At 64.3% G+C, this 55,483-nt stretch carries 53 protein-coding genes (2 of these 53 cut by a window edge); 25 read left to right on the top strand and 28 right to left on the bottom strand.

The genetic code is table 11. From position 1 onward, the window contains the following. On the top strand, positions 1–1,076 hold the 3' portion of the coding sequence (locus JY96_RS01745; protein ID WP_052162032.1) for an MFS transporter. 157 nt of this gene lie to the left of the window's left edge; 1,076 of the gene's 1,233 nt are visible here — the last part of the coding sequence; the start codon falls outside the window, past its left edge; the stop codon is at positions 1,074–1,076. A gap of 163 nt (positions 1,077–1,239) precedes the next feature. Further along, positions 1,240–1,755 (top strand): hypothetical protein, encoded by a 516-nt coding sequence (locus tag JY96_RS01750; protein WP_152606333.1) that lies wholly within the window; start codon positions 1,240–1,242, stop codon positions 1,753–1,755. 6 nt (positions 1,756–1,761) lie between these two features. Here the strand turns inward: JY96_RS01750 and JY96_RS01755 are convergent, their stop codons facing one another. From JY96_RS01755 to JY96_RS01765, 3 genes are all read right to left on the bottom strand, one after another. Next, a complete protein-coding gene (locus JY96_RS01755; RefSeq protein WP_035034448.1) occupies positions 1,762–2,589 on the bottom strand; it encodes a proteasome-type protease in 828 nt (275 codons plus the stop codon). Beyond that, on the bottom strand, positions 2,586–5,285 hold the full coding sequence (gene mutS / locus JY96_RS01760; protein ID WP_035034450.1) for a DNA mismatch repair protein MutS: 2,700 nt from the start codon (positions 5,283–5,285) through the stop codon (positions 2,586–2,588). Before mutS ends, JY96_RS01755 begins: the two co-directional genes overlap by 4 nt. Positions 5,286–5,419: 134 nt before the next feature. Next, positions 5,420–6,448: an inositol monophosphatase family protein gene (locus tag JY96_RS01765; RefSeq protein ID WP_052162033.1), complete on the bottom strand. Its 1,029-nt coding sequence runs from the start codon at positions 6,446–6,448 to the stop codon at positions 5,420–5,422. A 301-nt stretch (positions 6,449–6,749) separates the two neighbouring features. Between JY96_RS01765 and JY96_RS01770 the strand changes: the two genes are divergently transcribed. The 6 genes from JY96_RS01770 to sigJ all read left to right on the top strand — a co-directional run bounded on the left by JY96_RS01770 (position 6,750) and on the right by sigJ (position 11,662). Beyond that, positions 6,750–7,514, top strand: coding sequence for an RNA methyltransferase (locus JY96_RS01770; RefSeq protein ID WP_052162861.1), 765 nt, complete (start codon positions 6,750–6,752; stop codon positions 7,512–7,514). A gap of 110 nt (positions 7,515–7,624) precedes the next feature. Beyond that, positions 7,625–8,422, top strand: a complete 798-nt coding sequence (gene cysE, locus JY96_RS01775) for a serine O-acetyltransferase (protein ID WP_035034453.1) — start codon at positions 7,625–7,627, stop codon at positions 8,420–8,422. Positions 8,423–8,571: 149 nt separating this feature from the next. Further along, a complete protein-coding gene (locus tag JY96_RS01780; RefSeq protein WP_035034455.1) occupies positions 8,572–9,675 on the top strand; it encodes an acyltransferase family protein in 1,104 nt (367 codons plus the stop codon). 81 nt (positions 9,676–9,756) lie between these two features. Next, positions 9,757–10,137, top strand: a complete 381-nt coding sequence (locus JY96_RS01785; protein WP_035034456.1) for a hypothetical protein — start codon at positions 9,757–9,759, stop codon at positions 10,135–10,137. Positions 10,138–10,139: 2 nt separating this feature from the next. Beyond that, on the top strand, positions 10,140–10,697 hold the full coding sequence (locus JY96_RS01790) for a hypothetical protein (RefSeq protein ID WP_052162034.1): 558 nt from the start codon (positions 10,140–10,142) through the stop codon (positions 10,695–10,697). After that, the gene (gene sigJ, locus JY96_RS01795) at positions 10,694–11,662 is read left to right on the top strand and encodes an RNA polymerase sigma factor SigJ (protein ID WP_035034458.1); all 969 of its coding nucleotides are present in this window, start codon (positions 10,694–10,696) and stop codon (positions 11,660–11,662) included. Before JY96_RS01790 ends, sigJ begins: the two co-directional genes overlap by 4 nt. Here the strand turns inward: sigJ and JY96_RS01800 are convergent, their stop codons facing one another. Genes JY96_RS01800 through JY96_RS01810 form a run of 3 tightly spaced genes read right to left on the bottom strand, consistent with a single transcriptional unit; the run spans position 11,663 to position 14,801 of the window. Then, positions 11,663–12,433, bottom strand: a complete 771-nt coding sequence (locus JY96_RS01800) for an SDR family oxidoreductase (RefSeq protein ID WP_035034460.1) — start codon at positions 12,431–12,433, stop codon at positions 11,663–11,665. It lies immediately after the preceding gene. A 22-nt stretch (positions 12,434–12,455) separates the two neighbouring features. After that, positions 12,456–13,529, bottom strand: coding sequence for a phosphotransferase family protein (locus tag JY96_RS01805; RefSeq protein WP_035034462.1), 1,074 nt, complete (start codon positions 13,527–13,529; stop codon positions 12,456–12,458). Positions 13,530–13,571: 42 nt separating this feature from the next. Further along, positions 13,572–14,801, bottom strand: coding sequence for an acyl-CoA dehydrogenase family protein (locus JY96_RS01810; protein WP_035034464.1), 1,230 nt, complete (start codon positions 14,799–14,801; stop codon positions 13,572–13,574). Positions 14,802–14,912: 111 nt separating this feature from the next. Between JY96_RS01810 and JY96_RS01815 the strand changes: the two genes are divergently transcribed. Further along, positions 14,913–15,851: a LysR family transcriptional regulator gene (locus JY96_RS01815; protein ID WP_235333823.1), complete on the top strand. Its 939-nt coding sequence runs from the start codon at positions 14,913–14,915 to the stop codon at positions 15,849–15,851. On the opposite strand, the gene mog is transcribed toward JY96_RS01815, so the two are convergent. After that, the gene (mog, locus tag JY96_RS01820) at positions 15,814–16,422 is read right to left on the bottom strand and encodes a molybdopterin adenylyltransferase (protein WP_035034467.1); all 609 of its coding nucleotides are present in this window, start codon (positions 16,420–16,422) and stop codon (positions 15,814–15,816) included. The two genes, JY96_RS01815 and mog, sit on opposite strands and share 38 nt — an antisense overlap. 2 nt (positions 16,423–16,424) lie before the next feature. After that, positions 16,425–17,048: a ribosome biogenesis factor YjgA gene (yjgA, locus tag JY96_RS01825; protein ID WP_052162035.1), complete on the bottom strand. Its 624-nt coding sequence runs from the start codon at positions 17,046–17,048 to the stop codon at positions 16,425–16,427. Positions 17,049–17,090: 42 nt separating this feature from the next. Here yjgA and pmbA point away from each other — a divergent pair, with 42 nt between their 5' ends. From pmbA to JY96_RS01840, 3 genes are all read left to right on the top strand, one after another. Next, positions 17,091–18,518, top strand: coding sequence for a metalloprotease PmbA (pmbA, locus tag JY96_RS01830; RefSeq protein WP_035034468.1), 1,428 nt, complete (start codon positions 17,091–17,093; stop codon positions 18,516–18,518). A gap of 188 nt (positions 18,519–18,706) precedes the next feature. Next, positions 18,707–19,789: a TRAP transporter substrate-binding protein gene (locus tag JY96_RS01835; RefSeq protein WP_035034470.1), complete on the top strand. Its 1,083-nt coding sequence runs from the start codon at positions 18,707–18,709 to the stop codon at positions 19,787–19,789. Positions 19,790–19,944: 155 nt separating this feature from the next. Then, the gene (locus tag JY96_RS01840; RefSeq protein WP_035034471.1) at positions 19,945–20,301 is read left to right on the top strand and encodes a hypothetical protein; all 357 of its coding nucleotides are present in this window, start codon (positions 19,945–19,947) and stop codon (positions 20,299–20,301) included. An 83-nt stretch (positions 20,302–20,384) separates the two neighbouring features. Here JY96_RS01840 and JY96_RS01845 read toward each other — a convergent pair whose 3' ends face one another. The 11 genes from JY96_RS01845 to JY96_RS01895 form a co-directional block, all read right to left on the bottom strand. Beyond that, positions 20,385–21,941, bottom strand: coding sequence for a TRAP transporter large permease subunit (locus tag JY96_RS01845; RefSeq protein ID WP_035040777.1), 1,557 nt, complete (start codon positions 21,939–21,941; stop codon positions 20,385–20,387). Continuing rightward, positions 21,941–22,471 (bottom strand): TRAP transporter small permease subunit, encoded by a 531-nt coding sequence (locus JY96_RS01850; protein ID WP_035034474.1) that lies wholly within the window; start codon positions 22,469–22,471, stop codon positions 21,941–21,943. Before JY96_RS01850 ends, JY96_RS01845 begins: the two co-directional genes overlap by 1 nt. A 10-nt stretch (positions 22,472–22,481) precedes the next feature. Continuing rightward, the gene (locus tag JY96_RS01855; RefSeq protein ID WP_035034477.1) at positions 22,482–22,835 is read right to left on the bottom strand and encodes a TIGR01244 family sulfur transferase; all 354 of its coding nucleotides are present in this window, start codon (positions 22,833–22,835) and stop codon (positions 22,482–22,484) included. A gap of 57 nt (positions 22,836–22,892) precedes the next feature. Continuing rightward, the gene (locus tag JY96_RS01860) at positions 22,893–23,339 is read right to left on the bottom strand and encodes a GatB/YqeY domain-containing protein (RefSeq protein ID WP_035034480.1); all 447 of its coding nucleotides are present in this window, start codon (positions 23,337–23,339) and stop codon (positions 22,893–22,895) included. 129 nt (positions 23,340–23,468) lie between these two features. Next, on the bottom strand, positions 23,469–23,681 hold the full coding sequence (gene rpsU, locus JY96_RS01865; protein ID WP_012346814.1) for a 30S ribosomal protein S21: 213 nt from the start codon (positions 23,679–23,681) through the stop codon (positions 23,469–23,471). A gap of 386 nt (positions 23,682–24,067) precedes the next feature. Further along, positions 24,068–24,628: a 2-amino-4-hydroxy-6-hydroxymethyldihydropteridine diphosphokinase gene (gene folK / locus JY96_RS01870; protein ID WP_081960957.1), complete on the bottom strand. Its 561-nt coding sequence runs from the start codon at positions 24,626–24,628 to the stop codon at positions 24,068–24,070. A gap of 2 nt (positions 24,629–24,630) precedes the next feature. Next, positions 24,631–26,187 (bottom strand): polynucleotide adenylyltransferase PcnB, encoded by a 1,557-nt coding sequence (gene pcnB / locus JY96_RS01875; RefSeq protein WP_035034483.1) that lies wholly within the window; start codon positions 26,185–26,187, stop codon positions 24,631–24,633. Further along, positions 26,184–26,852 carry an HAD family phosphatase gene (locus JY96_RS01880; protein WP_035034486.1) on the bottom strand — a complete coding sequence of 223 codons (669 nt, stop codon included), beginning with the start codon at positions 26,850–26,852 and terminating at the stop codon, positions 26,184–26,186. The genes pcnB and JY96_RS01880 overlap by 4 nt, the downstream gene beginning before the upstream one ends. Next, a complete protein-coding gene (locus JY96_RS01885; protein ID WP_052162036.1) occupies positions 26,849–27,628 on the bottom strand; it encodes a hypothetical protein in 780 nt (259 codons plus the stop codon). Before JY96_RS01885 ends, JY96_RS01880 begins: the two co-directional genes overlap by 4 nt. An 8-nt stretch (positions 27,629–27,636) precedes the next feature. After that, positions 27,637–28,719, bottom strand: coding sequence for an AI-2E family transporter (locus JY96_RS01890; protein ID WP_035034487.1), 1,083 nt, complete (start codon positions 28,717–28,719; stop codon positions 27,637–27,639). Positions 28,720–28,770: 51 nt separating this feature from the next. After that, a complete protein-coding gene (locus JY96_RS01895) occupies positions 28,771–29,517 on the bottom strand; it encodes a hypothetical protein (protein ID WP_035034489.1) in 747 nt (248 codons plus the stop codon). Between the two features lie 186 nt (positions 29,518–29,703). Here JY96_RS01895 and plsY point away from each other — a divergent pair, with 186 nt between their 5' ends. Continuing rightward, a complete protein-coding gene (gene plsY / locus JY96_RS01900; RefSeq protein WP_035034491.1) occupies positions 29,704–30,339 on the top strand; it encodes a glycerol-3-phosphate 1-O-acyltransferase PlsY in 636 nt (211 codons plus the stop codon). A 1-nt stretch (position 30,340) separates the two neighbouring features. Then, the gene (locus JY96_RS01905; protein ID WP_035034492.1) at positions 30,341–30,769 is read left to right on the top strand and encodes a glutaredoxin family protein; all 429 of its coding nucleotides are present in this window, start codon (positions 30,341–30,343) and stop codon (positions 30,767–30,769) included. Here JY96_RS01905 and JY96_RS01910 read toward each other — a convergent pair. From JY96_RS01910 to dcd, 4 genes are all read right to left on the bottom strand, one after another. Next, positions 30,730–31,356 carry an L-threonylcarbamoyladenylate synthase gene (locus JY96_RS01910; RefSeq protein ID WP_035034496.1) on the bottom strand — a complete coding sequence of 209 codons (627 nt, stop codon included), beginning with the start codon at positions 31,354–31,356 and terminating at the stop codon, positions 30,730–30,732. The genes JY96_RS01905 and JY96_RS01910 overlap by 40 nt on opposite strands. Before the next feature lie 37 nt (positions 31,357–31,393). Beyond that, positions 31,394–32,254 (bottom strand): 3',5'-nucleoside bisphosphate phosphatase, encoded by an 861-nt coding sequence (locus tag JY96_RS01915; protein ID WP_035040787.1) that lies wholly within the window; start codon positions 32,252–32,254, stop codon positions 31,394–31,396. Between the two features lie 55 nt (positions 32,255–32,309). Next, positions 32,310–32,705: an iron chaperone gene (locus JY96_RS01920; protein WP_081960958.1), complete on the bottom strand. Its 396-nt coding sequence runs from the start codon at positions 32,703–32,705 to the stop codon at positions 32,310–32,312. Positions 32,706–33,007: 302 nt separating this feature from the next. Beyond that, the gene (gene dcd, locus JY96_RS01930; protein ID WP_035034503.1) at positions 33,008–33,577 is read right to left on the bottom strand and encodes a dCTP deaminase; all 570 of its coding nucleotides are present in this window, start codon (positions 33,575–33,577) and stop codon (positions 33,008–33,010) included. Between the two features lie 232 nt (positions 33,578–33,809). On the opposite strand from dcd, the gene JY96_RS01935 reads away from it, so the two are divergent. Beyond that, positions 33,810–35,072 (top strand): nitrate/nitrite transporter, encoded by a 1,263-nt coding sequence (locus JY96_RS01935; protein WP_035034505.1) that lies wholly within the window; start codon positions 33,810–33,812, stop codon positions 35,070–35,072. Positions 35,073–35,236: 164 nt separating this feature from the next. Here JY96_RS01935 and JY96_RS01940 read toward each other — a convergent pair whose 3' ends face one another. Continuing rightward, positions 35,237–36,970 (bottom strand): bifunctional protein-serine/threonine kinase/phosphatase, encoded by a 1,734-nt coding sequence (locus tag JY96_RS01940; protein WP_035034507.1) that lies wholly within the window; start codon positions 36,968–36,970, stop codon positions 35,237–35,239. A 231-nt stretch (positions 36,971–37,201) separates the two neighbouring features. Between JY96_RS01940 and nirB the strand changes: the two genes are divergently transcribed. From nirB to ybiB, 5 genes are all read left to right on the top strand, one after another. Beyond that, positions 37,202–39,634, top strand: a complete 2,433-nt coding sequence (nirB, locus tag JY96_RS01945) for a nitrite reductase large subunit NirB (RefSeq protein ID WP_035034518.1) — start codon at positions 37,202–37,204, stop codon at positions 39,632–39,634. A 47-nt stretch (positions 39,635–39,681) separates the two neighbouring features. After that, a complete protein-coding gene (locus tag JY96_RS01950) occupies positions 39,682–40,500 on the top strand; it encodes a type IV pili methyl-accepting chemotaxis transducer N-terminal domain-containing protein (RefSeq protein WP_052162037.1) in 819 nt (272 codons plus the stop codon). Between the two features lie 136 nt (positions 40,501–40,636). Continuing rightward, positions 40,637–40,993 (top strand): nitrite reductase small subunit NirD, encoded by a 357-nt coding sequence (gene nirD / locus JY96_RS01955; RefSeq protein ID WP_035034523.1) that lies wholly within the window; start codon positions 40,637–40,639, stop codon positions 40,991–40,993. A 29-nt stretch (positions 40,994–41,022) separates the two neighbouring features. Beyond that, positions 41,023–43,881: a nitrate reductase gene (locus tag JY96_RS01960; protein WP_052162863.1), complete on the top strand. Its 2,859-nt coding sequence runs from the start codon at positions 41,023–41,025 to the stop codon at positions 43,879–43,881. Between the two features lie 63 nt (positions 43,882–43,944). Continuing rightward, complete coding sequence (gene ybiB / locus JY96_RS01965) at positions 43,945–44,913, top strand: DNA-binding protein YbiB (protein WP_035034525.1); 969 nt, start codon at positions 43,945–43,947, stop codon at positions 44,911–44,913. Here the strand turns inward: ybiB and JY96_RS01970 are convergent. Beyond that, positions 44,874–45,905: a DMT family transporter gene (locus tag JY96_RS01970; protein ID WP_052162864.1), complete on the bottom strand. Its 1,032-nt coding sequence runs from the start codon at positions 45,903–45,905 to the stop codon at positions 44,874–44,876. The two genes, ybiB and JY96_RS01970, sit on opposite strands and share 40 nt — an antisense overlap. Positions 45,906–46,041: 136 nt before the next feature. On the opposite strand from JY96_RS01970, the gene JY96_RS01975 reads away from it, so the two are divergent. Beyond that, entirely contained in the window at positions 46,042–46,620 is a 579-nt protein-coding gene (locus JY96_RS01975) for a DUF2314 domain-containing protein (protein ID WP_035034527.1), read from the top strand. Between the two features lie 18 nt (positions 46,621–46,638). On the opposite strand, the gene JY96_RS01980 is transcribed toward JY96_RS01975, so the two are convergent. Then, positions 46,639–50,205, bottom strand: coding sequence for an indolepyruvate ferredoxin oxidoreductase family protein (locus JY96_RS01980; protein WP_035034528.1), 3,567 nt, complete (start codon positions 50,203–50,205; stop codon positions 46,639–46,641). Positions 50,206–50,476: 271 nt separating this feature from the next. Here JY96_RS01980 and JY96_RS01985 point away from each other — a divergent pair, with 271 nt between their 5' ends. From JY96_RS01985 to JY96_RS02000, 4 genes are all read left to right on the top strand, one after another. Next, entirely contained in the window at positions 50,477–51,124 is a 648-nt protein-coding gene (locus JY96_RS01985; RefSeq protein WP_035034529.1) for a riboflavin synthase, read from the top strand. A 286-nt stretch (positions 51,125–51,410) separates the two neighbouring features. Beyond that, positions 51,411–52,712 carry a hypothetical protein gene (locus tag JY96_RS01990; protein ID WP_035034531.1) on the top strand — a complete coding sequence of 434 codons (1,302 nt, stop codon included), beginning with the start codon at positions 51,411–51,413 and terminating at the stop codon, positions 52,710–52,712. Between the two features lie 64 nt (positions 52,713–52,776). Continuing rightward, complete coding sequence (locus JY96_RS01995) at positions 52,777–53,385, top strand: NapC/NirT family cytochrome c (RefSeq protein WP_052162865.1); 609 nt, start codon at positions 52,777–52,779, stop codon at positions 53,383–53,385. A gap of 36 nt (positions 53,386–53,421) precedes the next feature. Then, positions 53,422–53,805 carry a cytochrome c family protein gene (locus JY96_RS02000; RefSeq protein WP_200883421.1) on the top strand — a complete coding sequence of 128 codons (384 nt, stop codon included), beginning with the start codon at positions 53,422–53,424 and terminating at the stop codon, positions 53,803–53,805. A 15-nt stretch (positions 53,806–53,820) separates the two neighbouring features. Here JY96_RS02000 and JY96_RS02005 read toward each other — a convergent pair whose 3' ends face one another. Then, complete coding sequence (locus JY96_RS02005) at positions 53,821–54,918, bottom strand: putative solute-binding protein (protein ID WP_235333824.1); 1,098 nt, start codon at positions 54,916–54,918, stop codon at positions 53,821–53,823. Between the two features lie 121 nt (positions 54,919–55,039). Next, positions 55,040–55,483, bottom strand: partial view of a response regulator transcription factor gene (locus tag JY96_RS02010; RefSeq protein ID WP_035034535.1) — the 3' portion only. 183 nt of this gene lie beyond the right edge of the window; the window shows 444 of its 627 coding nt (coding positions 184–627); the start codon falls outside the window, past its right edge; the stop codon is at positions 55,040–55,042.

Below are 55,483 nucleotides of genomic sequence, written 5' to 3' on the forward strand. Positions count from 1 at the left end.
TCCTCGCGCTGCCATGGGGCATCAAGTTCCTGTGGGCGCCGGCGCTGGATCACCATGGCTCGCGCCGCGGCTGGCTGATGTTCTTTCAATGCAGCGCCTGCCTGATGGCGCTGGCGCTGTCTCAACTGCATCTGCAAACCGGTAGCACCGTACTGTTCGTTGCCGTCTTCCTGTTCAACCTGATCGCAGCCTCGCAAGACATCGTCACCGATGGCCTGGCCGTGCGGCTGCTGGGCACCCGGGAGCGCGGCCTGGCCAATGCCATCCAGGTGGGCGCCTACCGCCTGGGCATGATCCTGGGTGGCGGTTTGTTGCTATGGCTCTTTGCGCAGACGGGCTGGCAAGTGATGTTCCTGTGCATGGCGGCGCTGCTGGGCCTGACCATCCTGCCTGTTCTGCCGATCAAGGAGCCTGTGCGGCGGCTGGACGCGCCTCACCGCCCTGCCGGCATGGCCTTGGTCATCGGGTGGCTGCACCGGGCCCTGGCGCCCGGCATGCTCACCTTTTTCGGGCTGATCTTCTGCTTTCGTTTTGGCGACCAGATCCTGAACTCGCTGCTGCCGCCCTTCTTGCTGGATCATGGTGTGAGCAAGAGCACGATCGCGGTCATGAAAGGGGCTGTGGGCTCAGGTACCAGCCTGCTGGGTGCCAGCATTGGCGGGTGGTTGACCTACAAGATGGGGCGCCGCAAGGCCATGCTGTTTGCAGGCCTGTCGCAAGCCGCAGGCTTTGGGCTGTACGTAGCGGTGGCGTTCGGGCTCGGCGGCACGGAGCTGCTCTGGGCGGCCACAGTGCTGGAAGGCATCGTGGGCACCATGGCCACGGTCGTGCTGTTCACCTTGATGATGGACGCCTCCGACCCCTACCATGCCGGCACCGACTACACCCTGCTGGCCAGTGTGGTCGTCGCGGTCAGCAGCCTGGGCAGCCTGGCTGGCGGTGTGCTGGGTGACAAGCTGGGCTATGGCCCCACCTTCCTGCTGGCCACCACGCTGGCTGTGGCGGGCTGCCTGTTTGTCGTCTGGTGGCTGGATCACCGCCCCACCAATGAGCGGGTGGCCGAAGCCTGGCAGTGAAGCCAAGGGCACGTGCCGTGTTGCAACTCGCCGTACGGCGCACTCAGGGAACATGACGTAAGTTAATTTCCGCCATGCGAGAACGCTCGATATAGTGCCCCCCTGATGTCCGAACTTCACAGATGGATGAAGGCAGGCACTGCGATCAACAAGGGGTAAGACCATGCCAAATTTCTGGGAAGCGAATCCGGGGCCACGGTTCCACGGCCATCTGAAACTGGGCGAAGCCCAAATGGCGGGCTACGACGTGCATGGCACGTTCCCGCGCGACGGCAAGCTGCCGCACATCTCCGTGTACGAAGTCAGCTCAAGCGGGGGCAAGGTGGCACGCAACCTTTACCTGCGCTCATCGAATGGCTCGGTCGGGCTCAACCAGGGGGACAGGCAACTGCTGCTCGCCCGCAGCGGTGTGTCGGAGAGCGTGGCCGACAGCTTCGTGCGCGCCGTCTACGCCAAGCACCTGGAGCTCAATCCGCCGGTATCCAGCAAACCCACAGCCACGGGCGCAAAGCTCAGCAGCAGCGACTTCCCCAGCCTGCCAAGCAAGCCCAGGCAAGTCACGCAGCCCTTGGTGTTGGGCCGGCCTGTGGCGACCATCCCCGAGGAGATGCTCACGCAGATCACCGATCAGACTGATGTCCTGCGCGGCGTGCTTGAGATGTCAGGAGCCTTTGACTGAAAGGCGTCAGCCGTTCGGGGCCGTGATCTTGCTCAGCGGGTTCATGGCCTGCGCCTGAGACGGCACACTGTTGCTGGCCAGATCAGGCTGCTCGCCATGCCAGGTGGGCTCAGGGATCGAATCGAACACCTGACGCAGGCGCTGCCCCCAACTGGTGCGGATCATGCGGAAGTAGGTGTTCGTCTCATCGATGTTGATGAGCTTGTCCACCTCCAGCGAGTCGCTTTCATAGACCATCAGGTCCAACGGCAGGCCGACCGACAGGTTGGACTTGAGCGTAGAGTCCATCGAAATCAGCGCGCACTTGGCCGCTTCCTGCAGCGGGGTCAAAGGCGTGACCACGCGGTCGATCACCGGCTTGCCGTACTTGGACTCGCCGATCTGGAAGTAGCACACACCATCAATGCCCGCCTCGACAAAATTGCCGGCCGCGTAGACATTGAACAGTCGCATGGTCTCGCCCTTGATCTGGCCGCCGATGATCAGGCTGCAGTTGAAGTCGATGCCGTGCTTCTTGAGCGCTTCGGCATCGCGCGCATGCACCTTGCGCACCGCGCTGCCCACGATGCGGGCCACGTCGAACAGGCTCTTGGCCGTCCAGATCGTGCAGGGTTCGCCGTCCGAGCCCTCGATGGTCTCGCTGCCCAGCAGCTGCTTGACCGCCTGGGTGATGGCCAGGTTGCCTGCAGACAGCAGCACCAGCACGCGCTCGCCGGCCTTCTCGTACACCGTCATCTTGCGGAAGGTGCTGATCTGGTCCATGCCCGCGTTGGTGCGCGAGTCCGACAGGAAAACCAGCCCGGCATTGAGGCGCATGGCCACGCAGTAGGTCATGATGAGCTCACCGATTTGAGTTTGTACAGCGCATCCAGCGCTTCACGAGGTGTCAGGGTATCCGGGTCGATGCTGGCCAGCAAGCTCAGGGTCTGGGCTTCTGCCGGCGTCAGGGTCTCACCTTGGGCATCAGCAAGGAGCGCGCCACCTTTGGCAGCGGCGTTCGCAGCAAGCTCGTCCAGATCCACGCCACCTGGGGCGCCCACCTGGGCAAACAGGTCGATCTGGTCGTCGGCGTGGCGCTGCTGGGCCTCCAGCGACTCCAGCGTGGCACGCGCCTGCCGGATCAGCGAATGCGGCATGCCGGCCAGGCGCGCCACCTGCACGCCGTAACTGCGGCTGGCAGGGCCGTGCTGCAACTCGTGCAGGAACACGATGTCGTCGCCCGACTCGGCCACACCCACGTGCACGTTCAACGCGCGCGGGTGCTTCTCGGGCAGCGCCGTCAGCTCGAAGTAATGCGTGGCAAACAGCGTGAAGGACTTGTTCTTGTCATGCAGGTGGCTGGCAATGGCGCCGGCCAGGGCCAGGCCATCAAACGTGGACGTGCCCCGCCCGATCTCGTCCATCAACACGAGGGACTGTTCGGTGGCGCTGTGCACGATGGCCGCGGCCTCCGTCATCTCCAGCATGAAGGTGGATTGGGCGTTGGCCAGATCGTCGGCCGCACCGATGCGGGTATGAATGGCGTCGATGGGCCCCAGGCGGCAGGATGCAGCGGGCACATACGAGCCCATGGCCGCCAGCAGCACGATCAGGGCCACCTGGCGCATGAAGGTCGACTTACCGCCCATGTTCGGGCCGGTGACGATCATCATGCGGCGGTTGGCATCGAAGCGGCAGTCATTGGGGATGAAGGCGGCGCCGCTGGTTTCCATCAAGCGCGCCTCGACCACAGGGTGGCGGCCCTTTTCGATCTCGATGCAGGGATGCGGACTGAAGTCGGGCCTTGTCCAGCCCAGCGTGGCGGCGCGCTCGGCCAGCGCGGCCAACGCATCCAATGAAGACAAGGCACGGGCCAGCGCGCCCAGCACCGCGATGTGCGATTGCAGGAAGTCGATCAGCTGATCGAACAGGAACTTCTCGCGAGCCAGGGCGCGGTCTTGCGCGGACAAGGCCTTGTCTTCAAACGCCTTCAGCTCGGGCGTGATGAAGCGCTCGGCGTTCTTGAGCGTCTGGCGGCGCTGGTAGTCGAGCGGCACCTTGTCGGCCTGGCTCTGCGTGACCTCGATGTAGAAGCCGTGCACCTTGTTGTACTGCACGCGCAGGTTGCCGATGCCGGTACGGGCGCGCTCGCGGGCCTCCAGTTCCAGCAGGAAGGCGTCGCAGTTCTGCGAGATGGCACGCAGCTCGTCCAGATCGGGGTCAAAGCCCGTGGCGATGACACCGCCGTCGCGCAGCAGCACCGCGGGTGTGTCCATCAGCATGGCCTGCAGTTGCCGGGCAATGGCCGCATCGGGCTGCAAAGCGGTGTGCAACTGGGCCAGCAAGGGTGCGGCGTCCGGCACGCGTTCGCGCAATTGGGGCAGCGTCAGCAGGGTGTCACGCAGGCCAGCCAGCTCGCGCGGGCGCACCTGGCGCAGGGCGACGCGGGCGGTGATGCGCTCCACATCGCTCATCTGGCGCAGGGCCTCGCGCAGAGACTCATGGCCCTGCTCCATCATGGGCGGTGCCAGCAGGCAGGCGATCGCATCATGCCGGGCGCGGGCCGTGGCGCGGTCACGCAAAGGTTGCGTGAGCCACTGGCGCAAGGCGCGGCTGCCCATGCCGGTGCGGCAGGTGTCCAGCAGGGACAAGAGCGTGGGGGCATCCTCGCCGCGCAACGTCTGGGTCAACTCCAGATTGCGCAGCGTAGCGGGCGGCAGATCCAGCAGCTCGCTGGTGCGTGGCACATCGAGCGAGGCCACGTGTGACAGCGCCCTGCCCTGCGTGTGCTCGGCAAAGCTCAAGAGCGCGGCAGCGGCGGCGTGCGCCAGGCTCAAGTCCTGCGCGCCGTAGCCTTGCAGCGAGCTGACCTGCAGCTGCTCGCACAACTTGCGCAGACCCAGGCCGGCATCAAACTGCCAGGTGGGGCGGCTGGTCATGGCCACGCTCTTGCCGCCTTGCGTCAACAAGGGTTGCAGCGTGGGCGGAATGCGTTCGCGGTCAAACAGGATTTCAGCGGGCTGCAGGCGCGCCAGCCAGCCGGCCAGATCGCGCTCGGTGCATTCAGTCAGGCCCAGCTTGCCGCTGGACAAGCCCAGCCAGGCCATCGCACAGGGCACGGCGTGCTCGGCATGGCGCCCGCGCTTGTCCATCACCACGGCCAGCAAGAGCGCATCGGCGCGCTCGTTGAGCAGCTCGGTATCGGTCAGCGTGCCAGGGGTGACCACGCGCACCACCTTGCGCTCCACCGGCCCCTTGTTGAGGCCCACCTCGCCCACTTGCTCGGCAATGGCCACCGACTCGCCCAGCCTGATCAGCTTGGCCAGATAAGTTTCCACCGCGTGCACGGGCACACCCGCCATCACCACAGGCTCGCCAGCCGACTGGCCACGCACCGTCAAGGTGATGTCGATCAGGCGGTTGGCCTTGCGCGCGTCGTCAAAGAAAAGCTCGTAGAAATCCCCCATGCGGTAGAACACGAGGGTGTCGGGATGTTCGGCCTTGATGCGCAAGTACTGCTGCATCATCGGCGTGTGCGCGCTGAAGTCCATGACAGGGACAAAAGGTGATTGAGGTGGCTGGCGTCAGTGAAGAGGCGCCAGCATAACGCGTGAGTCGCTGCGTGATCTGGCGCGTACGCCAGGCACGGGAGGCGCCATCCCGACGCCCGCCGTGCTTTCAAGGATCAGAACGGCGCGTCGCCCTTGCCTTCGCGAACCTCGGCCGCCTTGGCCGCAGCGGTGATGCGCGTGCGCTTCGGGGCAGCAGGCTCGGCCGGCGCTGCGGCCTTGGCGGCTTGTGCCGCGTCTTCAGCGGCCTGCAGCGACTGGATCAGGGCTTCGTCTTCCGGGTCGCTTTCCCCCTCGCCTTCGCCCTCTGCGCCTTCGGCCTGCGCGTCGGCATCGGCGATCACGCGGGTGTACGGTGCCAGCGTCTTGACCATCTGGCCATAGATGCGGGGCGTGCCAGCCAGGATCTCGCGCTGGTACAGGAAGTCAGGCTCGCCCGTGAAGTTGCCCACCAGGCCACCGGCCTCGGTGATCATCAGCGAACCCGCTGCCACGTCCCAGGGGCTCAGGCCGGTTTCGAAGAAGGCGTCGTAAAAGCCTGCAGCCACGTAGCACAGGTCCAGCGAGGCAGCACCCGGGCGGCGCACGCCAGCGCACTGCACCATCACCTCTTCGAACATCTTCATGTAGCGCTGGAAGTTGTCACCCTTGCGGAAGGGGAAGCCCGTGCCGATCAGGGATTCGAGCATGCGCGTGCGCTTGGACACGCGGATGCGGCGGTCGTTCATGTAGGCGCCCTTGCCCTTGGACGCGTAGAACAGGTCGTTGCGGCAGGGGTCATACACCACGGCCTGCTGCACCTGACCACGGAAGGCCAGCGCGATGGAGACCGCGTACACGGGGAAGCCGTGGATGAAGTTGGTGGTGCCGTCGAGCGGATCGATGATCCAGACGTAGTCGCTGTGCTTGGCGCCATGTTCGCGCCCCGATTCTTCAGCCAGGATACCGTGGCCTGGGTAGGCCTCGAGGATCGTGGAAATGATCGCGTCTTCTGCTGCCTTGTCCACCTCGGTCACGAAGTCGTTGTGCGACTTGGCGATCACTGTCAGTCGCTCGATGTCGAGCGAGGCCCGGTTGATGATCGCCCCGGCTGCGCGGGCAGCTTTGATGGCGATGTTGAGCATGGGATGCAGGGCTTGAGACATGGATAGACCTTGGAAACCAGAAAAACCACCGCGACAAACGGGCAATACGGGATGTCCGGCGTGACACGCACAGGCGGCCTTCATCAAGCAACGAAGGGCGGCAACAGCGCGAAACGGGAACAACACCAGCCAGACAGCGTCGAGGCAGGGAGATGGGGGCGCAGCGGTGATCAAAGAACGAGCGAGAATCGAAGATTGTATAGAAGCCCGTTGGTTTTTGCACCCCCTTTTTCAGCGATTTCGATGAGAATCAAGGGCTTATCGCATGTTTGTGCGATATCTCCTGAAGATTTCCCACGCCATGCAAGCCTCATCCCCTCACGCCCCGCTCGGACATTCGGGCCAGCGCGACCCCACCCGCTTCATCCTGATCGGCACCAGCCACCCTGGTAATGTGGGCGCGACCGCCCGGGCCATGAAGGTCATGGGTTTTTCCGATCTGGTGCTGGTGCGCCCCCGTTTTGCCGATGTGCTGATCCAGGAGGAAGCCGTGGCCATGGCCAGCGGTGCAGCCGACATCCTGGTGCGCGCCCGTGTGGTGGACAGCCTGGCCGAAGCGTTGGAGGGCATCAGCTACGCCATCGGCACGGCCATGACGCCACGCGACTTCGGTCCGCCCACCATCACCCCGCGTGAAGGCCTGACCAAACTGGCCGCGGCCACACCCATGCACCGCGTCGGCTTCGTGTTCGGCAGCGAGCGCTACGGTATGGCCAATGAGGACGTGTACCGCTGCAACGCGGTGATCAGCATCCCCACCAACCCGGATTACGGCTCGCTCAACCTGTCGCAGGCCGTGCAGGTGCTGGCCTACGAATGGCGCCAGGCCCTGGGCAGCTTTGCCGTTGAAGCCCGAACGCCGGATGTGGCGCTGGCCAGCGGCGACGCGGTGCAAGGCGCGCTCGCCCACTGGGAGCAAGCCCTGATCAAGCTCGGCTTCCTGGACCCGGCCGCGCCCAAGAAGCTCATGCCCCGCCTCAACCAGTTGATCAACCGGGCCGAGTTGCGCCAGGAAGAGATCCACATCCTGCGGGGCATTGCCAAGGCCATCATCGACAAGTCCTGATCCGCACGGCGCTGCATTACCACGTTGTGCCTGCCACTGCCGGCCAGTCTGGTTTTTGAACGGCCCGGTAAACTCGGCCTCCTGCATCTGAAAACCGCATAAGCACATTCATGTTCTTCGCCCGACTGCGAGAAGACATCGCCTGCATCCTGGAACGCGACCCTGCGGCCCGCACCGCCTGGGAAGTGCTGACCTGCTACCCGGGTCTGCACGCCCTGGCCATGCACCGCGTCGCGCACTGGTGCTGGACGCACGGCCTCAAGTGGCTCGGCCGCTGGGTCTCGCACTGGGGGCGCTTCTTCACGGGCATCGAGATCCACCCCGGCGCCAAGGTGGGCCGGCGCGTGTTCATCGACCACGGCATGGGCGTGGTCGTGGGCGAGACCGCCGAGATCGGCGATGAGTGCACCATCTATCAAGGCGTGACGCTGGGCGGCACGTCCTTGAGCAAGGGCGCCAAGCGCCACCCCACCTTGGGCCGAGGCGTCATCATCGGTGCCAATGCCCAGGTGCTGGGCGGCTTCACGGTGGGGGATGGCGCACGCGTGGGGTCGAACGCGGTGGTGACCAAGCCTGTGCCGGCGAGCGCGACGGCGGTGGGCAACCCGGCCCGCATCATCGTAGCCAAGGCCACCGTGCTGGATGAAAAACAGGCTGAGCGCGAGGCCCTGGCTGCCCGCATGGGTTTTTCTGCCTACGGCGTGACCGAGGGTGATGACCCGCTGTCTCAAGCGCTGCGCGGCCTGATCGACCATGCCTCGGGCCATGAACACCAGATCACGCTGCTGTGGGAGGCCATCGGCAAGCTGGCCAAGGAGGCCCGTACCGAAGACGCGCGCACCTGCCTGCCCACGGACGCCCAGACCACCGAGCACTTCGATGCCGAAGGGCTCAACCGCCTTGTTTGAGTTCGCATTGAATGCGACACAGTTGTAAGCCGGCGCGCCATTTCTGGCTACCTGGTAGCTTGCGGTAGCACCGGTTACAGCGGCGAAATAGGGTAACCGAGCCCCGAGCCACACACTCCTGCCAAACAAATTAAAGCAGGAGTGGACACATGCGGATTCAATCCGTCGACATCGCTCGTGGGCTGTGCATCATCCTGGTTGTATGGGGACACAACGCCCAATTCACCGACACGGTGATCAACCATGCGCTGTGGACGATCCGCATGCCCATGATGTTCTTCGTGGCGGGCTCGTTCATCAAGCATCAGCAAGCTTTTCGACAACTGATGCGGGAGAAGGCCGATGCCTTGCTGAAGCCGTTCGTGGTGATGGCACTGTTGCAAGCGCCGGCCCGCATGCTCATTGGTGAAACAGACCTCACTTCCTTGGCCATCGGCCTCATGGCTGGAGGTGGCCACTACCTGCCGTGGGTCTACTACCTCTGGTACCTGCCCCACCTCTGGCTGGTGTTCATGGGCGGGCACATGCTGCTCCAAGCAGGCCGATTCGACAAGTGGCCGCCCGCGTTCCAAACCTTGAGCATCGCTCTAGCCTTGTGCGGGGGCATCTGGACCAGCAATCTGTTCCCGAGCGCGCCGTACAAGCTCGGCGACCTAAGCAAGAACCTGGCGTTCTTCATGCTGGGGTTCCTGTGTCGATCAACATGGACATCGCCCCCTGCGTCCTGGCCACCAAGAGCGGCAGCCCTGTCCACCTTGCTCGCATCCCAGTATTTGCTGCAGTCAGGCGCGGTAGACGTGTCTTCAGCGGAGTACGTCATCGCCCTCATGCTCAGTGCACTGGCTGGCATCGCGCTACTGACCGCCATCGCCAAATGGCTGGCAAGCATGCCATTGGTGAGCGCAATCCTGAGCCGGTGCGGCCGAGAGAGTCTGTTCATCCTGCTGTTTCACTGGCCCCTGCAAAACCTGGGTCGACACGCCTGGCCATGGGTACTGCCAAACAACATGCCCTGGCTCACCGCCCTCTTGAGCTGGCTGAGCAGCATCTGCCTGAGCCTCATGCTCGCACGGCTGATGCGCAGCGATTACCGGACTGCAGCCTTGTGGCTTCCCATGCAGACGGTTCGCAAGATCCGCAGCCAGGCCTCGCGAACACCGGCGCAACGCCCTGCCAGACCTGCGCGAACAGAAGCCGCAACGATCGATTTCGCAGAAACCCTGCCAGAAATCAACGCTCGCGCCATGAGATGAGGCTGCAAGGTACAGATTCGCGTCACAAAGCAGCTCCCTGATTCGTCATGAAGACATGACCATCATCTATCGGAGCTTTTCATGAATGGGCTGAAGCGCATCCTCGCACTTGGGCTGGCAGGCAATGGGCTGACCATGCTGCTGTCACCCGGTTACTGGTACGAGCACGTCCCGGGCGTCTCACTGACAGGGCCGCTGAACACGCATTTCGTGCGAGACATTGGCTGCGCCTACATGGCGGCATCCGCAGCCCTGGCCTGGGGGTTGCTCGACGCCCGGCTGGCCCGGCCCATGACCGCGCTGGCAGCCTTGTTCCTGGTCCTGCATGCGGCCGTGCACCTGTACGAGCTCAGCATGGGCATCTGCGGCTGGAGCAGTTGGTTGCGTGCGTTTCCCGGCGTGACGCTGCCGGCCCTGCTGACACTAATGACCATCGGTGTCGAACGCACCCGGAGGGCCTGATCATGTGGGGACCCAAGGCCATCATCAAGACCAGGCTGGAGGCTTTTGCCAGGCAGTTCAGCTACGACATGGGTTATGCCCATCAAATTCTCGATACCGGCATGAAGCCGTTTCGCGCGTTCTCAGGGCTGTTCACATTGGCCGCCTACCGGGACCGCCAACTGCCCCTGGCGCCCTGGTTCGCGGCCAAATGGGTGGCGACCCAAAGCGAGGGCTGCGGCCCCTGCCAGCAACTCACGCTCAACATGGCACAGCAGGAAGGCATGCCCGCATCGCTGATCAAGGCGATCAAGCTGGGTGACGAACAAGGCATGGGGCCCGATGCCGCCCTGGCTTACCGATGGGCTCGCGCCGTGATCAGCCCGCAAACAGCCCATGAAAGCGCCCACGAAGAATCCCATGAGGCCGAGCAACTGCGCCAGCAGATCAAGGACAAATGGGGAGCGCGCGGCTTGATCTCACTGACGCTGGCCATGGCGGGCGCCCGCAGCTTCCCCATGATCAAGCGGGCGCTGGGCCACGACACCGTCTGCCAATTGCTGGATGATGCCAAGCCATGAGCCCCATGGACGCCACCGCCGAGTTCGAGCAACACCGCCGCTTTCTGCGTGGCCTGGCCTACCGGATGCTGGCCTCGGTGGCCGAGGCGGAAGACGCCGTGCAGGACTGCTGGTTGAGGTGGCGCGACGTGGCACACGACGACATTGCCTCACCACGCGCCTTTCTGGCCCAGACCGTGACCCGGCTCTGCCTGGACAGGCTGACTTCAGCCCAGATGCGACGAGAGCAGTACGTGGGCGTGTGGCTGCCCGAGCCCTGGATCGACGACCCGGACACGGCCCAGGCCGGTGCAGACGAGGCCCTGGCCATGGCGCAGAACCTGGAGATCGCCTTTTTGCTGGTGCTGCAGCGCCTGACGCCCGCGGAACGCGCGGTGTTCCTGCTCAACGAGGTGTTCGATTGGGACTTTGACGCCATCGCGCAGGTGCTGGACAAAAGCCCGGCGGCCTGCCGGCAATTGGCCAGCCGGGCCAAGCGCCAACTGGCTCAGGCGTCTGCCTCGGCAGTGGGCCAGGCAGATACGCCGATCAGGCAACGTCGCCTCAGCCCCACCAGGGATGCCGCGCAGGCCACCCGCATCGCCAGTGCGTTTGCCCGCGCCTTGCAACTGGGCGATGTGCAGGCCTTGGCCGACACGCTGGCGCAGGACGTCGTGTTCATGGCCGACGGCGGGGGCAAGGTCAACTCGGTGCCTTACCCGTTGCAAGGCGCGGACAAGGTGGCCAAGGTGCTCACGGGCTTTGCGCGCCTGTGGCAGCAGGCTGTGGGCCTGGTGCAACCCGCCTGGATCAACGCGATGCCCGGCGCGGTCTTCCACGGCCCCGATGGCCAGGTCATCCAGACACTGACACTGGACATTTCCGAGGAGGGTCTGGTGTCAGGCGTCTACGTGATGCGCAACCCGGACAAGCTGCAGCATGTCCTGGCGGCCGTTATCACGGCGCGTGGTGATCAAGCCGCCTGATCAGGCAGTCAGATAACCGCCATCCACATTCAGGCAAGCGCCCGTGGTGTAGCTGGCCGCATCCGAGGCCAGGTACAGCGCGGCACCGGCCATTTCCTTGGGGTCGGCGACACGGTTGAGCGGCGTGTGCGCCATCACCACCTTGAGGATGGCGTCGTTCGTGGTCAGGGCCGAGGCGAACTTGGTGTCCGTGGCGCCCGGCAAGATGGCGTTCACGCGCACCTTCATGGCGGCGCACTCCTTGGCAAAGGCGTGCGTCATCGAGATCACGGCAGCCTTGGTGATCGAGTAGATGCCCTGCGCCATGCCGGGGATCACGCCATTGACCGAGGCGATGTTGATGATCGAGCCACCGCCGTTCTTCGCCATCAGCTTCGAGCCCTGGGCACACATGAAGAAGTAGCCGCGGATGTTCACGTCCACCGTCTTCTGGAAGGCGCCCAGATCCGTGTCGCTGATGTGCCCGAAATACGGGTTGGTGGCAGCGTTGTTGACCAGGATGTCCAGCCGGCCGAACTGCTGCTCGATGGCGGCGAACGTGGCGTCGATCTGATCCATCTCGCCCACATGGCAAGGGATCACGGAAGCCTTGCCGCCCGCATCACGGATGGACTGCGCCACGGCTTCACAAGGCTCGGCCTTGCGGCTGGAGACGATGACGTGCGCGCCATGCGCGGCCAGCAAACGGGCAATGGCCTCGCCGATGCCGCGGCTGGCGCCGGTGACGAGTGCGACCTTGCCGCTGAGATCAAAGGTATTGGGGATGCTCATGTTCTGACTTCACAAAGACGCGTCACAGAGAAGATTGGGCGATGATGCGTTCGCAGCGCTGGCCGAGGTAGTTGGCAAACGGGCCGAAGGTGGCGAACACGGGGTTGCGCGCGTTGCCTTCCTTGAAGCGCTTGTAGATCTGCTGAACGATGCCGGCCAGGCGGAACAGGCCGTACACCTCGTAGAAATCGAAGTTGGCCACGCTCCAGCCTGTGCGCTGGGCGTAGTAGTCGATGACCTCCTGGCGCGTCAGCATGCCGGGTGCGTTGGTGGGCTGGCGGCGTGAGCCCAGCATGAAGGCGTCGTCATCGGCCTGCACCCAGTAGGCCAGCGAGCTGCCCAGGTCCATCAGCGGGTCGCCCATCGTGGCCATTTCCCAGTCCAGCACGCCGATCACCTTCATCGGGTCGGCGATGTCCAGCACCACGTTGTCGAAACGGAAGTCGTTGTGGATCAGGCAGATGGCCACTTCCTGCTTGGGCTGCTTGTCGGCCAGCCACTGCATCACCGATTCGAAGTCGGACACGTCTTCGGTGCGCGCGGCACGGAAGCGCTTGCTCCAACCTTCGATCTGGCGGGCCACATAACCTTCGCCCTTGCCCAGGGTATCGAGGCCGGCGGCCTTGGCGTCCAGCATGTGCAGGTCGATCAGCTTGTCCAGCACGTTGAGGCACAGCTGGCGGGTCTTGGGCGCGTCCAGGCCCAACTCCTCAGGCAGGTTCTGGCGCGGGATCACGCCAACCAGCCGCTCCATCACATAGAACGGCGCGCCAATCACCTCCACGTCTTCGCAGATGGCGTACACATTGGGCACGGCCGGGTACACGGGCTTGAGCATCTGCATGATGCGGGCCTCGCGCACCACGTCGTGGGCCGATTTGGCGATGTGGCCAAACGGGGGGCGGCGCAGGATGAGGTCGCGGTTGTCGTAGCTCAGCAGGTAGGTCAGGTTGGAAGCGCCCCCCGGGAACTGCTTGAGTTGCGGCTCGCCTTGCAGCTCCATGCCGGCTGCGCGCAGGTAGGCGCTCACGCGCGCCAGGTCCACTTCCTCACCGGCGCGCACCTTGCCTGCGGCGTCGATCAACTTCTCGCTCATCTTGCTTGTCTCCTATTTGGTCTTTTCAACGAGGCTGGTGGTTCACGCCTCGCCGCGAGCCGCACGCTGGCGCGCCAGCTCGAACTTGGCCACCACCTTGCGGTGCACTTCATCGGGGCCGTCGGCCAGGCGCACCGTGCGCACATAGGCGGCCAGGGTGCTCAAAGGCGTGTCCAGCGTGACGCCCTGCGCGCCGTGCATCTGGATGGCCGCGTCCAGCACCACCTGCGCCATATTAGGCGCAACCACCTTGATCTGCGAGATCTCGCTCATCGCGGCCTTTACCCCCACGGTGTCCATCATCCAGGCGGCCTTGAGAGTCAGCAGGCGGGCCTGCTCGATGGCCATGCGCGCGTTGGCGATCACGTCCACATTGCCGCCAAGCTGGTTGAGCGTCTTGCCGAAGGCCACGCGCTTGTCACCACGTTCGCACATCAGCGCCAACGCGCGCTCGGCGCCACCGATGGCGCGCATGCAGTGGTGAATCCGCCCCGGGCCGAGGCGCCCCTGCGCAATCTCGAAGCCGCGGCCCAGGCCGGCAATGATGTTTTCCTTGGGCACCCGCACCTGGTCGAAGGTGACTTCGCCGTGGCCAAAAGGCTCGTCGTACACACCAAAGGCCGGCAGCATGCGCTCGATCTTCACGCCGGGGGTGTCCAGCGGCACCAGGATCATCGAGTGGCGCTTGTGGCGCTCGGCCGTCGGGTCTGTCAGGCCCATGAAGATCAGGATCTTGCAGTTGGGGTGGCCGATGCCGGAGCTGAACCACTTGCGGCCATTGACAACCACCTCGTCGCCATCGGGCACCGCAGTGGCCTCCATATTGGTCGCATCCGACGAGGCCACATCGGGCTCGGTCATGCAGAAGGCCGAGCGGATCTCGCCGGCCAGCAAGGGCTTCAACCAGCGGTCCTGCTGCGCGGGCGAGCCGTACATGTGCAGCACTTCCATGTTGCCGGTGTCAGGTGCGTTGCAGTTGAATACTTCGGCGGCCATGGTGTTGTAGCCCATCAGTTCAGCCAGGGCCGCGTACTCGACGACCTTCAGGCCGGCGCCATGGTGAGGGTCAGGCAGAAACAGGTTCCACAAGCCGGCCGCCTTGGCCTTGGCCTTGAGGTCTTCCATCAGGGCGGGCTGGCGCCACTGCCGCCAGTCGGGCGAGCCGCTCATCTGCGCGTGGTACGCCTCTTCAGCGGGGATCACGTGGTCGCGCATGAAAGCCTTGACGCGTTCGATGTATTCCTTCGCACGGGGTGAGTATCCGAAGTCCATGGGCTGCTCTCTTTCTGGCGGATGTGTGTGTCGCGTGTTTGCCGATGCGCGCCAGTGTAGAAACCCACCAAGGATGAATCAAATGAATTATGTGAATTCAGATACATTCACATGATGAATTTGAGCAAGATCGACCTGAATCTGTTCCTGGTGTTTGATGTCATCGTGCAGACCGGCTCGCTCACCGCCGCCGCGCGTGAACTGCACCTGAGCCAACCGGCGGTCAGCCATGCCCTCGCCCGCCTGCGAGAGGCTTTGGGCGACCCGCTGTTCACGCGGCAAGGCCGGCGCATGCTACCCACGCCTTACGCACGTGCCTTGACCGCATCGGTGCGGCAGGCCTTGAACACCTTGCAAACGGGCATCAAAGGCCCACAGCAAGGTTTCGAGCCCACCCGATCAGACCGCGTGTTCACCATCGGCATGCGCGACATCCTGGAATCCCTCACCCTGCCCGGCCTGATGGCGCACATTCGCCAGCACGCGCCGGGCATCAGCGTCAACAGCATCCAGGTGGAACGCCACGACATCGCCGACGCGCTGCGGCAAGGCCGTGTGGATGCGGCGGTCGACATCGCCTTGCCCGTGTCAGCAGAGGTCAGCCACACCCGGCTGGTGCTGGACAAACTGGTGGTGGTGGCCCGGGCGGATCACCCGGTCATCGGCAAAGGCCCCTTGCGCCTGGACACCTACCTGGACGCCTCGCACGTGCTCGTATCCGCACGCCGTCAAGGCCTGGGGCTGGAAGATTACGAGTTGAGCCGCCAGGGCCTGAGGCGGCAGATCGGCCTGCGTTGCCGCCATTACTTCGCCGGCTGCCGTGTGGTCAGCCAGACGGACATGCTGCTGACCATGCCCGAGCAATACGCCCGGGTGGCCAACCAGCATTTTGACAACGCGCTGCACAGCTTCCCGCTGTCAGCGGCACAGCTCGACGCCCACCTGTACTGGAACGCCGCGCTGGATGACGACCCGACCAACCGGTGGTTCCGTCAGCGGGTCATCGAGGCGGTCAAGCAGGAACTGGCCGCCGTGCGGACTTCGGCCTGAAGGCGTCGCACACCGCGGCATGGGTCTCGATGTAGGGCCCGCCGATCAGGTCGATGCAATACGGCACGGCCGCAAAGATGCCCGGCACGATGGATTGGCCTTCGGCATTGCGCAGGCCTTCGAGCGTCTCGGCAATGGACTTGGGCTGACCAGGCAGGTTCAGGATCAGGGCCTGCTTGCGGATCACTGCGGTCTGACGAGACAGGATGGCCGTGGGCACGAAGCGCAGGCTGATCTGGCGCATCTGCTCGCCAAAACCCGGCATTTCCTTGTCGGCCACGTCCAGCGTGGCTTCGGGCGTCACGTCCCGCGGCGCAGGCCCGGTGCCGCCGGTGGTCAGCACCAGGTGGCAGCCTTCCACATCCACCAGTTCGCGCAGCGTTTGCGCGATCAGTTCGCGCTCATCGGCAATCAGGCGCGGCACCCAGGTCACCGGGTTGCGCACCGCCCTGCCCAGCCAGTCCTGCAAGGCGGGCAGGCCCTTGTCTTCATAGACACCGGTGCTGGCGCGGTCGCTGATGGACACCACGCCAATGCGAACAGCTTCAAACGCGTGACTCGTCTCGGCCATGTTCAATCTTCCAGATCGGCGTCGTCATCGACGTGGGTGCGCGTGACAGGCACGGCCGCCTGGCTTTCCATCGTCTGCTTGATGTACTGGAACAACTCGCGGTAGGCGCGGCCGCTGCGCTTCTCGGGCACCAGGGCGGCATCCTTGCGCGCGTTGCGGATCAGCGTGCGCAGCTGCTGAAGGTCCGTGCCGGGATAGGTGTCGGCCCAACGCGTCACGGCTTCCTTGTCGTCCTCGGCCAACAGTTCGGCACGCCAGCGCTCGGCCTGGTGCAAAGCCAGGGCGTTGCGGGCATGGCCCAGCTGGAAGGCGGCCACGGCCTCGCGCAGGGGGGCGGCATCCACCTCGCGCATCACCTTGCCGATAAATTGCAGCTGGCGCCGTTTGCCTTCAAAAGACTTGGTCTTCTTCCAGGCGTCCAGCGCGTCGCGCAGGCGCTCGGGCATGTCGAGGTCTTTCAGGCGGCTGTCAGGCAACTCCAGCAACTGCTTGCCCAGATCCTGCAGATCCGCGCTTTCGCGCTTGAGCATGCTCTTACTGGGCTTGGTGTAGCCGTAGGCAGCGCCGTGTGGCGCGTCGTCTTCAGGGTCAAACCCCGAGTCTTGATCAATATGGTTCGGATTCATGTCCTCGCTATGATACGGGGGCACTCTCAAAGCAACCAGAACATGGCCGCCCAAAAATCAAAGATCGCTCCAAAGTCCACGTCTCAAAGCGCGGGCAAATCACATGCTGAAACCAATTCCGGCTTTGCCTACAGCCGAGAGCAGTTCCAGCAGCTGATCGAAGACACCCTGGCCATCGCCAAGAAACTGGGCGCCACCGATGCAGCCGCCGAGGTGTCCGAAGGCGCTGGCCTGTCGGTCTCCGTGCGCAAGGGCAAGCTGGAAAACGTCGAGCGCAACCGCGACAAGAGCATCGGCGTGTCCGTGTATGTGGGCCAGCGCCGCGGCAACGCCAGCACCTCTGACTTTTCGCCCCAGGCGCTGGAGCAGACGGTGCGCGCCGCTTACGACATCGCCCGCTACACCGCTGAAGACCCCGCTGCCGGCCTGCCGGACGTGGAAGACCTCGCGCTGGGCCGTGCCGCCAAGAAGGATCTGGATCTGTTCCACCCCTGGGCGATTGATGCCGAGGCCGCCGCCGAACTGGCGCGCCGCTGCGAGGACGCCGCCATGGTGGTGGACCCACGCATCACCAATTCCGAAGGCGGCGGCGTGTCGGCACAACAATCGCATTTCTGGGCCGGCAACAGCCGTGGCTTCCGTGGCGGTTACGCCAGTTCGCGCCACTCACTGTCGGTGTCGCCCATCGCGGGCCGTGGCAACGACATGCAGCGCGACTTCTGGTACACGTCCGAGCGCGACGCCCGCGACATGGCCCGCCCCGAAGCCGTGGGCCGCTACGCCGCCGAGCGCGCACTCGCGCGATTGAAATCCCGCAAGATCGCCACCTGCGAAGTGCCCGTGCTGTTCGAAAACACCTTGGCCGCCGGCCTGCTGGGCGCCTATGTGCAAGCGACCAGCGGTGGCAGCCTGTACCGCAAGGCCACCTTCCTGCTCGACAGCCTGGGCAAGCCCGTCTTCCCCAAGCACATCAGCATCACGGAAGACCCACACATCCTCAAGGCCAAAGGCAGCGCACCGTTCGACGACGAAGGCGTGCTCACGCGCAAGCGCCAGGTGGTGAAGAACGGTGTGGTGCAAGGCTACTTCCTGTCGAGCTACTCGGCCCGCAAGCTGGGCATGCGCACGACCGGCCATGCTGGTGGCTCGCAGAACCTCGTGCTGCACAGCCGCCTCACCGACCCGAAGGACAACCTCAAGGCCATGCTCAAGAAACTGGGCACCGGCCTGTTCGTGACCGAGCTGATGGGCCAGGGCGTGAACTACGTGACCGGCGATTACTCGCGCGGCGCAGCCGGCTACTGGGTCGAGAACGGGGTCATCCAGTACCCGGTGCACGAGATCACCATCGCAGGCCACCTGGGCGAGATGTTCAAGCAGATCGTGGCCGTGGGCGCCGATGCCTACACCTACGGCAGCAAGACCATCGGCTCGGTGCTGATCGAGAAAATGAAGATCGCCGGGCACTGAGCTTTCAGCCGGGCTTGACACGTTGGGGTCACGTTGGTGCGACGCCACGCCTGCCTCACGTTTCGCCCCCGTTCATCCCCCTAAGACGGCCGCAACCGGGTAAGCCCTGCGTTGGCGGCCGTTTTCCTACGCGCTCGCACTCCTAGAATCCAGCCGTTCACCCCCAGCAGACGCTCAGGAGCCCCTACATGCAACGTCGTTCCTTCATCAACCACGCAGGTCTGGCAGGCGTGCTGGCTGCCGGCGCAGCCCCCGCCATCGTCCACGCGCAAACCACCATCCGCTGGCGCCTGGCCTCCAGCTTCCCCAAGTCGTTGGACACCATCTTTGGCGCCGCTGATGTCTTCGCCAAGAAGATGAGCGAGATGTCGGGCGGCAAGTTCCAGATCTCCGTGCATGCAGGTGGCGAATTGATGCCCCCGTTCGGCGTGGTCGATGGCGTGCAGAACGGCACGGTCGAGATGGCCCACACCGCGCCCTATTACTTCGTGGGCAAGGACGAGACCTTCGCGATCGGCTGCGCCATCCCCTTCGGCCTGAACTCGCGCCAGATGACCGCCTGGATGTACGAAGGCAACGGCCTCAAGCTGATGCGCGAGTTCTACGCCAAGTACAACATCATCAGCTTCCCGGGCGGCAACACCGGTGCCCAGATGGGTGGCTGGTTCCGCAAACCCATCAAGTCTGTCGAAGACATGAAGGGCCTGAAGATGCGCATCGGGGGCTTTGCCGGCAAGGTCATCGCGCGCCTGGGTGCCGTGCCCCAGAACATCCCTGGCGGCGAGATCTACCAGGCCCTGGAAAAAGGCACGATCGATGCGGCCGAGTGGGTTGGCCCGTATGACGACCAGAAGCTGGGCTTCCACAAAGTGGCGCCCTACTACCACTTCCCAGGCTGGTGGGAAGGTGGCCCGCAGCTGGACTTCTTCATCAACCAGAAGGCCTATGACGGCCTGAGCGCCGAATACAAGGCCATGATCGAAGCGGCTTCTTCGCAGGCGCATATCGAGATGCAGGCGCGCTACGACGCCCGCAACCCCTTGGCGCTCAAGCAACTGGTGGCCGCCAAGACCCAGCTGGTGCAATTCCCCAAGACGGTCATGGACGCCTCGTTCAAGGCCTCGATGGACATTTACAGCGAGCTGAGCGAGAAGAACCCCAACTGGCGCAAGGTCTATGCCGATTACGCCAAGTTCCGGGGCGACCAGAACCTGTGGTTCCGCTTCACCGAAGCCACGTTTGACCGCTACATGCAGGCCGCCAAGCTGTGACCCGCGGGTAATCCATCACCAAAAAAGGGCCTGCGGGCCCTTTTTCTATGGCGCTTGTCCTTGGACAATGTCCACAGGCACGGTACATGCTCAAGTAGGGCATGCAACCGGTCGATTTACCCGGGGCAGCCTATCCCCGTGTCAGGACAGCCTCCATGAGTTTTGCCCCCCTCTCCGCGCGCCACGGCGCCGGCCACCACCGTCGGCAGCACGGCATCCTGCCTCTGCGTGCCCTGCACGCGCACCATGACTGGGGCGAACACGCGCTGCAGCGCACCTGGCGCACCGTCAGCGTGATCTGCCTGGTCCTGAGCCTGGGCAACGCCTTCGTTGCACGCTTGCCTGCCATCTTGTTGCTGCTGGCCAGCATCTGGGCCCACTTCAAAGGCAACCCGACACAAGGTGCGCGGCTGGCCGCTCACCCGCTCATTGGCGCCCCGTGGCGCTGGTGGATGCACCGGGGCCGCCACCACCTGCCCGCCCAGGCACCGGACACCACGCCCCAGATATGAAAAGGCCTCCCGCGTGGAGGCCTTTTCATTGGTGACGACGACGCCGTCGAGGCGCGCTGACAGCAGGAGTTGGCACGACTTGATCAGTGCGTGCCAGCCGCCTCCACCGCATCCTTGACGGCCTTGGTCGGATCCTCTTCGGCGGGCTCATCGGGTGCGGGCATGGAGGGCGCCGCTTCAGGCGTTGCCGCCCCGTCCGCAGCGCTGGCTGCAGAGGCGGCGTCATCCGGTGCAGCCATGTCCTCGATCTTCATCTCGATCTTGACGTCGTCCACGTTGACGTTCTGCTCCTTGTCGAGCCAGTAGGTAACCGAGCCCGGCCAGAAGATCACCACGGCCACCAGCGCCAGTTGCATCAGCACCCAGGGAATGGCGCCCAGGTAGATGTCCTTGGACAGGATGGGCCGCTCGATGGCGCCGTTCTTGTAGATCTGGTCGGCGATGCCACGCAGGTAGAACAGCGCAAAACCGAAGGGCGGGTGCATGAAACTGGTCTGCATGTTCACGCACAGCAGCACGCCGAACCAGACCAGGTTGATGCCCAGCTTGTCAGCCACAGGTGCCAGCAACGGCACGATGATGAAGGCGATCTCGAAGAAATCCAGGAAAAAGGCCAGGAAGAACACGAAGAGGTTCACCACGATCAGGAAGCCCACCGCGCCGCCTGGCAGGCTGGTGAGCATGTGCTCGATCCACTTGCTGCCGTCCACGCCCTGGAACACCAGCGAGAACACACTGGAGCCCAGCAGGATGAAGATCACCATGGCAGTGACGCGCATGGTCGAGTCCATGGCCTGCCAGATCAGCTTGGGGGTCAGGCGCTTGTGCAGGGCGGCCAGCACCATGCCGCCCACGGCACCCAGTGCCCCTGCCTCGGTGGGCGTGGCCAGCCCCATGAACAGCGTGCCCAGCACCAGGAAGATCAGCACGACCGAAGGCAGCATGCCCCACATCACGCGCTTGACCAGGGCCCAGCCTCGCTCGGTGCGAGCCTCTTCAGGCAAGGGCGGCACCCATTGCGGCTTCAGGATCGCCACACCCAGGGTGTAGAGCAGGAAGATGCCGGTCTGCAAGATGGACGGGCCGATGGCGCCGCGGTACATGTCGCCCACGGAGCGGCCCAACTGGTCTGCCAGGATCACCAGCACCAGGGAAGGCGGAATGAGCTGCGTGATGGTGCCGGAAGCGGCGATCACACCCGTGGCATAGCGCATGTTGTAGCCGTTGCGCATCATCACGGGCAAGGAGATGACGCCCATGGCGATCACGCTGGCGGCCACCGTGCCGGTGATGGCACCCAGGATGGCGCCCACGATGATCACGGCAAAGCCCAGCCCCCCCGGCTTGCTGCCGAACAACTGGCCCGTGCCTTCCAGCAGGTCTTCCGCCAGGCCACAGCGCTCCAGGATGGCGCCCATGAAGGTGAAGAAGGGGATCGACAGCAGCAGCTCGTTGGACACGATGCCAAACAAGCGCAACGGCAGGTTGGACATGAAGGCTTCAGGGAAGAAGCCTTGCGACACCGCGTAGTAGCCAAAGCCCAGCCCCAGGCCACCCAGGGTGAAAGCCACCGGAAAGCCAACCAGCATGGCCAGCACCAGCGAGCCGAACATGATCGGCGCCAGATGTTGCATCTCGATCATTGCAGCGGCCTCTCGTAGTGCAGATCGAGGTTGGACGTACCGCGCAAGAATCCGATGCGTTTGAACAGTTCCGCCAGCCCTTGCAGGCCGACCAGCCCGAAGCCCAGCGGGATCGCCAGCTTGATCGGCCAGCGGATCAGGCCGCCGGCACTGGGCGAGGTTTCGTGCTCGGCATAGGCCTCCAGCACGAACGGCCAAGCCATGTGCACAACGATGGCGCACATGGGCAACAGCACCAACGCAATGCCCAGCAGGTCGATCCAGGCCTTGGTGCGTGGTTTGAGCCCGCCGTAGACCACATCCACACGCACGTGCTCGTTGAGACGAAGCAGCATGGGTGCCCCGGCAAACACCGCCATGCCAAAGAGGTACCACTGCACCTCCAGCCAGGCGTTGGAGCCGATGCTGAAGGCATAGCGCAGCGAGGCGTTGCCCGCACTGATCAGGCAGGCGGCCAGCAAGGCCCAGGATGCGAACACGCCGCACCAGCGCGACACCGCATCCATCAAGCGGATGTAGCTTTGCATCGAAGCGCCCTTATTCGCCGAGGGCCACGGCCTGCATGTACAGCCTGGTCGAACGCGCACCACTGCGGCAGAACATCAGCAGCGGGCGTGGCAGGCTCTTGAGCAAGGCCGCGCACTGGGCGATCTCTTCAGGCGACTGGTAGCCGCCCTGCACCGGCAAGTGGGCATAAGCCAGGCCTGCGGCCTTGGCCGCAGCCTCGATGGCGGCGCTGGTGGGCTGATCGGGGCCACCTTCCATGTCGGGGCGGTTGTTGATCACGGCCTTGAACCCTGCTTCAGCGGCAGAAGCCATGGCTTCGGGCGTCAGTTGGGGGGCAGCGTAAACATCTTCAGCAATGGGCTGCAGCGACACGGAATTGCTCATGGTGGACCCTGTTTGATGGATGGGGAAGTATCACGCAAACAACGTGATGAACCGAGATCAACCGGCCAGCGCGGCCTTCACGGCGGCCGAGACCAGGCCCATGTCCGCCTGACCAGCCAAGCGCTGCTTGACGGCGCCCATGACCTTGCCCATGTCACCAGGGCCGGATGCACCCAGTTCGGCCACGATGGCCTTGACGGCCGCGGTGACCTCATCGGCGCTCAAACGCTTGGGCAGGTAGGCCTCCAGCACCACGATCTCGGACTTTTCCTTGTCAGCCAGGTCCTGGCGGCCACCGGCTTCGTACTGCTGCGCCGCGTCCTTGCGCTGCTTGATCAGCTTGTCGACGATGGCCACGATCAGGGTGTCGTCCAGCTCCACGCGCTCATCGACTTCCTTTTGCTTCATCGCGGCCAGCAGCATGCGGATGGTGCCCAGGCGCTCGGCTTCCTTGGCGCGCATGGCGTTCTTCATGTCTTCGGTGATGCGTTCTTTGAGGCTCATGGTGTCAGCTCGGTCAAAAAGGTGTCAGGAAAAAGCAAAAGCCCGCATGGGCGTCCCCGCGCGGGCTTTGGTGCCGACCCGGCTACAGCGCGATCAGCGCATGGTGCGGGTGAGACAGCAAGAAGCGAATCAGTACAGCTTCTTGGGCAGCTGCATGCTGCGCACGCGCTTGTAGTGGCGCTTGACGGCGGCAGCCTTCTTGCGCTTGCGTTCAGCGGTGGGCTTTTCGTAGAACTCGCGAGCGCGCAGTTCGGTCAGCAGGCCCAGCTTTTCAATGGTGCGCTTGAAGCGGCGCAGGGCCACGTCGAACGGCTCGTTTTCCTTGACACGGATGGTCGTCATTACAGATTCGCTTTCAGATTGAATGCATTCACAGGGCTGCCGCATGGCCACCGGTTGATTGCTTCAAGTTTGCTGCACAAAACCCGCAAGGGGTCTGCTCGTAGCCACCAGGGTCTGGGCCCGCTCCCGTGTTCCACGTCCGGAATTCGCGGACGAAAACGGGTTGACCGGTCTCGGTGTGCACGGCGCTGCTCAAAACGCTCGCTGGCTGAAACCCGAAAGTTTCACCACCGGTGGACTTCTTTGCAAACACGCAACGAAGCCCCACCAACAAAGCCTGAGATTCTACCCCGGTTTTGATCAATATTCCAGTGCGCAAGCCATTTTGGCTGGAAATCTGCCCGAATCGGCGCTAATCCGCCAGGGTCAGACAGGTTTAGGCGCGCTCAAACAGCCCAATCGGGCGATGCCAGCCGCTCGATGCCCTGGCTTTGGGCCAGTTTTTGACGCGTGGCGGCATCCGGCAGCGTCGGGCCTGCGGGATCACCCAGGCTGGCCAGGACCTCGGCCAAAGGCTCCAGCACGAAGGCACGCGCCATCATGCGCGGGTGCGGCAAGACCAGTAAAGGGCCCTGGCAGTGACAGGCACCGTAGTCCAGCAAGTCCAGATCGAGCGTGCGGGGGGCGTTCTGATAAGGGCGCTCCCGGTCGTGGGCCAGTTCCAGCGCCTGCAAGGCACGCAACAGCTCGCGTGGCCCCAGGCAAGACTGCAGCGCCACCACGGCGTTGAGGTAATCCGGGCCGGAGGATTCAACCGGGCGGGTGCGGTACAGCGAGGACACCGCCTCGACTCGGGTACCCGGCAAGCCCTGCAGGCCTGCCACGGCGGCGCGAAGGCGCACCTGCACATCGCCCAGATTGCCCCCCAGGCCGATGAAGACGCGCTGCCTGGGCACCGCCGACAAGGCCGGCACAAGCGACGGCAACGCAGGCTGGCTCGGGCCCATGCTCAATCCGAGTCCCCACCCGTCGGGGCCGAGGCGCCACCACCCTCACCTGCCGGCTTGCGGCGGCGACGGCGGCGTTTCTTGGCAGGGGCGTCACCGGCGCCCGCAGGCTCGTTGTCGCCCGAGGCCACACGGGCCTGGCGCTTGGCCGTGTCCTGCTGACGGGCCACGTCCATGAGGTCGCGGCGTTCGTTGTTGTCAGCCAGGGAGAAGTCTTCCCACCACTTGGCCAGCTCGGGGTCGGCCTCGCCTGCGGCGGCACGCAGACGCAGGAAGTCGAAACCAGCACGGAAGCGCGGCTGCTCGACCAGGGTCAGCGGGCCATTGCCGGAGCGGCGGTCAAAGCGCGGCTGCATGGTCCAGATCTCGCGCATGTCGGCGGCCAGCTTGCCTCGGCCAGAGATGTCGCCGATGCGGGCGTCGAACACGGCGTCCGTGGCCGATTGCAGCGCGGGGAACGGCGGCTCGCCCTGCGCCTGGTTGCGCTTCCAGTGCTCCAGCACGTCGTGCCACAACAGGCAAGCCAGCAGGAAGCTGGGCGCCACGGGCTTGCCTTCAGACACGCGGCGATCCGTGTCGGCCAGGGCCAGTTGCACGAACTGGTCGCGCCCCGGGTGGCGACGCGCCTCGTCGAACACGGCATCCAGGATCGGGAACACGCCGCGATCCAGGCCTTGCTTGCGCAATTGCTCCAGCGATGCGCTGGCGTGGCCGGTCTGCAGCAGCTTGATCATCTCGTCAAACAGGCGCGACTGCGGCACGTTGGCCAGCAACTCGGCCATGTTCTGCAGCGGCTCGCGCGTCTTGGGCTCGATCTCGAAACCCAGCTTGGCCGCGAAACGCACCACACGGATGATGCGCACCGGGTCTTCGCGATAGCGGGTCTCCGGGTCACCGATCATGCGCAAGACGCGCTTCTTGGCGTCCTTGATGCCACCATGGTAGTCCACCACCACGCCGGTGTGCGGGTCGTAGTACATGGCGTTGACGGTGAAGTCGCGGCGGGCGGCATCCTGGTCCTGCGGACCCCAGACGTTATCGCGCAGCACGCGGCCACTGGCATCCACCACGTGGGTCTTGTCGGCCAGCTCCTTGCGGGAGGTCTTTTCATTGCCCGCCACCTGCTCGGCCGCGTCGGCGTCCAGGTAGGCGCGGAAGGTCGAAACCTCGATCACCTCGTGCTCGCGGCCTCGGCCGTACACCACGTGGACGATGCGGAAGCGCCGACCAATGATGAAGGCGCGGCGGAACAGGCCCTTGACCTGCTCGGGCGTGGCGTTGGTGGCCACGTCGAAGTCCTTGGGGCGATGCCCGAGGATCAGGTCACGGACGGCGCCGCCCACGATGTAGGCCTCGTAACCGGCATCCTGCAAGGTCTCCACCACCTTGCGGGCACGGTCGTCCACCAGGGACAGGTCGATGCCGTGCTCGCTGGCGGGTACCTCCACGCGCTTGCCGGTCGGGATACGCGGCGCTTTGGCCGAACGCCCGCCTGCGGTGCTCGTGCGCTTTTTGGCCGGGGTCTTGCCCAGGATCTTGTCTATCAGGCTTTTGATCATGCAAACAGTCGAAGAATGCGCCAGCCACGCTCTTGGGCGACGGCTTCCAGCGCAGGGCTGGGATTGGTGGCCACCGGGTCGTTGGCGCGCTCCAGCAGGGGCAGGTCGTTAGGGGAGTCACTGTAGAAGCTGACGCGATCGAAATCGCCCAGCTGCCGTCCCCGATCGGCCAGCCATTGTTCCACACGTGTGATTTTGCCCTCTCGGAAGGAGGGCACGCCGTCAATGTCACCCGTGACACGCCCCTGGGCATCCCTGGCCAGCCGGACGGCCAGCAACTCGGGCACCTTGAAGGCATCGGCGATGGGGCGGGTGACGAACTCGTTGGTGGCCGTGACGATGGCGATCAGGTCGCCCTGCGCACGATGCTGCTCCACCAGCTCGATGGCTTGCGGCTGCATGGCCGGCAGGATCACGTCATCCATGAAAGCCTGCTGCAGTGCCAGCTGGCCTGCGGGATCGAGCTGCCGCCAGATGCTGGTGGTGAACTGGATGTACTCGCCCAGCACCAGGGTGCCATCGCAATACTGCTGGTAGAAACCGTCGTTGCGCCGACGGTACTCGACCGCATCAGCCAGGCCCTGGCGAATCAGGAACTCGCCGAACTCGTGGTCGGAGTCCAGCGGCAACAAGGTGTGGTCCAGATCAAACAGACAGAGGTTCATGCGGTCTCCAGGGCCAGCATTTGTTTCAACAGGGGCACGGTGACCTCGCGGTGTTCCGCCAGGGCGAAGCGGTCCAGCCGGTCCAGCAGGCCCATCAGGAAGCCCAGATCACGGCTGTAGCGGGTCAGCAGGTAGCTCACCACACCCTCACCCAACGCGATACCTCGGCGTGAGGCTTCGTGCTGCAAGGCGGCGCGCAGGCCGGCTTCGTCCAGCGAGGCCAAGGCAAAAGTCAGGCCCCAGCCCAGGCGGGTGCGCAGGTCATCGCGCACGGGCAGATCCACCGCAGGCACGGCACCGGCGGCCAGGATCAACAAAGGGCCGCTGCCTCGCTCTTCAAGCTGCCCGCTGGCTTGTGCTGCCAGCGAGCTGGCGGATTCGATGAACAGGTTGAAGGCCAGATGCTGGTGGTCCTCACCCAGGCTGTCGCATTCGTCGATCACGGCCAGCGTGGGCATCATCGGATCTTCGGCATCCCACATCTGGCAGGTCTGTGCATTGAGCCAGATGGCGCCAAAGCCCATGGCCAAGGCGCGCTCGACCATCGCGCGCAAGAGATGTGTCTTGCCTGCACCGGCAGCGCCCCAGATGTAGGCGGGCGACAGCGCGCCCTCGACATGCGGCCAAGCGCGCAGCCAGTTCAGCAGGGGCTCGTTGCCACCGACGATGAAGTCATCCAGGCCCTGCATGACAGCCGGCCCCAGGTCCAGCGGGATCTGGCGCATGGGGGTGGCGCGTTGTTCCGTGCGGTCTGCCACGGCTTCCAGAGTCGTCACATCAGCACCTACTGCGCCAGAAAGAAGCGGCTGCCCTGGTAGGCATGCAATAAGCGCCGCCCCAGCAAGGTCAGGAAGGCCGCCATGGGCAAGGCAATGACCACCCCCCAGAAACCCATCCACCGGCCAAACAGCATCAGCGCCAGGATCACACCCAAGGGGTGCAGGCCGATGCGTTCCCCCACCAGGCGAGGCGTGAGGAAGAAGCTCTCGATCACCTGGCCAAAGCCGTACACCACCGCCACGGCCAGGAGCGGCGAAGTGGCCTGCGGTGTGGCCACGCCAAATTGCAGGAGGCCAGCCAGAATGGCCAGCACCAGCCCCACCCCATAGCCCAGGTAAGGAATGCAGATGGCCAGGCCGGTGAACACGCCAATCGGCAAGGCCAGATTGAAGCCAAACAGGCTCAGACCGACGCTGTAGTACGCCGCCAGAATCAGCATGACCAGCGCCTGGCCACGCAGGTATTGCCCCAGCAGGTCGTCGCACTCGGCCATGACTTCGTGTGCCAGGGGGCGCCACCGGGCGGGCAGCAAGGAACGGAAGTGGCCCGTCAAGGGGTACCAGTCCAGCAGCCAGTAAAAAGCCAGCATGGGCAGGAGCACCGCCAGCCCGACCAGGGTCATGATGCTGCTGCCACCAATCAGGAGGGAAGTCCAGAGTGTGCCGCTCCATTGTGTGGCATGGCTCTGAACCAGCTTGACCAGCTCACCCTTGAGCGCGTCCACCGTGGTGGGCAGCTTGAGGCCCCATTGCGCCAGCCAGGGCGTCAGCTTGCCCCAGATGGCCGCCAGAAGGTCGGGCAATTGGTCGCGCAGCGCCGGCGCCAGCTGGGACACGATGGGCACGAGCAGCACCAGCAGCGTCCCGACCACCAGGGCCAGCAGCAGCAAGCAGGCTGACACGGCCAGCGACCGAGGCCAGCGCCACGCCACCAGCTTGTCGACCGCCGGGTGCAGCGCATAGGCCAGGACCAGGCTGATCACGAACGGGGCCAGCACGGCCGCATGCCACCACAGCACGCCCAGCAAGGCGGCGGCAGCCAGCAGGCTCCAGATGGGTTTGAGGGGGTGATCGGTCGCTTGGGTCATGAACGGGGGGATTTTATCGACCTCCCCGTCGCCTGGACGTCACAAGGCAGATCAATTCTTTCGGCCGTACACCGACACGCGCGCCGACTCCAGCGCCTGCTCCAGCTTGACCTGATCGCGCTGGTTTTCCGGCTTGGCTTGAAAGTCAGCCAGGATGGCGGCCTCGCGGCGCTTGTATTCCTTCTGAAGCGCGGCGTCGCGGGCCTGCTGCTCGGCTTCTGGTTGAGGCGCCGCACCATTCAGTGCGGCTTGAGCCTGCTCCAGCTTCTGTTTGCGCAATTCTTCGTTGGGCTCCAGATCCGTCCACAAGGCAGATTCGAGCATCAGGGCTTCGCCCATGGTCAGCTCGGCCTGCTTGAGACGATCGGGGATCTGCTCCAGCAAACGCCGCGCGAGTTGATGCCGCGTGGTCACGTCCGGGCTGTCCTGCAGGCTTTGCCACTGCTCGAAACCTTTCTGGAAACGCAGGTACTTGACGACGCGCTCCAGCTCGCTGCGCGGGTTGGCCGTCCTGGACATGGCTTCTTTCAGCGCGACCCAGTCTTCGGGCGTGAAATCAGAGGGGCGACCGTCTTCCATCACCTGGGGAGCCACCAGCAAAGCGGAATCGATCTTCGGCCCCGCTTTGGCCGCATCAGGCTTGGCAGGCACCGCTGCCTTGCTCTCGGCCACAGGCTCATCGATCTGTGCGGCAGCATGGGTCTGCCACCACCACGCGCCCACGCCCACGCCACCGCCCAGCGCCATGGCCAGAACCCATGAGCGCTGCCAGAGCTTGGGGTTTTCGTATGAGATCATGGGTGACTTACCTGCCAGCAATTAACGGGACGCAAACAAGATCCCGGGATTGTCCGCACAGGATAGCGTGGCTCAGCATGGGACAAACCCCGGCGAAGCGGGCACCGTACCGAAGCCACTACACTTGCGCCCTGTCGGCGACACGCCCGCTTACAAGCTCGTTTACAAAGTACACGCTTTTCTCGCATGAACCTCTCCAGCCTGGACCCCAAACTGCTTGCCGCCATCGGTGCCGTTGTCGCCTACCTGATCGGCTCGCTGTCGTTTGCCGTCATCGTGAGCCGCTTGTTCGGCCTGGCCGACCCTCGCAGCTATGGCTCGGGCAACCCGGGCGCGACCAATGTGCTGCGCTCAGGCAACAAAGCCGCGGCCATCCTGACGCTGCTGTTTGATGCGCTCAAGGGCTACTTCCCTGTGGTGATCGCACAGCACCTGGGCCTGGACACCGTCACGATCACCGCCGTGGGCCTGGGCGCCTTCATTGGCCATTTGTGGCCGGTGTTCTTCAAGTTCGAAGGCGGCAAGGGCGTGGCCACGGCCGCCGGTGTGCTGCTGGGCTTTGCGCCGGCTCTTGGGGGCCTGGTACTGCTGGTGTGGCTGGGCATGGCCGTAGTGTTCCGCTATTCCTCGCTGGCCGCGCTGACCGCGTCCATCGCCGCCCCCATCATCCAGTTGCAAGGCTGGGGCTTCAGCGCCATGACCGTTGGCGTGATCGTGATGAGCGCGCTGCTGATCTGGCGCCACGAAGCCAATATCCGCAAGCTGCTGGCCGGGCAGGAAAGCAAGCTGGGCCAGAAGGCGGCCCCACCAGCCGGGCAGTGAAATGAGCAAACACCCACGCAACCGGCGCGGCTCGCTGGCCAGCCTGGTGGTGCTGGTGCTGGCGGTGGTGGGCCTCATGCAAGGCCTGGCCTGGTGGCGCGACAAGCAGGCGGCCGATCAGATCAAGGCGCATCTGCCAGGGCAGCGCATCACGATGTATAGCACCGTGAGCTGTTTCTACTGCGCCAAAGCCAGAACCTGGCTCAAGGCGCATGACATCCCCTGGGACGAATGCGATGTCGAGCAAGATGGCGCTTGCCGAGCCACCTTCGATGCGCATGGGGCCCCTGGTACGCCACTCATCCGCGTCGGCACGCGCTGGAACCTCGGCTTTGACCCGGTGTGGCTCGCGCAAGCCCTCAAGTCATCCGAGCGCGTGGCAGAACAGGCTCAATCCAGCCCCAGCGCCGACACGTCGCCGCGCCCCTGACGGATCACCTCTGCCCCGCCCTGACTGAGGTCGATGACGGTCGTGGGCTCCTGATGGCAGGCACCCGCGTCCACCACGCCCTGGATCTGCTTTTGCAATGCATCGCGGATTTCGCCCGCGTCGTTGAGGGCCTCGGTCTGCCCCGGCAGGATCAGCGTGCTGGCGATCAGGGGCTGGCCCATCAACTCGAGCAAGGCCTGTGTGACCCTGTGATCGGGCACGCGCAGGCCAATGGTGCGGCGCGAAGGGTGCGACACTCGGCGAGGCACCTCTTTCGTGGCTTCCAGGATGAAGGTGTAAGGGCCAGGTGTGCCCAGCTTCAGCAGCCGGTACTGGCTGTTGTCGACGCGGGCGTAATTGGCCAACTCGGACAGATCCCGGCACAGCAGGCTCAGGTGTTGCCGCTCATCGATGCCGCGGACACGGCGAAGCTGGTCCACCGCGGCCTTGTCGTCCAGATGGCACACGAGTGCGTAGCTGGAGTCGGTGGGCAGGGCCACCAGGCCGCCGCGGTGCAGGATGTCCACCGCCTGCTTGAGCAAGCGGGGCTGGGGGTGTTCAGGGTGAACTTCGAAGTATTGGGCCATAGCCCTCTAGCCTAACGCCTCTTTGCCGAGGCCCTTCTCAAGGGTGCAACACCCGGGGCGCCAGCGCCTCCCAGACCGGGGTAACCTTGCCGGGCAGGTTGGGCAAGGTGCCCAAGTCGGTGTGGCTCTCGGATGGGTCATGGAAATCGGAGCCGCGGGAAGCCAGCAGGTCGAACTCGCAGGCCAGATCCGCGTACTTGGCGTACTCGGCCACGGTGTGGCTGCCGGTGACCACCTCGACGCCCTGACCGCCATGCGCCTTGAACTCGGAGAACAAGGCGTACTCTTCGTTGGGCGTGAAGTCATAACGGCCGGGGTGTGCGACGACGGCCACGCCACCGGCGCCCACGATCCACTTCACGGCATCCGACAAATTGGCCCAGCGGTGCTCGACAAAACCCGGTTTGCCTTCGGTGAGGTAGCGCTTGAACACCTCATGCGGGTCACCGCACACACCGATCTCCACCAGGTAGCGGGCGAAGTGCGTGCGGGAAATCAGATCGGGGTTGCCCACGTATTTCAGTGCGCCTTCGAAGGCACCAGGAATGCCCACGCGGGCCAGGTCAGCGGCCATGTCGCGTGCACGCCGCTCGCGACCACCACGGGTGTCCGCCAGGCCCTGCATGATGGCGGGGTCATCCGGATCAAAGCCCAGGCCGACGATGTGCACCGTCTTGTTGGCAAAGCTGACCGAGATCTCGACGCCGGGCAGGTAGGCCATGCCCAAGGCGGCGGCGGCGGCATGAGCGCGATGCTGGCCGCCCACCTCGTCGTGGTCTGTCAGCGCCCACAACTCCACACCGTTTCGGCTGGCGCGCTCGGCAACCTCTTCTGGCGACAAGGTGCCATCCGACACGTTGGAGTGGCAGTGCAGATCAGCGTTCGTCACGGTGTTCATCAAATGCATGATGGGATGCTATCAAGCCGCAGGCCGCCCGGCTGATGCGAGGCGATTAACCCCACCGAGGACTTGAACGAGACTGGGACGCGCCCCAGGCCTGCAGGCAGGCCAGCGTGAGTTCACGCACCAGTTGTTCATCCACCGGCTGGCGGTAACGCACCTTGATGTGGCGCATGCCTTTGCCGGCACCGTCCAACTCGGGGAACTCGCCCACCAGCAGCACGCCGTTGAACACCTGCAGGTGCGCGTGCATCTTGTGCAGCACGATGGCCATCACGTTATCGCCATCGTTCATGAAACACAGATTGCCCCATTTCACTTCAGGACGAAGGTGGGGCGCGGCAGCCAGAATGGCTTTGTGCATGGCCTGAGCGGTATCCCGCTGCTCAGGGCGCAGGCTGTCATAAAACGCGTTGATCAACGCGGGGGACTGAAGTGGTCGGCGCATGGGGGTAGGCCCAAAAAAGATTCAAAACGACATCAATGCGCACTCGACACCCCCTCCCTGAAGCCGTCTCAAGGCCTCTGTGTGAATGCACAGCCCTATTTTCATGACCACCTTCTGCTTTTTTACTTCTTGCAAGAGACGGCTGTCCAGCGACATGCCCGTTTCAGTGGGATCACGTACCAGGCGCACCGCCATGACTGGCGTTTGGATTGCGCTCGATGCTCTGAACCGATTGTAACAGACCGTAATGAACCGCCGTACCCTCATAAGGGTGGATACAGCGGGTTATCGGTCAAAACGGCTCAAGTCTTAGGCAGGGTCACGCCGCGTTGGCCTTGGTATTTGCCACCTCGATCACGGTAACTCGTTTCGCAGACTTCGTCACTTTCGAAGAACAGCACCTGGGCGCAGCCCTCGCCAGCGTAGATCTTGGCTGGCAGCGGGGTGGTGTTGCTGAACTCCAGCGTGACGTAGCCTTCCCACTCGGGCTCGAATGGCGTCACGTTGACGATGATGCCGCAGCGTGCGTAGGTGCTCTTGCCCAGGCAGATGGTCAGCACATTGCGGGGAATGCGGAAGTACTCGACGGTGCGGGCCAGCGCGAAGCTGTTGGGCGGGATGATGCAGACATCGGCGTTGATGTCCACAAAGCTCTTTTCGTCGAAGTTCTTGGGGTCCACCACGGTGGAGTGGATGTTGGTGAAGACCTTGAATTCCGGCGCACAACGGATGTCGTAGCCATAACTGCTCGTGCCGTAGCTCACGATCTTCTGGCCATCGGCCGCCGCCCGAACCTGGCCGGGCTCGAAGGGCTCGATCATGCCGTGCTCTTCGGCCATCCGGCGGATCCAGCGGTCTGACTTGATGCTCATGAATGCTCCTTTTGACAGGCGTGATTGTGCTTCAAGCCAAGGCACCCGCCGCAGCGGGATGCCCTGCCCGCCCCTCACTCGCAGGGCGGGCGCCAGGCCAATCGTGCACCAGCTTGCATCAGGTCAAGCTGACTGCACCGGCTTCGTGCGCACCTGGCTGGCACGATTCTGGCTTGCCCATGCACCGAATCGACGCGAATCAAGACGTCGATCAACCGCTGAGGCTTACAACATGGATTCCTTCAAGACCTTCCTCAAGGCGGGCCATAGCCCGACCTTGTTCGCATCGTTTTTGTATTTCGCGTTTTCGTGCTGCATCTGGGTATTGAACGGCGCCATGGCCCCGTTCATCACCGATGACTTGCACCTGACGGCGGCCCAGAAGGGCCTGATGCTGTCCATTCCCATTTTTGCAGGCGCCTTCATGCGCTTCCCTCTGGGGCTGCTGGCGCAGTACATCGGCCGCAAGCGTGCCACCCTGGTCGAGATGAGCATGATCGCGGTGGCCATGTTGTTTGGCTACTTCTTCGTTCACACCTTCAATGACCTGCTGGCCATGGGCACCCTGTTGGGGATCGCCGGTGCCAGTTTCGGCGTGGCACTGTCGCTGGGTTCGGGCTGGTTCCCTCCGCGCTACAAGGGCCTGGCCATGGGCCTGGTGGGCGCCGGCAACGTCGGCACGGCCGTGTCGGTGCTGGTGGCGCCGCCGCTGGCCCAGGCTTATGGCTGGCAGACGGTGTATGGCTTTGCTGCGATCGCCATCTGCATCCCGATGATCGTGATGATCGTGTTCGCCAAGGAGCCGCCGGACCTCGATGCACACGCCAGTTTCCGCGAGCACATCGCCTGCCTGTTCGAGAAGGATGGCTGGGCCTTCAGCATCATCTATGGCGTGACCTTCGGTGGCTTCATCGGCCTGACCTCCTTCCTGCCGAGCTACTACTACGACCAGTTCCATGTGAGCAAGGTGCAGGCAGGTCAGCTGACCATGCTGGCCGCCTTCATGGGCGCGGCGCTGCGCATCTTTGGCGGCTGGATCTCGGACCGCTGGGGCGGCGTCAACACCTTGACGGTCGTCATCGTGACCGTGGCCATCTCGCTGGTGCTGTGTGGCCTGAGCGGCAATTCGCTGACGGCCACCACGCTCCTGCTGATGCTGTGCTTCGCGGCATTGGGCGCCGGCAATGGCGCGCTGTTCCAGCTGGTGCCGCTGCGCTGGCCTTTGACCACCGCCGTGGCGGGTTCGATGATTGGCGAGATCGGCGCGCTGGGTGGCGGCCTGGTGCCCAACGCCATGGGGATGTCCAAACAGCTCTCCGGCACCTACCTCTGGGGCTTCGTGACCATCGCCGTGCTGGCCGTCATCGCGCTGAGCATGATGCGCGTCATGCAAGTGCGCTGGACGCGCACCTGGGCTGAAAAGGGCGGCCGTGCCCGCACCATGCCGGCCGCGCCTGCAAGCGCTGTCTACGGCAAGCAGGCCGTCAGCCGCTGACAGGTAGCTGGCGCGCGCCCGTCAAGGTCGCGCGTCACACATCACAACGCTTTCAATCGAAAGCCGCCCCATAAGGGCGGTATTGACCTGACCGACACCCCTGGTCAGCCGCCCTGGAGGTCCCTCGTCCTTCCAGGGCTTTTTTTAGCCTCGATGTGCCGCTGTCAATGCGGCAGGAACAGCAGCCAGTAGGCCATCAGCACGTTGAGCAGCACCGACACCGCAAGCGCGATCTTCCAGATGGCCATCGGGTCGCGCGCCAGCAAGGGTGTCGACAGGGGGGCGGACAGCGGCCTGGATGCGCCACGCTCCAGCGCCAGCAGCAGTTCCTCCGCGGTCTCAAAGCGTTGGCGAGGGTCTCGCGCCACGGCCTTCAAGACGAGGTGATCCAGCCAGATGGGCACGTCGGGGCGCAACCTCGATGGCGGTGTCGGGTCCCGGCGATAACGCCCCACCTGATACGGCTCGATCTCGCCATAAGGCAGCCGGCCCGTGAGCCATTGGTACAGCGTCACGCCAAAGGCGAACAGGTCGCTTTGCGGGCTGACACGCGCCACGTCGGGGTCCTCACTCCATTGCTCCGGGTTCATGTAGCTGGGCGTGCCGGCATGCAGCACACGCAGGCTTTCGGGCTCTTTGCCGGACAAGGCCACCCCCAGGTCCAGCAGGCGCCATTGGCCATCATCAGCCAGGTGCACGTTATCGGGCTTGATGTCCCGGTGGATGACGCCAAACTGGTGCAGGCGGCCGAGGGCGCGCACCACATTCGCCGCAGCCTCCACGATCTCGGTGACGGTGAAGTGCTTCTTGGCTTGAAGCAGTTCACCGAGTGTCTGGCCGCTGTGCCAATCGAACAAGGCATAAAAGCTGGAGGCGTCCTTGGGCTCATGCACATGCACGAGGCCCTTGGTCTTGCGCTCGGTCACGCGGGCGCCCAGCCAGGCTTCATGGGCCAGCATGGCCCGCTCTTCTGGATCGTTCGCGCGCGCTTCGTGCAAGGTCTTGAGCGCCAGCAACTCACCGGTCTGTTGATGCCTGACCTGGTAGAGCCGGTGCACGCCGTTGGCGAACACACAGGCTTCGACCCGCATGCCGTCGATCACGTCACCGGGCTGCAAGCGCGATGGAACGGGCAACTGGCGGCCTCGGCGCTCGGCGTCTTCCAGCCGGGCCGCGGCCAGGCCCTTGACGCGGATGACGAGCGCGGTCGCGTTGTCCCGCCCGTTGGATGCCAGGGCCTTGGCCACCAGGGCCTCGCTGGCCTCTTGCGCATCACCTTGCTCGGCCAGGGCCTTGAGCAGCTTGGGCTTGAGCACGCCGTGCACGCCATCGCTGGTCAGCACAAAGGTGTCGCCGATCTGCAGATCACCCTCCAGGTAGTCCACACGCAGACCATCGTCAAGCCCCACGGCCCGCGTCAGCCCACCCTGGAACTCGAGTGGGCCCAGGGTGTGGTCCTGCGTGAGCTGGGTGCATTCGCCGGCCCGCAGCAAGTAGGCGCGGGTGTCGCCCACATGGGCCATTGTGTAGCCGTGGCCACGCAGCACGATGGCCGTCAGCGTGGTCATGCCCGCCACGCCCAGGCCTTCGAGGTTGCGCACACCCTGGCGGCGCCGGTTGTGGTCGGCCAACCAGGCGTTCTGCGCGCCGATCAGGCGGTCCAGTGCGACGGTGGTGTCCCAGGTGGCGGGCGTGGCGTAGTAGTCGCGCAGCAAGGTTTCGACCGTGGTCTGCGCAGCCTCACCCCCCAGGCCACCGGTCGAGACGCCATCGGCCAGCGCGGCGATCACACCCCAGGCCTCTTCGTGGGGCGCGGGTTGCCCCACACCGGCGTGGTCCTCCAGCACCGATCGGGGGCCGCGCTGGCTGGCGTAGCCCACATCGAGGTCAAAACTCATTGTTGTCCTTCAGCGTGTTGTCTTGCCGACCGCACTGTTTGCGTGCGGCCATTTTCTTGCCCCGGGTTGACGCAATTTCTGCGCCCGCTATCGGTGCAGGCCAGCGCATTGAATCGTGACGCCCCCAGCAAGACCACCCTGTTCAATTTGGTGCGCCCCGAAACCGTGCTGGCCCGCTTATTGCTGAGTGAAAGGCACAACTATTTTGATTCCCGCTGACGGAGCGTTCGCATGAAGAAGATGAAGCTGGTGATGGTGGGCAACGGCATGGCCGGGGTCCGCACACTCGAAGAGCTGTTGAAGGTCGCGCCTGATCTGTATGAGATCACCGTCTTTGGCGCCGAGCCTCATCCCAACTACAACCGCATCCTGCTGTCGCCCGTGCTGGCCGGCGAACAGACCGTGGACGAGATCATCCTCAACCCGCTGACCTGGTATGAGGAAAACGGCATCAAGCTGCACCTCAACAAGAAGGTCGTCAGCGTGGACCGCACCCGCCGTGTGGTGGTGGCCGAGGATGGCACCGAAGCGGAATACGACCGCCTGTTGCTGGCCACGGGCTCCAACCCCTTTATCCTGCCGGTGCCGGGCAAGGACCTCAAAGGTGTGATTGCCTACCGCGACATCGCCGACACCCATTACATGATCGAGACGGCCAAGACGCACAAGCATGCGGTCGTGATCGGTGGCGGCCTGCTGGGGCTGGAAGCGGCCAATGGCCTGATGCTGCGCGGCATGGACGTGACCGTGGTGCACATTGCCCCGTGGCTGATGGAGCGCCAACTGGATGATGTCTCGGCCAGGCTGCTGCAGCGTTCGCTGGAAGAGCGTGGCCTGAAGTTCCGCATTGGTGCCCAGACGCAGGAGCTCGTGGGTGGCGAAGACGGGCGCGTCAAGGCCGTCAAGTTCAAGGATGGCACCGAGGTGGCGGCCGACCTGGTCGTGATGGCCGCGGGCATCCGCCCCAACACCGAACTGGCTGAGAAGATCGGCATCCATTGCAACCGCGGCATCGTGGTCACCGACACCATGCAGACGGTGACGGACCCGCGTGTGTATTCGGTCGGCGAATGCGCGGCGCACCGTGGCATTGCCTATGGCCTGGTGGCGCCCTTGTTCGAGCAGGGCAAGGTGTGCGCGAACCACCTGGCGCTGTATGGCATTGGTCGCTACACCGGCTCGCAAGTGTCGACCAAGCTGAAGGTGACGGGCATCGACCTGTTCTCGGCAGGGGATTTCATGGGCGGCGAAGGCACGGAAGAGATCGTGCTGTCGGACCCCTTTGGTGGTGTCTACAAGAAGCTGGTGCTCAGGGGCAACAAGCTGGTCGGCGCGTGCCTGTATGGCGACACGGTCGATGGCAGCTACTACTTCAAGCTGATCCGCGAAGGCACGTGTGTCAACGACAAGCGCGACCGCCTGATGTTCGGCGAGTCCAATATCGGTGACACCGGGCATGAAGGCCACAGCAAGGCGGCGGCCATGGCCGATACCGACGAGGTCTGCGGCTGCAATGGCGTGACCAAGGGCACCGTTTGCAAGGCCATCAAGGAAAAAGGCCTGTTCACGCTGGATGAAGTGCGCAAGCACACCAAGGCCAGTGCCTCGTGCGGTTCGTGCACTGGCCTGGTCGAGCAGTTGATCATGTTCACGGCAGGCGGTGACTACTCGGCCACGCCGCAGAAGAAGGCCATCTGCGGTTGCACGGACCTGAGCCACCAGGATCTGCGCGACGCCATCCGCGAAGAGAAGCTGTTGTCGATCGACGGGGTCTACAAGGTCAAGGGCTGGCGCACGCCCAATGGCTGCGCCACCTGCCGCCCCGCCATCAACTACTACCTGATCAGCACCTGGCCCAAGGAGGCGCAGGACGACCCGCAAAGCCGCCTGATCAACGAGCGCAGCCATGCCAATATCCAGAAGGATGGCACCTATTCGGTGGTGCCGCGCATGTGGGGCGGCGAGACCACAGCCGACGAGTTGCGCCGCATTGCCGATGCGGTGGACAAGTACAAGATCCCCACGGTCAAGGTCACCGGTGGGCAACGCATCGACCTGCTGGGCGTGAAGAAGGAAGACCTGGTCAATGTCTGGAAGGACATCGGCATGCCTTGTGGCCACGCCTATGCCAAGGCCCTGCGCACCGTGAAGACCTGTGTGGGCAGCGAGTGGTGCCGCTTCGGCACGCAGGACAGCACGCAGATGGGCAAGGATCTGGAGAAGGCCTTGTGGCGCATGTACGCCCCACACAAGGTGAAGATCGCGGTGTCGGGCTGCCCGCGCAACTGCGCCGAAGCCGGCATCAAGGATGTGGGCGTGATCGGCGTCGATTCAGGCTGGGAGCTGTACGTGGCCGGCAACGGCGGCATCAAGACCGAGGTGGCGCACTTCTTTGCCAAGGTGAAGACATCAGAGGAAGTGCTGGAATATTCGGGCGCCTTCCTGCAGCTCTACCGTGAAGAAGGCTGGTACCTGGAGCGCACTTGCCACTATGTGAGCCGCGTGGGCCTGGACCACGTCAAGCGCAAGATCCTGGAAGACCACGCGTACCGCAAAGCGCTGTGGGCCAAGCTGCAGTTCTCGCTCGAAGGTGAGCCGGACCCCTGGTTCGAGTTCGACAAGGCCCATGTCGATGTGCGCCAGTTCGAACCGCTGACCGTCTGAACCAAAGTCGACATTGTTTTATCTGGAGACCCCTGTCGGGGGGCAACATGCAGTTGATTGAAAGTCGCACCGAAAGTCGTCGTACATGGTTGAAGCAGAGCCTGGCCCTGGCCGCAGGCGCTGCGCTGGTCACCCCGGCCTGGGCACAGATCAGCAGCCTGAACGAGGCCATCAACAAGGCGGGCCGCCAACGCATGCTGTCGCAGCGCATGGCCAAGGCCTGGTTGGCCATTGGCCAGGGGGTGGATGCAAAACGGGCCGAAAAAGTCCTGTTTGATTCCATGTCCTGGTTCGACCGCCAGTTTGTGGAGTTGAAAGCCTATGCACCGACGCATGAGATAGAAGCCACGTACAAAGCCATGGAGCCCGTGTGGAGCGACTACAAATCAGCCCTGGTGGGCTCGGCGCCTGATCGCAGCGCCGCACCCATCCTGCTGAGCCTGGACGCCAAGGTCTTGAAGCTGGCGCATCAAGGCACGGTGCAACTGGAGCAGTACTCGGGCAAGGCAACCGGCAAGCTGGTGAACCTGGCCGGCCGCCAGCGCATGCTGTCGCAACGCACGGCCAAGTTCTACCTCAGTCAGAGCTGGGGCGCCGCCGTGCCGGAGCAGGTGAAGGAGCTCAATGTGGCACGCCAGGAGTTTGCGCAAGCCCTGACCCTGCTGAGCAACGCGCCGCAGGCCACCCCCGCCATCAAGCAGGAGCTGGAACTGGCCAGGCAACAGTGGATCTTTTTTGACAACGCGCTCGCCCGCATCGGCGAGAACACAGGCAGCCTGCACCACGCCACCGAGGTCTTCACCAGCAGTGAAAACATCCTGCAGGTGATGGACAAGGTCACCGGCCTGTACAGCAGGCTCGCCTGAACCAGGTGAGACGGGGCGGTCGCGCGCCCCATCAAGCCAGCGGCCCGGCCGCATCGCTCTTTGGATCACCATGTGAAGGCTGGCGAGCAGAACTCGCCGCCACCCGCTGAGAAACACAACGAAACCGAGAATTGCCATGAGCCAATGGAAGCCCATCTGCTACGTTGAAGACATCCCCAAACTGGGCGCACGCCGTGTGCAGCGCCAGCAAGGTGGCGAGGTGGCCGTATTCCGTGCGGCGGATGACCAGGTCTTCGCCCTGCTGGACCGCTGCCCGCACAAGGGTGGCCCGCTCTCTCAAGGCATCGTCTTCGGCCACAGCGTGGCTTGCCCGCTGCACAACTGGACCATCGGGCTGGACAACGGTTGCGCCAAAGCGCCCGACGAAGGCTGCACGCCGAAGTTCTCCGTCAAGGTCGAGGCGGGCCAGGTCTTCCTGGACCTGGATGAGTTGAACAGCCTCGCGCTTGAAGCTGCCAAGGCTGCGGAGTGAACGCCATGAGCACGCCTAGCAACGCCAACATGGGCGGGCACGCGCTCGCCTCCGACGCCTCTAACGCCTCCGCCGACACCCAGACCACCCGCGCCACCTGCCCTTATTGCGGCACGGGTTGCGGCGTGTTGATCGAGTCACGCCAGGGCCGCATCATCCAGATCCAGGGTGACCCCCAGCACCCGGCCAACTTTGGCCGCCTGTGCACCAAGGGCAGCACCTTGCACCTCACCGCCTGCCCATCGGTCACCCAGCAGACGCGCCTGCTCGCGCCCATGCGCCGTGATCAGCGCGGCGAGGCCCCCGCCCCCGTCGCGTGGGACACCGCACTGGAAGAAGCCGCCGACAAGTTCGCCGCCATCATCCGCCAGCATGGCCCGGACGCCGTGGGCTTTTACGGCTCGGGCCAGTTGCTGACCGAGGACTACTACGTCCTCAACAAGCTGGTCAAAGGCCTGATCGGCACCAACAACGTCGACACCAACTCGCGCCTATGCATGAGCAGCGCGGTGGCCGGCTACAAGGCCACGCTGGGCAGCGATGCCCCACCGGCCTGCTACGACGACTTCAAGCACGCGCAGACGCTGTTCATCGTGGGCGCGAACACGGCATACGCGCACCCCATCCTGTTCCGTCGGATCGAGGATGCGCGCCGCGCCAACCCGGCCATGAAGCTGATCGTGGCCGACCCGCGCCGCACCGAAACGGCCGACATGGCCGACCTCTTCCTGCCCATCCTGCCGGGCACGGACGTGGCCTTGTTCCACGGCATGCTGCACGTGCTGATCACCGAGGGCCTGATCGACATGGCCTATGTGAACCGCCACACGCAGGGCTTCGAGGCACTGCAGACCATCGTGCAGGACTTCACCCCCGAAGCGGTGGCCAGTACCTGCGGGATCCCCGTGGCCGACCTGGTTCAGGCCGCGCGCTGGTTCGGCGCCCAGACGCCCACCTTGTCGCTTTACTGCCAGGGCTTGAACCAGAGCAGCAGCGGCACGGACAAGAACGCCGCACTCATCAACCTGCACCTGGCCACCGGCCAGATCGGCATCCCCGGCGCAGGCCCCTTCTCGCTGACCGGCCAGCCCAATGCCATGGGGGGCCGCGAAGTGGGCGGCATGGCCAACCTGCTGAGTGCGCACCGCGACCTGGGCAACCCGTCACACCGCGCCGAGGTGGCCGCGCTATGGGGCGTGGACGATGTGCCCGCCCACCCCGGCAAGACCGCCGTCGAGATGTTCGAAGCCGCCGCCCGAGGCAAGATCAAGGCCTTGTGGATTGCGTGCACCAACCCTGCCCAATCCCTGCCGGATCAGGCCACCGTGCGCAAGGCCCTTGAAAAGGCCGAGTTCGTGGTCGTGCAGGAGGCCTTCGCCACCACCGCCACCTGCGCCTTTGCCGACCTGCTGCTGCCCGCCACCACCTGGGGCGAGAAAGACGGCACGGTCACCAACAGCGAACGCCGCATCAGCCGCGTGAACGCCGCCGTGCCGCCTTCTGGCGAAGCCCGCCATGACTGGGCCATCCTCAGCGACTTCGGCCGCCGCCTGGAAAAGCGCCTCACCCAACGCACCGCACATTACCGTGCGGGCACCACCACCCTCTTCCCTTACGACTCGCCTGAATCCGTGTGGAACGAGCACCGCGAATCCACACGGGGCCGCGACCTGGACATCACGGGTTTGAGCTATGCCATCCTCGAGACGGTCGGGCCCCAACAGTGGCCCATGCCCGAGGGCGCATCAACAGGCCAGACCCGCCTGTACGCCGGTGGCGTCTTCCCGACCGACGACGGCAAGGCGCGCTTTGCGGCCATGCGCTACGAACCCGTGAGCGAGCCGCGTGACCAGCGCTACCCATTCAGCCTCAACACCGGCCGCCTGCGCGACCAATGGCACGGCATGAGCCGCACGGGCACATTGGGCCGACTGTTTGGCCATGTCAGCGAACCCAGCATCGACCTCAACCCGGGCGACATGGCCCGCATGGGCCTGCAGGCGGGCGACCTGGTGCAGGTGGCCTCACGGCGCGGCCAGATCATTGCGCCGGCTCAACCCAGCGAGGCCATCGCCCCCATGCAGGCCTTCATGGCCATGCACTGGGGCGAGGAATACCTCAGCGGCCTGGACAAGCAAGGCCAGGCCATGAGCGGCGTCAATGCGCTGACCGTGCCCACGTTCTGCCCCAAGTCCAAACAACCGGAACTCAAACACGCAGCGATCAAGATCACGGCCACCCGCCTGCTCTGGCGTTTGCTGGCCGTGGCCTGGATGCCCGAATCTGAAGCCCTGGCGGCCAAAGAGGCGCTCAAGCCCTTGATGTCGGCGTTTGCCTTCACCAGCTGCGTGCCCTTTGGCCGTGAGCCGCACGAAAAGGGCAAGGTGGGCTTGCTGTTCCGTGCCGCGGCCATGGAAGCGGCCAGCAGCGAACTGATCAGCCGCATTGAAGCCTTGCTGGGAATCGAAGGCGTGGACGTGTTGCGCTATGAGGACAAGTCTCGCGGCCAACGCCGTGCCATGCGCATGGAGCGCACCGACGAGGGCCTGAAGCTGGATGCTTTCGTGCTGGCCGGCGACATCAGCGCGGAAGCCTGGATCAAGCCCCTGCTGCAAGACGAGTTGCTGGCCGACGCCTATGGCCGCGCCCTGCTCTCGCCCGGCGCCACGCCACCCGTGGCGGTCGTCTCCAAGGGCAAGCAGATCTGCACCTGCTTCAACGTGACGGAGCCCGCCATCATCGACACGCTGGCCACCTGCCAGGGTGACACCGATGCCCGCCTGGCGCAGCTGCAGGGCGCATTGAAATGCGGCACCAACTGCGGCTCCTGCATCCCCGCCTTGCGGCAGCTTGTCAAGCTGCATCCGGCCCTCGCGTCGGCATCTTGAACCCAGCGCGCAAGTGGCCACGTCCGGCCGGATAATGGCCCGCCAGGACGTGGACACACCAACATGAGCATTGCCGCATACATCAAGATCATTGGCCGGGGCAAGGATGGCGCCCGCTCTCTGGGCATCGACGAGGCCCGCGACCTGTTCGAGCAGGTGCTGGATGCCAAGGTCAGCGACCTGGAGATCGGCGCCTTCTGCCTGGCCATGCGCATCAAGGGTGAATCCGTCGAGGAGCTGGATGGCTTTGTGCAGGCCACGCATGCGCGCTGCATCGACCTGTCGGAAGCCACTGCGGCCGCGCCCAAGGGCATCGTTGTCCTGCCCTCGTACAACGGTGCGCGCAAACTGCCCAACCTGACCGCCCTGCTGGCACTGGAACTGGCTCGGCAAGGCGTGGGCGTGCTGGTACATGGCCCGTCCGTGGACCCCACCCGCGTGACCACGGGCCAGGTCTTCGAGGCCGCAAGCTTGCCCATCGTGCGCGATGCCAGCGAACTGGCCGCCGCCTGGCAAGCAGGCCAGCCCGCCTTCATGGACATCGCCGACCTGTGCCCCGCCATGGACAAGCTGCTGGCCGTGCGCTGGACCATCGGCCTGCGCAACCCCGGGCACTCCGTGGCCAAGCTGCTGGACCCGTTCACGCTGTCGCACGGCCACCTGCCCAGCGTGCGCGTGGTCAACCACACCCACCCCGAGTACGCGCACTCGCTGCGTGCCTACCTGCAACACGCGCATGCCAACGCCATGCTGATGCGCGGCACCGAAGGCGAACCCGTGGCCGATGCGCGCCGCCAGCCCAAGTGCGACATCTTCATCCGCGGTGAACACGACGAGGCACTCAGCCTGTCACCGGTAGAAGGTGTGCTGACCACCCTGCCGGATCTGCCCACCAGCCACACCGCCGCCGACACGGCTCAGTACATCGCACAGGTGCGCGCGGGTGTACAGCCTCTGCCACCCGCCATTCAGGCGCAGGCCCAGGCGCTGGTTCAGGCCTTGGCCCGCGTGGCAGCCACGGCCACGGCCTGAGCCTTTGCAGGCTGGCTGGCCCTGCTCAGAATCACGATCCCGGCCAGCACGGTGGCCGTGCCCACCAGCAGGCGCCAGGTGACCGGCTCGCCCAGCCACCAAGCCGCCATCCAGATGGTGGACAAAGGCCCCACCATGCCCGCCTGCGAGGCCATGGACGCGCCCACCAGCTGCACCCCGCGCATGACCAGCCACACGGGCAAGACCGTGCAGCAGGTGGCGTTCAAGGCCGACAAGGCCCAGGCCTGCCAGGGCAAATGGGCCACCTGCCCCTGTTGCCCATGGGTGAGATAGCCCACGGCCCACCATTGCAAGAGCGCCATGCCGCAGGCTGCACACGAAGCCAGGCCCACCAGACGCATGGAGCCGAACTTCTGCACCAATTGGCCACTGCCCATCAGGTAGACCGCATAAGACACCGCACTGAGAAACACCAGCACCGACCCCAGCGTGATCGCATGATGCGCGTCCAGGTCATGGGCACTCTTGGCCACCAGCGCGGCGGCGTCCCAATCGTGCAACCACACAATGACCACGCCGATGTAGGACAAGGCCATGGCCAGCACCTGCTGCCAGCGCACGACATGCCCCAGCCAGAGCGCCGACAGAATCAGCACGATGGTCGGGTTCAGGTAAAGAATGGCGCGCTCCAGGCTTGCGCTGATGTACTTCAGGCCCATGAAATCCAGCGTGCTGGCCAGGTAGTAGCCACAAAAGCCCAGGCCCACGATCTGCCACATCTGGCGCCGCGTGAGCCGCCCGCCGGTGCCTGAGGCTTGCTGCTGTCGCCCCGCCCACCAAGCCATCGCCAGGAACATCGGGAAGGCCATCAGCATACGCAGGCCGACCACCGTAAACGGGTCTGCCCCCATGCGGTACATCAGCTTGGCCACCACGGCCTTGCCCGAAAACGCGATCGCGCCGGCCACCGCGAAGATCAAGCCTTGTGTGCGGTAACGATGGAAATCCGAAGTGGCTGCCCTGTCTGTCATGCCAGGCACCATAGCCCACTTTGGTGCGCCGCAAGGGGTAGCACACGATTCTCCCGGCGCAGGCTCAGGGGTTTCAGCGAGGCTGGTGTCACCCGACATGGGTAGACTGCGGGGCAACGCATTCCACCTCTACAACATGAAACGACTCCACCGTTTTGCCCTGGCATCCTTGCTCTTGCTGAGCACGCAGCTGGCTCTCGCCGACAAGGCCGCCCCGCAAGCCAGCAAGCCTGCCGACAAGGCCAGCGCCCCTAAGACGAACCAGAAAGCCGCAGCCAAAGCGGACGAAGTGGTCGAGATCGACACCGAAGACCCGGCCATGAAGGCGGCCGTCAAGAAGGCGCAAGCCACCTTCGACGACTTCATCAAGACGGTGTCGGTGCGCAACCCCAATATCGGCAACATCTCCGTGCGCGTGGCGCTGCGCGATGGCAAGAAGCTCGAATACGTCTGGCTGGCGCCCTTCACCATCCTGGACAAGGGCGGCTACAAGGGCACGATCAGCGCCATCCCGACCATCGTCAAGAAGTACCAGTTCTCGCAGCAGGTGCCCTTCAAGCGCGCCGACGTGGTGGACTGGATGTACACCGAGGCCGACACGCGCATCATGCACGGCAACTTCACCACCTGCGCCCAGCTCTCACACGCCCCCGAGTCGGACATCAGGGAAATCAAGAAGCGCTACGGCCTGGACTGCACACGCAGCGCACCTTGATCGCAGCTGGCAAGGCCCTCAAGCCTTGCCAAACGCCGCCATCAACTTGGCCCACTCGCCCTGCACCGGCACCAGGTTGGCGTGGCGCACCGGGCCATAGCCCTTGATCTTGTCGGCCAACTCGGCCACCTTGCAGGCTGTCTCCAGATTGCCCGCATTCAGCGTGCGCAAGATGGTTTCCAGCATGCCCACGTACTGCGCCAGCACGGCGCGGTCTTCCCGGCGATCACGGCTGTAGCCCATCGGGTCCAGCCAGGTGCCACGCAAGCCGCGCAGCATCGCAAGCCACCGCATCCCCCACTGCCACAACGGGCCGAAGTCATGCTTGCGCGGGCGATCGCTGGCGCTCTTGGCGCCGCCCAGCCATGGTGGCGCCAGGTGCAGCACCATGCGCCAGTCGCCCTCGAACTGCTCGTCCAGCTGGGCCTTGAAGGCACGAGAAGTCAGTAAGCGGGCCACCTCGTATTCGTCCTTGTAGGCCATCAGCCGGAACAACTGGCGCGCCACGGCCTCGGTCAGCCGGGTGCTGCTCAAGGTGGACTCGGCCTGGCGCACGCGCCCGACCAGCGCGCGATAGCGCTCGGCATACGCCTCATCCTGGTACTCGGCCAGGTAGCTCATGCGGCGCTGCACCAGAGTATCCAGGTCTTCCTTGCCGTAGCGCAACGGGCGCGCGGCCCATTGCACCGGCTGCGCAGGCATGCTCATGCGGGCCACGAACACCGGGTCGTGCGCGGCACGGCGGCCCCATTCGAATGCTGCCAGATTACGTTCCACCTGCACGGCGTTGAGCTCGATCGCGCGGGTCAGCGAAGCCAGGCTCAAAGGCACCCAGCCCATCTGCCAGGCGTAACCCAGCATCAGCGGGTTGGCGTAGATGGCATCACCCAGCAAGCGGGTGGACAAGGCCACGGCGTCCAGCCGCTTGATGGCTTGCACGCTCACCTCATCGGCCAGCACCTGATCACAATGGCCGGCTGGGAACTGCCAGTTGGCATCGTGCATCAGGGCCGCGGTGGGGGTGTGGTGAGTGTTGAGCGCCACGCGTGTGCGGCCTTTGCGCATCACGGCCACGGTACTGGCATGTGCGGCCACGATGGGATCACAGCCAATCACCAGATCGGCCTCGGCCATGCCCACCTTGGTGGTGAAGATGGCGTCTGGTGTGTCGGCGATCTGGATGTGGCTCCAGGTGGCGCCGCCCTTTTGCGCCAGCCCGGCTGACTCCTGCGTCACCGCGCCCTTGCCTTCCAGGTGGGCCGCCATGCCCAGCAACTGGCCGATGGTGATCACGCCCGTGCCGCCAATGCCAGCCACCACGACGCCGTAGGCCGATGCGGCCGATGGCAGCTCGGGCTCGGGCAAGGCGGGCAGCTTGCTCAGGTCAGGCGCGCCCTCCTTGGGTTTGGGCGCCCGCAACTGGCCGCCCTCGACGGTGACCAGGCTGGGGCAGAAGCCCTTCACGCATGAGAAGTCCTGGTTGCACGAGCTCTGGTTGATCTTGCGCTTGCGCCCGAACTCGGTCTCCACCGGCTCGACACTCAAGCAATTGGACTGCACGGCGCAGTCGCCGCAGCCTTCGCACACCAGCTCGTTGATCACCACGCGCTTGGCCAGCTTGGGCATGGTGCCGCGCTTGCGGCGGCGGCGCTTTTCGGTGGCGCAGGTCTGTTCATAGATGATGACCGTGCAGCCCTCGACCTCGCGCAGCTCCTTTTGGACGCTGTCCAGCTCGTCCCGGTGGAACACCTGCACGCCTGGCGCCAGGTCATCGATAGACAGGTACTTGTCCGGGTCATCGCTGACCACCACCACGCGGCGCGCACCTTCTGCATGCAGCTCACGCGTCATGGCCGGCACAGACAAGGTGCCATCAATGGGTTGGCCACCGGTCATGGCCACCGCATCGTTGAACAGGATCTTGTAGGTGATGTTGACCTTGGCTGCGATGGCCTGGCGCACGGCCAGCAGGCCTGAGTGGAAATAGGTGCCGTCACCCAGGTTGACGAACACATGCTTTTCATCGGTGAACGGGGCCTGGCCGACCCAGCTCACGCCCTCGCCGCCCATTTGCGTGAAAGTGCCGGTGCTGCGGTCCATCCACATGGCCATGTAGTGGCAACCGATGCCGGCCATGGCACGCGAGCCCTCCGGCACGCGTGTGGAGGTGTTGTGCGGGCAGCCACTGCAGAACCACGGGGCACGCTCGACACTGGCGCTCTGGTGCGCCAGGGCTTCTTCCTTGGCTTCGATCACGCGCAGGCGCTCGGTGATGCGCTCGCGCAAGGCGGGCTCCATGTCGCGCAAGAGGCCGAGCTTGTCGATGCGCTGCGCCACGGCCTTGGCGATGATGGCCGGGGTCAGATCGGCCTTGGCGCGCAGCAACCAGCGCGAAGCCGGGTTGGGCATGGACCATTCGCCACCGGTGAAGTCGCCATCGGGCTCGCTGAACTTGCCCAGTACATTGGGGCGCACGTCTTCACGCCAGTTGTACAGCTCTTCCTTGAGCTGGTACTCGATCATCTGGCGCTTTTCTTCGATGACCAGGATCTCCTGCAGGCCGGTGGCGAACTCGCGCGTGCTGCTGGCCTCCAGCGGCCACACCACCGACACCTTGTGGATGCGCAAGCCGATGCGCCGGCAGGTGTCATCGTCCAGGCCCAGGTCATGCAAAGCCTGGCGCAAGTCGTTGTAGGCCTTGCCACTGGCGATCAGGCCCAGCTTGGGGTTGTCGCTGTCGAGCACCGTGCGGTTGAGGCGGTTGGCGCGGATGTAGGCCAAGGCCGCGTACCACTTGTAGTCCATCAGCCGCGCTTCCTGCGCCAGCGGGGCATCGGGCCAGCGGATGTGCAAGCCGCCTTCGGGCATCACAAAATCACCAGGCAAAACGATTTGCACACGGTCCGGGTCGACACACACCGTGCTGGACGACTCCACCACTTCCTGAATGGCCTTCAGGCTGGACCACAGGCCCGAGAAGCGGCTCATGGCAAAGGCGTGCAGGCCCAGGTCCAGAATTTCCTGCACCGAGCTCGGGAAGAACACCGGCAGGCCACAGGCCTTGAAGATGTGGTCGCTCTGGTGCGCCACGGATGAACTCTTGGCCGTGTGGTCATCACCGGCCACGGCCACCACGCCACCGTATGGCGAGGTGCCGGCCATGTTCGCGTGTTTGAACACGTCAGAGCAACGGTCCACACCGGGGCCTTTGCCGTACCACATGCCAAAGACACCATCGAAGCGATGCGGCCCTGGCGTCAGCGCCAGCTGCTGCGTGCCCCAGACCGCCGTGGCGCCCAACTCCTCGTTGACCCCGGGCTGGAACACGATGTGGTGCTTCTGCAGATGGGGCCTGGCCTGCCACAAGGCCTGGTCATAACCACCCAGGGGTGAGCCTCGATAGCCGCTGATGAACCCGGCGGTGTTCAGGCCCACCATGGCGTCTCGGGTGTGTTGCAGGATGGGCAGGCGAACCAGCGCCTGGATCCCGCTCATGAAGGCCTGGCCTCGATCAAGCGCGTACTTGTCGTCCAGCGACAGGGTCGCCAGGGCCTTGAGCACATCTGCCGGCAGCGGTGCGTTCATCACGACCTCCTGAGGTCTGCTGCACCGCGTCATGCCTGATCACGATCGACAGGCTCGCCGCGCAGCAGGAAACCTGGATACAGACACAGTGTAGGCCTGCATACCCCAGCATGGTCTATCGCTTTCACGGGGGAAACGGCGCCCGTTGGGCCCTTGCAAAACCGGTGCATCGGCCCTATTTCACGCACACCACGCATCGCCCCTCTCAAGCCAGGCTTGCTGCAGCGCAACGATAATGGCGCCTTGGCTTGAACCACAGGATTTTTCGACCATGTACACCGGCATCGTCCAGGGCCTCGGCCGCGTCGTGACCCTCACTCCGACCATCAGCGGCTTGCACCTCACCCTGCGCATCCCCCAGGCACTGCTCCACGATCTGCAGATCGGCGCCAGCGTGTCGGTCGACGGCGTGTGCCTGAGCGTGGTCACCATCGAGGGCGAACTGGTCTCGTTCGATGCCATCAACGCCACGCTGGAGCGCACGAACCTGGGCGACCGCCTGGTGGGCGATGTGGTCAATATCGAGCGATCGGCCCGTCAAGGCGACGAAAACGGCGGGCATGCCATGTACGGCCATGTGTCCGACACAGCGCGCATCAGCTCCATCGTCCTGGATGGGCCCCGTGCCCACGTGGAGTTGCATGTGCGCGCACCCTGGCGCAACTACCTGTTCCCGCGCGGCTTCCTGTCGATCAACGGCTGCAGCCTGACCCTGGCCGAAGCCGATTCGGAACGGGGCTACTGCCGCGTCAACCTCATCCCCGAAACCATCCGCGTCACGGGCCTGTTCCAGTACCGCGCTGGCGACCGGCTCAACATCGAGGTCGAGCAACAGACACAGGTGCTGGTGGATGTGATCGAGCGGGTGCTGGAGCGCCAGGCCAGACGCGCTGCGAACGGGGCGCCTTCTGCAGCCTGAAACCGTCCGGTTTGCCCGACAAAGTAGATACCCCACGCTGTATCAAGAATCGTTCTCAACTGGACCCCGTTAAACCACCCTGATTCACCCTTCTTTACATTCATCCCGCACGCTGCTCAAGCGTTTGGTCACACACCAAACCTAGACTAATGGGATGAATGCACATTTCCAGGATCCTCTCCGATCCCTGATGTTGCGTTCACGAAGACGACAAGCCCCAGGGATTCAAGTGCGGCAGTGCCTGAAGGCCGACCGCACGCCACAACACGGAGATAGAGGATCAAGCATGAGTAAGAGTTCTTCCTTGGCGCTCAAGGCGCTGTGGGCCTGCGTGCCTGTTGCCATGGCTTTTCTGAGCAGCCAGGCCCAGGCCGTTCCCAGCTTTGCGCGCCAGACCGGCCAGGACTGCGCCGCCTGTCACATTGGTGCCTACGGCCCGCAACTGACGCCCTTCGGCATCAAGTTCAAGCTCGGCGGTTATGTGGACTCTGACGGCAAGGCCGGCAAGATCCCGCTGTCTGCCATGGTGGTCGCCGAATACGCGCGCTTCAAGGAGCCCGACGCCAACGGCAACAACGTCACGTCCTCCAAGATGGGCCTGGCTGAGTCGTCCGTGTTCCTGGCCGGCAAGCTGAGCGACAACATCGGCAGCTTCGTGCAGGTCACCAACAGCGGCGTGGACCACACCACCGGCATCGACCAGGCTGACCTGCGCTACGCCACCACGCTGGGCATCGGCGGCGGCAAGGAAGCGCTGGTTGGCGTGTCCGTCAACAACAACCCCAGCGTGCAGGACCCCTTCAACACCCTGCCCGTCTGGAGCTTCCCGTACACGGCATCTGACCGCGTCACCAACCCGGGTGTGGACACGGTCTCCGGCTCGCTGGAACAACGTGTCATCGGCGTCAACGCCTACAGCCTGATCGACGACAACATTTACGCCGAACTGGGCTTGTACAACAGCATCTCGCCTGCGATGCAGTCCCGCCTGGGCTCGGGCCGCTACCCGGACGGCGCAGAGTTCGGCGGCTTGAGCAACGCCCCTTATGTGCGCCTGGCCTACATGAAAGACCTGCACACGCAAGCCTGGAATGTGGGGCTGCTGGCTTTCAACGGCAAGCTGGAGGATCGCGCTTCGGCCGACTCGACCAAGTTCAAAGACTTCGGCATCGATGGCAGCTACCAGTTCCTGGGTACGCGCGAGCACATCGTCACGGTCAACGGCAGCTACATCCGCGAGCGCACCACCGCCAACGCGAGCGGCGTCGACACGAACAACACGGTCAAGAACACCAAGCTGGCAGCGTCCTATCACTTCCAGAACACCTATGGCGCCACCTTGGGTTACTTCAAGGCCACCAGCGAAGACCAGCACGCCGGCAACCGCGGCTTCCTGTACCAGGTGGACTGGACGCCCTGGGGCAAGGAATCGTCCTGGGCCGCGCCGTGGGCCAACCTGCGCGTGGGCATGCAGTACATCCAGTTCAAGCGCTACGTGAGCTATGACGCGGACAACGACATCACCACCGTACTCGGCAAGCCTGGTGACATGAACAGCCTGCGCCTGTTCGCCTGGACGTCGTTCTAACCCTGCAGATGAACAGCGCCTTGCCTGCACCCAATCGTGCAGCAAGGCGCTCGTGGAGCAAACGATGACGTCCCTCTGGCAGCGCATCAAGAATCAAAAACCATGGGCCAAAGTGCTCGAAATCCAGGCCATCTTCCTGATGATGGTGGGCGCCGCACTCGCGGTCGGTGGCAAGGTCTCGGTCGACCACACCAACACGCTCGAATTCTGCGTCTCGTGCCACGAGATGAAGGACAACAACTACGCCGAGTACAGCCACACCATCCATGCGAAGAACCGCACCGGGGTCAAGGCCATCTGCTCGGACTGCCATGTGCCGCATGAATTCATCGACACGATGATCCGCAAGGCGCGGGCCTCCAACGACGTGCTGCAACACATGCTGGGCACCATCGACACCAAGGAGAAATTCGAAGCCCGCCGCCTGGAGATGGCCAAGAAGGTCTGGCTGCGCATGAAGCAGACGGACTCCAAGGAGTGCCGCAACTGCCATGACGTCAAGGCCATGGACCCCGAGATGCAGGGCAAGACCGCCCAGACACAGCACAAGAAGCTGCTCAACGGCAGCAGGACCTGCATCGATTGCCACTACGGCATCGCGCACAAGGAGCCTGAAGGCGGCGTGGAGCCTCAGGACGTGCTGGACGAAGCCACGCACAAGCAACCCGGTTAAACGACTGTTTTCGACTGTTTTCGAAAGATTCAAGTGATGAAGAACATGAAGCCCATGCACGCCCTGTTGATGGCAGCGTGCACACTGACCATGGCCGGCCACGCCATGGCGGCCGGTGACGCCAAGAAAGGCGCCGATGTCTTTGCAGGCGAATGTGGCGACTGCCACAGCCCCAAGGAAGGCAAGGCCAAGAAGGGCCCGCCGCTGTTTGGCGTCATCGGGCGCAAGGCCGGTACGGTCGCTGACTTCAACTACTCTGAGGCCATGAAGCAAAGCGGCATCACCTGGTCGCCCGACAAGATCGACCTGTACATCACCCGCCCCAAGAAGCTGGTTCCTGGCGGCAAGATGAAGTACGACGGCCTGGATGACGCCGCGGCGCGCGCCGACGTCATCGCCTACATCCAGTCGCTCAAGTAAACGCGACAGTGATGCTCAATGGGTGGCCGGTGCAGCCTTGGGCTTGTCCGGCCACTCGATTTCAGCCGAGCTGGTGCACTCCGAATCGTTGGGCTTCATGTCGCAACGGATGCGCTTGAGCACCTTCAACGCACGCTTGTCATACAAGCCGGCCTCGGCGATTTCCACGCGGCCATCGCGCAGCATCTGGATGTAGCGCACCAGATCGGCCGAGGGGATGTCCATCCACACCTTGGCAGGCAACTCGGCTTCAGCCTTGCGGATCATGCCCAGGGTCGTATCAAACTGGCTGAGCCAGTACTGGCGCGCCTTGAGGCCGGTGCCGGGCGGGAACTTGTTCTTGTTGATGATGACCTGGTAGGTCAGGAAGGTGACAGGCATGCGCGAGATCGCGCCCTTGGTGCCAATGCCTTTGTACAGCTCCAGCGGCTTGTAGGCCAAGGCTGGGGCAAAGATCACATCGACCAGACCATTGTTGAACTTGCTGGCGAAATTGGTGATGTCGGCGGGAATCGGCTGCGCGCCAATGCGCGTGATCGCCATGTTCTGCACCTTGTCCACATCGAATGCGGCAATGCGCTTGCCAGCCGCAGCTTCCACGCTGTTGATCTTGCGGTCATTGACGATCGGGTAGGCCGCGCCCATGGGGATGATGCCCGCCACCTCGTACTTGTCCTGCACCATCAGCTTGCTGGCGCCCGGCGAAGCGAACACCTCGATGGCCTTGCGCAGGATCTCGTAGCTGGCTTCCATGTCGATCTTGCCGTTGCGCTCCATGGTGGTGGCGCCCAGGGCGTCCACCGTGGCGGCGACCAGGTTGTAGGGCTTGCTGCGAAACGAGGTCACGGCCATGGCATCACACTGGCCGCTGCGGAAGTCTTCAGCGGCCACACGTTCGTCGGTGTAGGCCTTGAGTTCGATGTCCACGCCCATGTTGAGCTTCTGCATCGCCAGCACGAAGTCCTTGGCGGCGGAAAAGGCCGGCCCCGACGTCCCGATGATGTCGAAGACGCAAGCCGTCTGGCCAGACCAGGCGGGTGCGGTGGCCAGGCTGATCAAGCTCAGGGCCAGCCATCTTGCAGGGCGGAAACGCGAAAGGGTTGCAGGCAGCATCGACTCGTCCACATGTGAATATTGGGTAAGTCAATCTAACAAACGCGATTGCGGCCCTGCCAAGGGGTTTCACCTGTGGCCCCCGCGAGTTGACGCCTGCAGCCCCCACTGCGTCGCCAATTCACCCGCCAGCCAACCAGCCCGCCAGTTCGGCGGCAGAGCGCACACCCAGTTTGGAAAACACCCTTGCCCGGTGCACTTCCACCGTCCGCACCGCGATGTGCAGTTCGTCGGCGATCACCTTGTTGAGCTTGCCTGCGGCCACGCGGTGCATCACCTCCTGCTCGCGCTCGCTGAGGCTGGCCAGACGGGCCTGACGCTCCTGCGCCTGCGCGTTGTGGGCGCGCGAGGCGGCCTCCACGGCCAGCGCCTGCTCGATGCGGTCCACCAGGGTGTTGTCGCTGTAAGGTTTTTCGAGGAAGTCGAAGGCCCCTTTCTTCAAGGCCTCCACCACCATGGGGATGTCGCCGTGCCCGCTGAGAAACAGTACGGGGTTGCGCACGCCCATGGACAACAGGGATTCGTGCAGCATCAAACCTGACATGGGCTCCATGCGGACATCCAG

Origin of the sequence: Aquabacterium sp. NJ1, assembly GCF_000768065.1 — a bacterium.
Lineage (GTDB): Bacteria > Pseudomonadota > Gammaproteobacteria > Burkholderiales > Burkholderiaceae_C > Aquabacterium.

What these genes read in the sequence shown, in the direction of transcription:
- JY96_RS01785 (WP_035034456.1), top strand. Translation starts at nt 9,757, where the DNA reads ATGAATGGGCTGAAGCGCATCCTCGCACTTGGGCTGGCAGGCAATGGG.
- JY96_RS01755 (WP_035034448.1), bottom strand. Translation starts at nt 2,589, where the DNA reads ATGACCTACTGCGTGGCCATGCGCCTCAATGCCGGGCTGGTTTTCCTG.
- JY96_RS02005 (WP_235333824.1), bottom strand. Translation starts at nt 54,918, where the DNA reads ATGCTGCCTGCAACCCTTTCGCGTTTCCGCCCTGCAAGATGGCTGGCC.
- JY96_RS01770 (WP_052162861.1), top strand. Translation starts at nt 6,750, where the DNA reads ATGCAAGCCTCATCCCCTCACGCCCCGCTCGGACATTCGGGCCAGCGC.
- JY96_RS01985 (WP_035034529.1), top strand. Translation starts at nt 50,477, where the DNA reads ATGTACACCGGCATCGTCCAGGGCCTCGGCCGCGTCGTGACCCTCACT.
- pcnB (WP_035034483.1), bottom strand. Translation starts at nt 26,187, where the DNA reads ATGATCAAAAGCCTGATAGACAAGATCCTGGGCAAGACCCCGGCCAAA.
- JY96_RS01910 (WP_035034496.1), bottom strand. Translation starts at nt 31,356, where the DNA reads ATGGCCCAATACTTCGAAGTTCACCCTGAACACCCCCAGCCCCGCTTG.
- JY96_RS01750 (WP_152606333.1), top strand. Translation starts at nt 1,240, where the DNA reads ATGCCAAATTTCTGGGAAGCGAATCCGGGGCCACGGTTCCACGGCCAT.
- JY96_RS01895 (WP_035034489.1), bottom strand. Translation starts at nt 29,517, where the DNA reads ATGATCTCATACGAAAACCCCAAGCTCTGGCAGCGCTCATGGGTTCTG.
- JY96_RS01850 (WP_035034474.1), bottom strand. Translation starts at nt 22,471, where the DNA reads ATGCAAAGCTACATCCGCTTGATGGATGCGGTGTCGCGCTGGTGCGGC.
- JY96_RS01990 (WP_035034531.1), top strand. Translation starts at nt 51,411, where the DNA reads ATGAGTAAGAGTTCTTCCTTGGCGCTCAAGGCGCTGTGGGCCTGCGTG.
- nirB (WP_035034518.1), top strand. Translation starts at nt 37,202, where the DNA reads ATGAAGAAGATGAAGCTGGTGATGGTGGGCAACGGCATGGCCGGGGTC.
- rpsU (WP_012346814.1), bottom strand. Translation starts at nt 23,681, where the DNA reads ATGACGACCATCCGTGTCAAGGAAAACGAGCCGTTCGACGTGGCCCTG.
- mog (WP_035034467.1), bottom strand. Translation starts at nt 16,422, where the DNA reads ATGGCCGAGACGAGTCACGCGTTTGAAGCTGTTCGCATTGGCGTGGTG.
- folK (WP_081960957.1), bottom strand. Translation starts at nt 24,628, where the DNA reads ATGGGCCCGAGCCAGCCTGCGTTGCCGTCGCTTGTGCCGGCCTTGTCG.
- dcd (WP_035034503.1), bottom strand. Translation starts at nt 33,577, where the DNA reads ATGAGCATCAAGTCAGACCGCTGGATCCGCCGGATGGCCGAAGAGCAC.
- JY96_RS01950 (WP_052162037.1), top strand. Translation starts at nt 39,682, where the DNA reads ATGCAGTTGATTGAAAGTCGCACCGAAAGTCGTCGTACATGGTTGAAG.
- nirD (WP_035034523.1), top strand. Translation starts at nt 40,637, where the DNA reads ATGAGCCAATGGAAGCCCATCTGCTACGTTGAAGACATCCCCAAACTG.
- JY96_RS02000 (WP_200883421.1), top strand. Translation starts at nt 53,422, where the DNA reads ATGAAGAACATGAAGCCCATGCACGCCCTGTTGATGGCAGCGTGCACA.
- JY96_RS01935 (WP_035034505.1), top strand. Translation starts at nt 33,810, where the DNA reads ATGGATTCCTTCAAGACCTTCCTCAAGGCGGGCCATAGCCCGACCTTG.
- JY96_RS01835 (WP_035034470.1), top strand. Translation starts at nt 18,707, where the DNA reads ATGCAACGTCGTTCCTTCATCAACCACGCAGGTCTGGCAGGCGTGCTG.
- JY96_RS01940 (WP_035034507.1), bottom strand. Translation starts at nt 36,970, where the DNA reads ATGAGTTTTGACCTCGATGTGGGCTACGCCAGCCAGCGCGGCCCCCGA.
- JY96_RS01880 (WP_035034486.1), bottom strand. Translation starts at nt 26,852, where the DNA reads ATGAACCTCTGTCTGTTTGATCTGGACCACACCTTGTTGCCGCTGGAC.
- JY96_RS01815 (WP_235333823.1), top strand. Translation starts at nt 14,913, where the DNA reads ATGATGAATTTGAGCAAGATCGACCTGAATCTGTTCCTGGTGTTTGAT.
- JY96_RS01810 (WP_035034464.1), bottom strand. Translation starts at nt 14,801, where the DNA reads ATGGACTTCGGATACTCACCCCGTGCGAAGGAATACATCGAACGCGTC.
- JY96_RS01790 (WP_052162034.1), top strand. Translation starts at nt 10,140, where the DNA reads ATGTGGGGACCCAAGGCCATCATCAAGACCAGGCTGGAGGCTTTTGCC.
- JY96_RS01915 (WP_035040787.1), bottom strand. Translation starts at nt 32,254, where the DNA reads ATGAACACCGTGACGAACGCTGATCTGCACTGCCACTCCAACGTGTCG.
- JY96_RS01980 (WP_035034528.1), bottom strand. Translation starts at nt 50,205, where the DNA reads ATGAACGCACCGCTGCCGGCAGATGTGCTCAAGGCCCTGGCGACCCTG.
- sigJ (WP_035034458.1), top strand. Translation starts at nt 10,694, where the DNA reads ATGAGCCCCATGGACGCCACCGCCGAGTTCGAGCAACACCGCCGCTTT.
- ybiB (WP_035034525.1), top strand. Translation starts at nt 43,945, where the DNA reads ATGAGCATTGCCGCATACATCAAGATCATTGGCCGGGGCAAGGATGGC.
- JY96_RS01780 (WP_035034455.1), top strand. Translation starts at nt 8,572, where the DNA reads ATGCGGATTCAATCCGTCGACATCGCTCGTGGGCTGTGCATCATCCTG.
- plsY (WP_035034491.1), top strand. Translation starts at nt 29,704, where the DNA reads ATGAACCTCTCCAGCCTGGACCCCAAACTGCTTGCCGCCATCGGTGCC.
- JY96_RS01920 (WP_081960958.1), bottom strand. Translation starts at nt 32,705, where the DNA reads ATGCGCCGACCACTTCAGTCCCCCGCGTTGATCAACGCGTTTTATGAC.
- mutS (WP_035034450.1), bottom strand. Translation starts at nt 5,285, where the DNA reads ATGGACTTCAGCGCGCACACGCCGATGATGCAGCAGTACTTGCGCATC.
- JY96_RS01960 (WP_052162863.1), top strand. Translation starts at nt 41,023, where the DNA reads ATGGGCGGGCACGCGCTCGCCTCCGACGCCTCTAACGCCTCCGCCGAC.
- JY96_RS01805 (WP_035034462.1), bottom strand. Translation starts at nt 13,529, where the DNA reads ATGAGCGAGAAGTTGATCGACGCCGCAGGCAAGGTGCGCGCCGGTGAG.
- JY96_RS01855 (WP_035034477.1), bottom strand. Translation starts at nt 22,835, where the DNA reads ATGAGCAATTCCGTGTCGCTGCAGCCCATTGCTGAAGATGTTTACGCT.
- JY96_RS01905 (WP_035034492.1), top strand. Translation starts at nt 30,341, where the DNA reads ATGAGCAAACACCCACGCAACCGGCGCGGCTCGCTGGCCAGCCTGGTG.
- JY96_RS01975 (WP_035034527.1), top strand. Translation starts at nt 46,042, where the DNA reads ATGAAACGACTCCACCGTTTTGCCCTGGCATCCTTGCTCTTGCTGAGC.
- JY96_RS01765 (WP_052162033.1), bottom strand. Translation starts at nt 6,448, where the DNA reads ATGTCTCAAGCCCTGCATCCCATGCTCAACATCGCCATCAAAGCTGCC.
- cysE (WP_035034453.1), top strand. Translation starts at nt 7,625, where the DNA reads ATGTTCTTCGCCCGACTGCGAGAAGACATCGCCTGCATCCTGGAACGC.
- JY96_RS01890 (WP_035034487.1), bottom strand. Translation starts at nt 28,719, where the DNA reads ATGACCCAAGCGACCGATCACCCCCTCAAACCCATCTGGAGCCTGCTG.
- JY96_RS01860 (WP_035034480.1), bottom strand. Translation starts at nt 23,339, where the DNA reads ATGAGCCTCAAAGAACGCATCACCGAAGACATGAAGAACGCCATGCGC.
- JY96_RS01800 (WP_035034460.1), bottom strand. Translation starts at nt 12,433, where the DNA reads ATGAGCATCCCCAATACCTTTGATCTCAGCGGCAAGGTCGCACTCGTC.
- yjgA (WP_052162035.1), bottom strand. Translation starts at nt 17,048, where the DNA reads ATGAATCCGAACCATATTGATCAAGACTCGGGGTTTGACCCTGAAGAC.
- JY96_RS01970 (WP_052162864.1), bottom strand. Translation starts at nt 45,905, where the DNA reads ATGACAGACAGGGCAGCCACTTCGGATTTCCATCGTTACCGCACACAA.
- pmbA (WP_035034468.1), top strand. Translation starts at nt 17,091, where the DNA reads ATGGCCGCCCAAAAATCAAAGATCGCTCCAAAGTCCACGTCTCAAAGC.
- JY96_RS01840 (WP_035034471.1), top strand. Translation starts at nt 19,945, where the DNA reads ATGAGTTTTGCCCCCCTCTCCGCGCGCCACGGCGCCGGCCACCACCGT.
- JY96_RS01995 (WP_052162865.1), top strand. Translation starts at nt 52,777, where the DNA reads ATGACGTCCCTCTGGCAGCGCATCAAGAATCAAAAACCATGGGCCAAA.